The organism is Pseudolactococcus piscium (assembly GCF_002441695.1).
Classification (GTDB): Bacteria; Bacillota; Bacilli; order Lactobacillales; family Streptococcaceae; genus Pseudolactococcus; species Pseudolactococcus piscium.
In genome coordinates, this window is sequence record NZ_JXJW01000018.1 from 1 (window position 1) to 57,671 (window position 57,671).

The 57,671-nt window shown below is 40.0% G+C and carries 57 protein-coding genes and 1 pseudogene (1 of these 58 running past the window's edge); 48 read left to right on the forward strand and 10 right to left on the reverse strand.

Going from position 1 to position 57,671, the window contains the following annotated elements; translation table 11 throughout:
* The first annotated feature begins 112 nt into the window (after positions 1-112).
* Positions 113-421: a hypothetical protein gene (locus RU86_RS08990; protein WP_096815011.1), complete on the forward strand. Its 309-nt coding sequence runs from the start codon at positions 113-115 to the stop codon at positions 419-421.
* Positions 422-502: 81 nt separating this feature from the next.
* On the opposite strand, the gene RU86_RS08995 is transcribed toward RU86_RS08990, so the two are convergent.
* The gene (locus RU86_RS08995) at positions 503-1,285 is read right to left on the reverse strand and encodes an alpha/beta fold hydrolase (RefSeq protein ID WP_179296262.1); all 783 of its coding nucleotides are present in this window, start codon (positions 1,283-1,285) and stop codon (positions 503-505) included.
* 148 nt (positions 1,286-1,433) lie between these two features.
* Here RU86_RS08995 and lplA point away from each other — a divergent pair, with 148 nt between their 5' ends.
* Genes lplA through lpdA form a run of 5 tightly spaced genes read left to right on the forward strand, consistent with a single transcriptional unit; the run spans position 1,434 to position 7,282 of the window.
* On the forward strand, positions 1,434-2,417 hold the full coding sequence (gene lplA, locus RU86_RS09000) for a lipoate--protein ligase (RefSeq protein WP_096815012.1): 984 nt from the start codon (positions 1,434-1,436) through the stop codon (positions 2,415-2,417).
* 35 nt (positions 2,418-2,452) lie between these two features.
* Complete coding sequence (locus RU86_RS09005) at positions 2,453-3,562, forward strand: thiamine pyrophosphate-dependent enzyme (protein ID WP_096815013.1); 1,110 nt, start codon at positions 2,453-2,455, stop codon at positions 3,560-3,562.
* Positions 3,563-4,543 (forward strand): alpha-ketoacid dehydrogenase subunit beta, encoded by a 981-nt coding sequence (locus RU86_RS09010; RefSeq protein ID WP_047915212.1) that lies wholly within the window; start codon positions 3,563-3,565, stop codon positions 4,541-4,543. It begins immediately after the preceding gene.
* A gap of 11 nt (positions 4,544-4,554) precedes the next feature.
* Entirely contained in the window at positions 4,555-5,865 is a 1,311-nt protein-coding gene (locus RU86_RS09015; RefSeq protein ID WP_096815014.1) for a dihydrolipoamide acetyltransferase family protein, read from the forward strand.
* Positions 5,866-5,869: 4 nt separating this feature from the next.
* Complete coding sequence (gene lpdA / locus RU86_RS09020) at positions 5,870-7,282, forward strand: dihydrolipoyl dehydrogenase (protein ID WP_096815015.1); 1,413 nt, start codon at positions 5,870-5,872, stop codon at positions 7,280-7,282.
* A gap of 194 nt (positions 7,283-7,476) precedes the next feature.
* Here lpdA and RU86_RS09025 read toward each other — a convergent pair whose 3' ends face one another.
* Both RU86_RS09025 and RU86_RS09030 read right to left on the reverse strand, forming a co-directional pair.
* Positions 7,477-8,421 carry a dihydroorotate oxidase gene (locus RU86_RS09025; protein ID WP_096815016.1) on the reverse strand — a complete coding sequence of 315 codons (945 nt, stop codon included), beginning with the start codon at positions 8,419-8,421 and terminating at the stop codon, positions 7,477-7,479.
* Between the two features lie 114 nt (positions 8,422-8,535).
* Positions 8,536-9,633, reverse strand: coding sequence for an NAD(P)H-dependent flavin oxidoreductase (locus RU86_RS09030; RefSeq protein ID WP_096815017.1), 1,098 nt, complete (start codon positions 9,631-9,633; stop codon positions 8,536-8,538).
* 234 nt (positions 9,634-9,867) lie between these two features.
* Here RU86_RS09030 and fabT point away from each other — a divergent pair, with 234 nt between their 5' ends.
* From fabT to RU86_RS09105, 15 genes are all read left to right on the forward strand, one after another.
* A complete protein-coding gene (gene fabT / locus RU86_RS09035) occupies positions 9,868-10,308 on the forward strand; it encodes a fatty acid biosynthesis transcriptional regulator FabT (RefSeq protein ID WP_047915217.1) in 441 nt (146 codons plus the stop codon).
* Positions 10,305-11,285 (forward strand): beta-ketoacyl-ACP synthase III, encoded by a 981-nt coding sequence (locus RU86_RS09040; RefSeq protein ID WP_096815018.1) that lies wholly within the window; start codon positions 10,305-10,307, stop codon positions 11,283-11,285. Before fabT ends, RU86_RS09040 begins: the two co-directional genes overlap by 4 nt.
* An 85-nt stretch (positions 11,286-11,370) precedes the next feature.
* Complete coding sequence (locus RU86_RS09045; RefSeq protein WP_079505558.1) at positions 11,371-11,598, forward strand: acyl carrier protein; 228 nt, start codon at positions 11,371-11,373, stop codon at positions 11,596-11,598.
* A gap of 89 nt (positions 11,599-11,687) precedes the next feature.
* Positions 11,688-12,644 carry an enoyl-[acyl-carrier-protein] reductase FabK gene (gene fabK / locus RU86_RS09050; RefSeq protein WP_047915220.1) on the forward strand — a complete coding sequence of 319 codons (957 nt, stop codon included), beginning with the start codon at positions 11,688-11,690 and terminating at the stop codon, positions 12,642-12,644.
* 89 nt (positions 12,645-12,733) lie between these two features.
* Positions 12,734-13,654 (forward strand): ACP S-malonyltransferase, encoded by a 921-nt coding sequence (gene fabD, locus RU86_RS09055; protein ID WP_096815019.1) that lies wholly within the window; start codon positions 12,734-12,736, stop codon positions 13,652-13,654.
* Between the two features lie 4 nt (positions 13,655-13,658).
* Entirely contained in the window at positions 13,659-14,390 is a 732-nt protein-coding gene (fabG, locus tag RU86_RS09060) for a 3-oxoacyl-[acyl-carrier-protein] reductase (RefSeq protein WP_096815020.1), read from the forward strand.
* A gap of 137 nt (positions 14,391-14,527) precedes the next feature.
* A complete protein-coding gene (gene fabF / locus RU86_RS09065; protein WP_096815021.1) occupies positions 14,528-15,775 on the forward strand; it encodes a beta-ketoacyl-ACP synthase II in 1,248 nt (415 codons plus the stop codon).
* An 11-nt stretch (positions 15,776-15,786) separates the two neighbouring features.
* Entirely contained in the window at positions 15,787-16,257 is a 471-nt protein-coding gene (gene accB, locus RU86_RS09070) for an acetyl-CoA carboxylase biotin carboxyl carrier protein (RefSeq protein WP_096815054.1), read from the forward strand.
* Positions 16,254-16,676: a 3-hydroxyacyl-ACP dehydratase FabZ gene (fabZ, locus tag RU86_RS09075; RefSeq protein ID WP_047915224.1), complete on the forward strand. Its 423-nt coding sequence runs from the start codon at positions 16,254-16,256 to the stop codon at positions 16,674-16,676. The genes accB and fabZ overlap by 4 nt, the downstream gene beginning before the upstream one ends.
* 16 nt (positions 16,677-16,692) lie before the next feature.
* Positions 16,693-18,063: an acetyl-CoA carboxylase biotin carboxylase subunit gene (gene accC, locus RU86_RS09080; protein WP_096815022.1), complete on the forward strand. Its 1,371-nt coding sequence runs from the start codon at positions 16,693-16,695 to the stop codon at positions 18,061-18,063.
* A gap of 9 nt (positions 18,064-18,072) precedes the next feature.
* Positions 18,073-18,957, forward strand: a complete 885-nt coding sequence (gene accD, locus RU86_RS09085) for an acetyl-CoA carboxylase, carboxyltransferase subunit beta (protein ID WP_096815023.1) — start codon at positions 18,073-18,075, stop codon at positions 18,955-18,957.
* Positions 18,950-19,708, forward strand: coding sequence for an acetyl-CoA carboxylase carboxyl transferase subunit alpha (locus tag RU86_RS09090; RefSeq protein WP_096815024.1), 759 nt, complete (start codon positions 18,950-18,952; stop codon positions 19,706-19,708). The genes accD and RU86_RS09090 overlap by 8 nt, the downstream gene beginning before the upstream one ends.
* Before the next feature lie 261 nt (positions 19,709-19,969).
* The gene (locus RU86_RS09095; protein WP_096815025.1) at positions 19,970-21,571 is read left to right on the forward strand and encodes an NAD(P)/FAD-dependent oxidoreductase; all 1,602 of its coding nucleotides are present in this window, start codon (positions 19,970-19,972) and stop codon (positions 21,569-21,571) included.
* 140 nt (positions 21,572-21,711) lie between these two features.
* Positions 21,712-22,932 carry a DNA (cytosine-5-)-methyltransferase gene (gene dcm, locus RU86_RS09100; protein ID WP_096815055.1) on the forward strand — a complete coding sequence of 407 codons (1,221 nt, stop codon included), beginning with the start codon at positions 21,712-21,714 and terminating at the stop codon, positions 22,930-22,932.
* 18 nt (positions 22,933-22,950) lie between these two features.
* The gene (locus RU86_RS09105; RefSeq protein ID WP_245810512.1) at positions 22,951-24,573 is read left to right on the forward strand and encodes a hypothetical protein; all 1,623 of its coding nucleotides are present in this window, start codon (positions 22,951-22,953) and stop codon (positions 24,571-24,573) included.
* A gap of 317 nt (positions 24,574-24,890) precedes the next feature.
* On the opposite strand, the gene RU86_RS09110 is transcribed toward RU86_RS09105, so the two are convergent.
* Complete coding sequence (locus RU86_RS09110) at positions 24,891-25,874, reverse strand: choloylglycine hydrolase family protein (protein WP_096815026.1); 984 nt, start codon at positions 25,872-25,874, stop codon at positions 24,891-24,893.
* Positions 25,875-26,023: 149 nt separating this feature from the next.
* On the reverse strand, positions 26,024-26,965 hold the full coding sequence (locus RU86_RS09115; RefSeq protein ID WP_096815027.1) for a UbiA family prenyltransferase: 942 nt from the start codon (positions 26,963-26,965) through the stop codon (positions 26,024-26,026).
* A gap of 95 nt (positions 26,966-27,060) precedes the next feature.
* Here RU86_RS09115 and RU86_RS09120 point away from each other — a divergent pair, with 95 nt between their 5' ends.
* The 23 genes and pseudogenes from RU86_RS09120 to RU86_RS09230 all read left to right on the forward strand — a co-directional run bounded on the left by RU86_RS09120 (position 27,061) and on the right by RU86_RS09230 (position 48,160).
* Positions 27,061-27,327, forward strand: a complete 267-nt coding sequence (locus RU86_RS09120) for an ACT domain-containing protein (protein WP_096815028.1) — start codon at positions 27,061-27,063, stop codon at positions 27,325-27,327.
* 141 nt (positions 27,328-27,468) lie between these two features.
* On the forward strand, positions 27,469-28,806 hold the full coding sequence (locus RU86_RS09125; protein WP_047915232.1) for a PFL family protein: 1,338 nt from the start codon (positions 27,469-27,471) through the stop codon (positions 28,804-28,806).
* 171 nt (positions 28,807-28,977) lie between these two features.
* Positions 28,978-29,667, forward strand: coding sequence for a histidine phosphatase family protein (locus RU86_RS09130; RefSeq protein ID WP_096815029.1), 690 nt, complete (start codon positions 28,978-28,980; stop codon positions 29,665-29,667).
* The gene (locus RU86_RS09135) at positions 29,657-30,454 is read left to right on the forward strand and encodes a M15 family metallopeptidase (RefSeq protein ID WP_096815030.1); all 798 of its coding nucleotides are present in this window, start codon (positions 29,657-29,659) and stop codon (positions 30,452-30,454) included. Before RU86_RS09130 ends, RU86_RS09135 begins: the two co-directional genes overlap by 11 nt.
* Before the next feature lie 89 nt (positions 30,455-30,543).
* On the forward strand, positions 30,544-30,954 hold the full coding sequence (locus RU86_RS09140) for a hypothetical protein (protein WP_096815031.1): 411 nt from the start codon (positions 30,544-30,546) through the stop codon (positions 30,952-30,954).
* A 154-nt stretch (positions 30,955-31,108) separates the two neighbouring features.
* Entirely contained in the window at positions 31,109-32,158 is a 1,050-nt protein-coding gene (hrcA, locus tag RU86_RS09145) for a heat-inducible transcriptional repressor HrcA (RefSeq protein ID WP_079505591.1), read from the forward strand.
* A gap of 35 nt (positions 32,159-32,193) precedes the next feature.
* On the forward strand, positions 32,194-32,727 hold the full coding sequence (gene grpE / locus RU86_RS09150; protein WP_096815032.1) for a nucleotide exchange factor GrpE: 534 nt from the start codon (positions 32,194-32,196) through the stop codon (positions 32,725-32,727).
* A 101-nt stretch (positions 32,728-32,828) separates the two neighbouring features.
* Complete coding sequence (gene dnaK / locus RU86_RS09155) at positions 32,829-34,649, forward strand: molecular chaperone DnaK (protein WP_096815033.1); 1,821 nt, start codon at positions 32,829-32,831, stop codon at positions 34,647-34,649.
* A 179-nt stretch (positions 34,650-34,828) separates the two neighbouring features.
* Positions 34,829-35,044, forward strand: coding sequence for a helix-turn-helix transcriptional regulator (locus RU86_RS09160; protein WP_096815034.1), 216 nt, complete (start codon positions 34,829-34,831; stop codon positions 35,042-35,044).
* A complete protein-coding gene (locus RU86_RS09165) occupies positions 35,044-35,478 on the forward strand; it encodes a hypothetical protein (protein WP_096815035.1) in 435 nt (144 codons plus the stop codon). The genes RU86_RS09160 and RU86_RS09165 overlap by 1 nt, the downstream gene beginning before the upstream one ends.
* 85 nt (positions 35,479-35,563) lie before the next feature.
* Positions 35,564-36,468 (forward strand): annotated as a pseudogene (locus RU86_RS09170) (ABC transporter ATP-binding protein).
* Complete coding sequence (locus RU86_RS09175) at positions 36,461-37,681, forward strand: ABC transporter permease (RefSeq protein ID WP_096815036.1); 1,221 nt, start codon at positions 36,461-36,463, stop codon at positions 37,679-37,681. The pseudogene RU86_RS09170 and the gene RU86_RS09175 overlap by 8 nt, the downstream one beginning before the upstream one ends.
* Before the next feature lie 59 nt (positions 37,682-37,740).
* Positions 37,741-38,433: a helix-hairpin-helix domain-containing protein gene (locus tag RU86_RS09180; RefSeq protein ID WP_096815037.1), complete on the forward strand. Its 693-nt coding sequence runs from the start codon at positions 37,741-37,743 to the stop codon at positions 38,431-38,433.
* A 163-nt stretch (positions 38,434-38,596) separates the two neighbouring features.
* Positions 38,597-40,651: a DNA internalization-related competence protein ComEC/Rec2 gene (locus RU86_RS09185; protein ID WP_245810513.1), complete on the forward strand. Its 2,055-nt coding sequence runs from the start codon at positions 38,597-38,599 to the stop codon at positions 40,649-40,651.
* Positions 40,652-40,713: 62 nt separating this feature from the next.
* A complete protein-coding gene (locus RU86_RS09190) occupies positions 40,714-41,508 on the forward strand; it encodes an alpha/beta hydrolase (protein ID WP_096815039.1) in 795 nt (264 codons plus the stop codon).
* Between the two features lie 153 nt (positions 41,509-41,661).
* Positions 41,662-41,862, forward strand: a complete 201-nt coding sequence (gene atpE / locus RU86_RS09195; protein WP_047915245.1) for an ATP synthase F0 subunit C — start codon at positions 41,662-41,664, stop codon at positions 41,860-41,862.
* Between the two features lie 36 nt (positions 41,863-41,898).
* Positions 41,899-42,609 carry a F0F1 ATP synthase subunit A gene (gene atpB / locus RU86_RS09200; protein ID WP_047915246.1) on the forward strand — a complete coding sequence of 237 codons (711 nt, stop codon included), beginning with the start codon at positions 41,899-41,901 and terminating at the stop codon, positions 42,607-42,609.
* A gap of 12 nt (positions 42,610-42,621) precedes the next feature.
* Positions 42,622-43,131: a F0F1 ATP synthase subunit B gene (atpF, locus tag RU86_RS09205; RefSeq protein WP_096815040.1), complete on the forward strand. Its 510-nt coding sequence runs from the start codon at positions 42,622-42,624 to the stop codon at positions 43,129-43,131.
* Between the two features lie 2 nt (positions 43,132-43,133).
* Entirely contained in the window at positions 43,134-43,661 is a 528-nt protein-coding gene (locus tag RU86_RS09210; protein ID WP_096815041.1) for a F0F1 ATP synthase subunit delta, read from the forward strand.
* 136 nt (positions 43,662-43,797) lie between these two features.
* Positions 43,798-45,303, forward strand: a complete 1,506-nt coding sequence (gene atpA / locus RU86_RS09215; protein WP_047915249.1) for a F0F1 ATP synthase subunit alpha — start codon at positions 43,798-43,800, stop codon at positions 45,301-45,303.
* 15 nt (positions 45,304-45,318) lie between these two features.
* A complete protein-coding gene (locus RU86_RS09220) occupies positions 45,319-46,194 on the forward strand; it encodes a F0F1 ATP synthase subunit gamma (RefSeq protein ID WP_079505611.1) in 876 nt (291 codons plus the stop codon).
* Between the two features lie 122 nt (positions 46,195-46,316).
* Positions 46,317-47,729: a F0F1 ATP synthase subunit beta gene (gene atpD / locus RU86_RS09225; RefSeq protein WP_096815042.1), complete on the forward strand. Its 1,413-nt coding sequence runs from the start codon at positions 46,317-46,319 to the stop codon at positions 47,727-47,729.
* 11 nt (positions 47,730-47,740) lie between these two features.
* Complete coding sequence (locus RU86_RS09230; RefSeq protein ID WP_047915252.1) at positions 47,741-48,160, forward strand: F0F1 ATP synthase subunit epsilon; 420 nt, start codon at positions 47,741-47,743, stop codon at positions 48,158-48,160.
* Positions 48,161-48,216: 56 nt separating this feature from the next.
* Here RU86_RS09230 and sdaAA read toward each other — a convergent pair whose 3' ends face one another.
* From sdaAA to RU86_RS09255, 5 genes are all read right to left on the reverse strand, one after another.
* Positions 48,217-49,086, reverse strand: coding sequence for an L-serine ammonia-lyase, iron-sulfur-dependent, subunit alpha (gene sdaAA / locus RU86_RS09235; RefSeq protein ID WP_096815043.1), 870 nt, complete (start codon positions 49,084-49,086; stop codon positions 48,217-48,219).
* 98 nt (positions 49,087-49,184) lie between these two features.
* Positions 49,185-49,856, reverse strand: coding sequence for an L-serine ammonia-lyase, iron-sulfur-dependent subunit beta (sdaAB, locus tag RU86_RS09240; RefSeq protein WP_096815044.1), 672 nt, complete (start codon positions 49,854-49,856; stop codon positions 49,185-49,187).
* Positions 49,853-50,494, reverse strand: a complete 642-nt coding sequence (locus tag RU86_RS09245) for an HAD hydrolase-like protein (protein WP_096815045.1) — start codon at positions 50,492-50,494, stop codon at positions 49,853-49,855. Before RU86_RS09245 ends, sdaAB begins: the two co-directional genes overlap by 4 nt.
* Before the next feature lie 95 nt (positions 50,495-50,589).
* A complete protein-coding gene (locus RU86_RS09250; protein ID WP_096815046.1) occupies positions 50,590-51,537 on the reverse strand; it encodes a biotin--[acetyl-CoA-carboxylase] ligase in 948 nt (315 codons plus the stop codon).
* A 50-nt stretch (positions 51,538-51,587) separates the two neighbouring features.
* On the reverse strand, positions 51,588-53,525 hold the full coding sequence (locus tag RU86_RS09255) for a BglG family transcription antiterminator (RefSeq protein WP_096815047.1): 1,938 nt from the start codon (positions 53,523-53,525) through the stop codon (positions 51,588-51,590).
* 238 nt (positions 53,526-53,763) lie between these two features.
* On the opposite strand from RU86_RS09255, the gene RU86_RS09260 reads away from it, so the two are divergent.
* The 4 genes in view from RU86_RS09260 to mngB are tightly spaced (at most 59 nt apart) and all read left to right on the forward strand, a layout consistent with a single transcriptional unit that may run on beyond the window.
* The gene (locus RU86_RS09260) at positions 53,764-54,219 is read left to right on the forward strand and encodes a PTS sugar transporter subunit IIA (protein ID WP_096815048.1); all 456 of its coding nucleotides are present in this window, start codon (positions 53,764-53,766) and stop codon (positions 54,217-54,219) included.
* 1 nt (position 54,220) lies between these two features.
* The gene (locus RU86_RS09265) at positions 54,221-54,538 is read left to right on the forward strand and encodes a PTS fructose transporter subunit IIB (protein ID WP_047915259.1); all 318 of its coding nucleotides are present in this window, start codon (positions 54,221-54,223) and stop codon (positions 54,536-54,538) included.
* 47 nt (positions 54,539-54,585) lie between these two features.
* Positions 54,586-55,680, forward strand: coding sequence for a PTS fructose transporter subunit IIC (locus RU86_RS09270; RefSeq protein ID WP_096815049.1), 1,095 nt, complete (start codon positions 54,586-54,588; stop codon positions 55,678-55,680).
* A gap of 59 nt (positions 55,681-55,739) precedes the next feature.
* A protein-coding gene (gene mngB / locus RU86_RS09275; protein WP_096815050.1) for a mannosylglycerate hydrolase crosses the window boundary here: on the forward strand, positions 55,740-57,671 show its 5' portion. It continues 738 nt past the right edge of the window; 1,932 of the gene's 2,670 nt are visible here — the first part of the coding sequence; it begins with the start codon at positions 55,740-55,742; the stop codon falls past the right edge of the window.

Consider the following 57,671-nt stretch of genomic DNA (forward strand, 5'->3'; position numbering starts at 1 on the left):
CCTGGAGACTTGACAGGTGCTTTGACGGGAAAAGCTTCAGAGGCTGGTCAGGCGTTTTTGAAAAATATGAAGCAGTTCGTATTTAGGTCTCCAGTAAAAGGGTGTTAAAATCATGACAGATAAACCAAGACAACGTGCACGACTCGAAGAAAACTACTATGATGATAAACGAAAATACCAGCGTCAAAAAGAGGCGATCGTTGAAAAAGAAAATGCGTTTAAACGCGAACGTTCTCGCTTAATGGAAAATGTGTACTCACTTATGCCGCAAAGTAGCCACGAATTACAGGTGCTAGACGCTAGCTTGTATCAGCTACATGAAACATTTTTATCAGAAACTAAACGGGCAACTCGACTACTTGAAGATGAAGTACGCGCATTAAATTCAAGTTTCAATACAGCTTTAAATGACTTGAAATAAGCAGATGATAAAGCCAGAAAAAAAACAGCGTTCGCAACGCTGCTTTTTTGTGCTTGTAATTGCCTGTTTAGCTTTTTTTGTTTATTGATTGTCTAAGATAAACTGAGAAATCAGCTGATTTACTTCTGTCGGACTTTCAGCATAAGGCAAGTGACCAGCATCCTTGATTAGGTAACTGGTTGCCTGTTTGGCAGTCTGGCTATAATAGCTTGCGACTGCATTGGGAAATAGCGGTGATTGCTCGCCACCAATATAGAGAATCGGCAGTGATACCTGCTTGAGCACATCACGATAATCCTTGGTCAAAAAGTCTTCAACCAAAGGCGCAGTCTTTAAGAAATTAAAGCGATAATGCCCTTGGTGCATGCTTCTTAATAAATCAGTCTCGATTTTCTTTTTGGTTAGCGTAACATGAGAAAAGTTGTCAACTGTCTCTGATACAGTTTGCCAGGTTAAGTCATACATACCTAAAGACCAGTCACTGGTATTGATTGCTTTAGGCGGACTATCTATGATTGTAAGTGACTTGACCTGATCCTCACCAAACAAACTTAAATATTCAAAGGCAATACCAGCACCTAAAGAATGACTGACGAGATGGAATTGATCAAGACCAAGCTGATAAACCAGTTCCTGTATATCTTTTGCTAGTCGACTGATTCGCAAACCAGATATAATGTCTGTATTTTCACCATGTCCTCTTTTGTCCAAATGAATACAGTGAAAACCAGCTGTACTAAAAAATACATTTTGAGCTGCCCAGCTATAAGTTGTCCCTGAGTAGCCAGCCAAAAAAACGACAGGAATGCCGTCACCACTGCTTGTAGCAGTTAAAGTTACCGCATCACTTGTAAGAAATTTCAAACTAATTCCACCTTTATTATTGATATCTTTTATTATACACAAAAATTTAGGGTAATTTCCAGCCAAAATAGTTGAAAAAAAATGAAAAACAGTTGATAATAGTATATGGAAAGCGATTTCAATTATACGAATCTTGGAGGATAAGTAAATGCGATATGTCGTCAACAAAAATTTGGATGCACCGTTTAATATTGCGATGGATGAGTGGTTATTAACGCATTTAAAACCGGAAGCACCAGTTTTTGCTTTATGGCAAAACAGAAATGCAGTGATTGTAGGTAAGCATCAAAATACCTATGAGGAAGTGAATGAAGCAGTTGTCAAAGAAAAAGACATTCAAGTTGTTCGCCGTGTCACCGGTGGTGGCGCGGTTTATCATGACCAAGGCAACCTGAACTTTACTTTCATCATTCCAGTGGCGCATCCTCAGGATGTCGATTGGAAAAAATTTGTACAACCAATCGTTGCCGCCCTTCATAAATTAGGTATTCCAGTTGAAATCACAGGTCGAAATGATCTGGTATTAGACGGAAAAAAAATTAGTGGGAATGCCCAGCGCTATCAGGATGGTTATCTGATGCATCACGGCACACTGATGTTTGATGTTGATGTTGAAACGATGGTGCGTGTGCTAAATGTCAGTGATGAAAAATTCATCTCAAAGGCAGTAAAAAGTGTCAGAAGCCGTGTTGGTAGTATCAAGCAGTATGCCCCACACTTAACAATTGCGCAATTTCAACAGGCTTTGACGGATGAATTGAGTGAAAATGGTCAAGACCAACCCATTCAATTAACGCAAAGCCAACTAGCTGAAATTAAAACGCTTGAAAAAGAAAAATTTTCAACATGGGAATGGAATTATGGTGAGAGTCCAGAGTTCAACTATCATGCCCATGAAAAATTTGCTGGTGGTATCTTAGATATCAAAGCAGAGATTGAAAAAGGCTTGATCAAACAGATCTACTTTGGCGGGGATTTCCTCGGCGTGGAAGATATTGAAAGATTAATGCCGCAATTAATAGGTGTCCCATTTGAAGAAACGACGATTCGTGCTATCTTGAGCGAAAATCAAGATAAACACTACTTTGGTACCATATCAAATGAGGAAGTCCTATCACTCATTCATGAGTGAAAATGATGCGATACAATTAAAAGGAGACGGTGAATATGAGTCAAGCATTAGAAATTTTAAATTTTGAACAACAATTAGCTGTACAAGCTGATAGTTTTCCAGAATTAGCTGTATTAGACAAAGATGGTAAAATCATCGACCAAGCTGGTTTTGACGCAGCAGACTTGTCTGATGAGAAACTGGTTGAGTTGATGAAACGTATGATCAAACAACTTGTTTTAAACGAAAGAAGTGTTAAGCTAGCAAAACAAGGTCGTCTAGGCTTTGTTGCCCCAACACGTGGACAAGAAGCAAGCCAAACTGCAACAAGTTTCGCCTTCAATGATGACGATTACTTGATGCCAGGTTACCGTGATATTCCACAAATGATTCACAAAGGCTTCCCAATTTATAAAGCATTCTTGTGGAGTCGTGGTCATTACGAAGGTAACTTGATGGAAGGTGTTAACACATGGTTCCCACAAATTATCATCGGTGCCCAATTCGTTGAGGCAGCTGGTATTGGTCTTGGTATGAAAAAACGCAAAAAAGATGCGTGTGCTTATACCTATACTGGTGATGGTGGATCATCACAAGGAGATACTTACGAAGGCATGAACTTCGCAGGTGCTTTCAAAGCAAATGCAGTCTTCATCATCCAAAATAATGGCTATGCGATTTCAACACCACGTAAAGTCCAAACAGCAGCAACACACCTCGCTTCTAAAGGTTGGGGTGCTGGTATTCCAAGTATCGTCGTTGATGGTATGGATGCAATCGCTTGTTATCTTGCGGCTAAAAAGGCGCGTGAATGGACTGTAGCAGGAAATGGTCCTGTCTTAATCGAAACGATCACAGACCGTTTAGAACCACATTCAATGAGTGGGGATGATCCACTTCGCTACCGGACAAAAGAATCTATCGAAGAATGGGAAAAAGTTGAACCATTGATCCGGATGCGTATTTTCTTAGAAGACAAAAAACTTTGGAATGAAACAATCGAAGCAGACTATAAAGACGAAATAAACGCAGAAATTGATGCGGCAGTCAAACAAGCTGATAGTGTTCAAAAACAAAAGATTTCAGAATTTATCGAAACAACTTTTGAACAACCTGGTTTTGTACAAAAAGAACAAATCGAAAAATTCAGAGAGGCAGGCAAGTAAATGGCAGTAAAAACATATATCGCAGCAATTACAGAGGCAATGGATTTAGCACTTGAAAAAGATGACAACGTCCTTATTTTTGGAGAAGATGTTGGTAAAAATGGCGGTGTATTCCGTGCAACTGATGGCTTGAACCAAAAATACGGTGATGAACGCGTCTTCGATGCACCCTTAGCAGAGAGTGCTATCGGTGGTGTTGCAATTGGTTTGACAACGCAAGGTTACCGCCCAATCATGGAAATCCAATTCTTTGGTTTTATCTTTGAAGTAATGGACTCTATCTCTGGTCAAATGGCTCGTAACCGTTTCCGTTTCCACGGTACGCGTGAATTCCCAATTGTTGTTCGTGCACCTTATGGTGGCGGTACACATACGCCTGAAATGCATGCTGATAACTTAGAAGGCTTGATGGCATCTACACCAGGACTTCGTGTCGTTATGCCAAGTAATCCAGCAGATGCAAAAGGCTTGCTATTGTCTGCAATCGAATCAAATGACCCAGTTATCTTTTTAGAAAACTTGAAACTTTACCGCTCGATTAAAGGTGAAGTACCTGAAGGCTACTACACAACACCACTAGATAAAGCGGCTGTTGCTAAAGCAGGTGATGATGTGACAATCATTACTTACGGTGGCTTGGTACCCGTCTGTCTAAAAGCTGCAGATGTGCTTGAAAAAGCTGGCATCAATGCAGAAGTTATCGATTTACGTACGGTTAGCCCGATTGATGTTGAAACAATTGGTCAATCTGTTGAAAAAACGGGTCGTGTTGTTGTTGCACAAGAAGCACAACGTCAAGCTGGTATCGCAAGTACAGTAATGGCTGAAATTTCTGAGCGCTTTATTCTTAGCTTGAAAGCACCAATTGGCCGTGTTTCTGCACCAGATAGTATCTATCCATTTGGCGCAGCAGAAAACGACTGGTTACCACAAGTTGATGATGTTGTTACTGCTGTTAAAAACGTAGTTGAATTTGAATAAGGAGTGAAATCATGACAGAAATCTTTAAAATGCCCGATGTCGGCGAGGGAATGGCAGAAGGCGAAATCGCTTCTTGGTTAGTTAAGGTTGGCGATGCGATTAAAGAAGACGATCCAATTGCAGAAATTCAAAATGATAAATTATTGCAAGAGATCTTATCACCATATACTGGTGTCGTAACTAAGTTATATGTTGAAGCTGGTACAGTAGTTGAAGTTGGCGCACCTTTAGTTGAATTTGATGGTGACGGTTCTGGCGCAGCAGCACCAGCACCAGTTGCACCTGCAGCAGCAGCGCCTACGGCGGCACCAACACCTGTTGCAGCACCAGTTGTAGCAGAGGCGGCACCAGCAGCACCAGCATCTGGTAAAGTTGGCGCTCCAGTTATCGGTGGACAACTTCGTGCCATGCCTAGTGTGCGTCGTTTTGCACGTCAAAATGGTATTGATTTAACAACTGTTCCAGCAAATGGCCGTCATGGTAATATCACGCTTGAGGATGTTAGAAACGTCTTGTCTGGTGCTACTGTAGCACCAGAAGCTCCAGTATCTGCTGAAGTATCTGAAGCACCAGCTGCAGTCGCTACACCTGCGGCAGCACCTAAAGCTGTTGTTTCTGAAAAAGCGGGTCGTGTACCGATGACGCCAATTCGTAAAGCAATCGCTAAAAATATGACTAGCCAAAAACAAAATGTGCCACATGTGACATTATTTGAACAGGTTGAAGTCTCTAAATTGATGGCGCACAGAGCAGCATTTAAAGATATCGCCCTAAAACAAGATGTTAAATTGACTTATATGGCTTATGTTGCTAAAGCATTGGCTGCGATGGCAAAACATTTCCCTGACTTAAATGCGCATGTTGATATGGCTAAAACAGAAATTGTTTACCCTGAAGGCATACACATTGGTATCGCGGTTGATACGCCTAATGGCTTGTTTGTACCTGTTGTTAAAAATGCAGATCAAAAATCAATCCTGGCTATTGCTAAAGAAATTGCTGAATTGGCAGAGCGTGCACGTGATGGTAAATTAACGCCAGACGTTGCAAGTGGCTCAACAATCACAATTTCAAACATCGGTAGTGCACGTGGTAACTGGTTCACACCTGTTATCAACGTTAACGAAGCCGCTATTCTTGGCCTGGGTACAATCGCTAAAGAACCTATCGTCAATGAAGAAGGTGAAATCGTTGTTGGTAATATGATGAAACTTTCCTTGTCATTTGACCACCGTCTTGTAGATGGTATGCTTGCGCAAAGTGCAATCAATGACTTGAAGAAAATGTTGAATGATCCAGCATATATGCTGATGGAGGTATAAGTTAATGGTTGTAGGTAGTCAAGCTAAAAGCGTTGAAACTGTTGTGATTGGTAGTGGACCTGGTGGATATGTTGCCGCAATTCGTGCAGCAGAACTTGGTCAAAAAGTGACGATCATTGAACGTGATTTTATCGGCGGTGTGTGTTTAAACGTTGGGTGTATCCCTTCTAAAGCCTTGATCAATGCTGGTCATAACTATTATTCACAAATCCATTCAACTAACAGTATCATGGGTGTGCATTCTAATGGCGCAACATTGAACTGGGAAGAAACGCAAAAATGGAAAAATGAAAAAGTTGTCAATACCTTAACTGGCGGTATTGCTATGTTGCTGAAAAAACATAAGGTTGAGATTTTACGTGGTGAAGCGCGTTTCAATGACAACCAAGTGATCAACGTGATTTCAGAAGACGAGAGCCATCTCTTAGAATTTGAAAAATGTATCATCGCAACAGGTAGCCGTCCAATCGAAATTCCAGGATTTGCTTTCAAAAATCGTGTTGTTAACTCAACTGGTGCGCTTAGCTTGCCAGAAGTACCAAAACATCTAGTTGTTATCGGTGGCGGTGTTATCGGTAGTGAATTAGCTGGTGCTTATGCTAACTTAGGTAGTAAAGTAACAATCATCGAAGGTTTGCCACATATTTTAAATGGCTTTGATAAAGAAATGTACAGCTTCGTTGTGGATGATTTCAAAGAAAAAGGCGTTGAAATCGTGACCAATGCTAAAGCTAAAGAAGCTATTCAAGATGACGGTTCTGTTAAAGTAATCTATGAAGTAGATGGCGCAGAACAAGAAATTGAAGCGGATTACTGCTTAGTATCTGTTGGTCGTAGACCCAATACAGATGAACTTGGCTTAAACACAACGGATGTTAAAATGACTGACCGTGGTCAAATCGTTGTAGATGATCACCAACAAACAAGTGTTAGTCATATCTATGCGATTGGTGATGTTGTTGAAGGCCCAATGCTTGCCCACAAAGCTAGCTATGAAGCTAAAATTGCAGCAGGTAATGTTGCTGGTCAAGACATCAAAAACTGTGCCATCTCTATTCCAGCTGTTGCCTACTGTGATCCAGAATTGGCAACAATGGGTGAAACAGTCGAATCAGCCAACGAAAAGAATTTGGACTTTATGATCAGTAAATTCCCATTTGCAGCAAATGGTCGTGCCATTACGATGAATGCGACTAAAGGCTTTATCCGCATGTTAAGCGATAAGAAAACTGGTGTTGTCATCGGTGCTCAAATTGCTGGCCCAGGTGCAAGTGACTTGATCAGTGAATTTGCTTTAGCGATTGAAAATGGTTTAACGACTGAAGATATCTCTATGACAGTCCATCCTCACCCAACATTAGGTGAAGCAATCATGGATACAAGTGAACTTGCTGACGGGATGCCAATCCATATTTAATGACGATTTAAATCGATTAAATCAGGTTAGCTAACGCAATTAGTTCAAAATGAAAAAAGGTAAGACTTGCTAATTAACCATTAGTAAGTCTTACCTTTTTTATTGATTTCATATGTATTTAGAAAAAATGACAAAATAAAAAACGATTGGATGATGTCAAAAATCAGTCAATCATTTTTTATATGCGTATATTTTTAGTCTAGCGTCGCAAGTTTACCCTTAAACTCAGCAATCGTGTTATAGCCTTTAGCGACTAAAATGTCGAGTAACTCAGAATTGAGTCGATCAAAGACACCAAGTCCTTCTTTATATAATTGGGTACCCACTTGGAGCATAGAAGCACCGCAAAGTAGATGTTCATAAGCATCACGACCAGTCAAAATACCACCAGTCCCGATAATATCGATCGTCGGATTAAGGCGTTGTCTGAGGGCACGGACATTGGCAAGTGCTGTTGGTTTAACATATTCGCCACCAATGCCGCCAAAACCGCCTTTAGGTTTGATGACAACCGTATCTGTTTCATCATCAATATAAAGCCCATTACCAACAGAATTGATACAGTTGACAAACTTAAGGTCAAATTGATTTAAAACGGCAGCAATCTTATCAAAATGCATGAAATCAAAATAGGGTGGGAGTTTGACACCGAAAGGCTTCGTGTAAAACCTAAAAATCTCAGTTAAGAGTTTTTCAGTATCCTCAAAATCATAGGCCATTTGCGGTTTACCTGGTACGTTTGGACAAGACAGATTAAGTTCAACAAGGCCTGTATAGGCACTATCTTGAATGGCTTTCATATTGGCAACATATTCATCAAATCCTTTATATGAGGCAACACTTAAGAAAAAAGGTTGGTCAGGATGAGCAGTTTGTCGTTGTATAGCATCCTCAAGATAATAAGCAAGACCGAGGTTTGGCAAGCCCATCGAGTTAATGCTGCCAAGCTCAAGGTTGACATAGCGAGGTTCTGGATTGCCATCGCGGCCTTCTGCAGTCGCTGATTTTGTGACAAATGACCCAGCGGCAGAAGTGGCTAGTCCATCAAGTTCTGCTGTATCCATACAATGTACACCAGAGGCATTCATAAATGGATTTTCATAGGTGTGTCCGTAAAAAGTTGCTTGTAAACTCGCCATTAATTTCTCCAATTTCAGTTTGATACCTCTATTTTATCAAAATAATCTGAATTCTCCAAAAGAAGATAAAAAAACAAGCGATCAGGCTTAACTTGATCACTTGTTTAGGATGGATTAAGCAGTCAATTCTGCGAAAATCGCTTTGACTGTTGTAATTTCATTAATTTTATAGCCATTCGTACCTGAGAAGATTAGGCCCATATCTGTATTATGTTCTACAGAGTTAAGCAAGGCTTCACTGATACAGTAAGGGATTGTTTTGCGGTCACATAATTTAACCTGTAAACAGTTTAAACATTTAGCGATTGGAATAATCGGTGTTTTAGGTGCAGCTTGTGCTTTATAATCTGTTACACCTGCTGAAATTGTTTCCGTAAATTTGTTATCGATTGCACGACCTGGCAAGCCAACTGGTGATGTCGTCAAATGGATATCATCTTCAGTCGCTTTTAAGAAGCGATCTTTGAAGTCATCTGGTGCATCACATTCTTCAGTACCGATAAAACGTGTCGCCATTTGAACGCCAGAACAGCCGAGATTTAGGTAATGCTCAATATCAGCACGATCCCATACGCCGCCAGCAAAGACAACAGGAATTTTTGTATCGAATTTTTCTTCGTATTCCTTAATGTGGGCGATGATTTTAACAACTTCATCATCCATAGTTTGCATGGCATGTTCAATTTCACTTGCTTTAAAACCGAGGTGACCACCGGCTTTAGGACCTTCGATGACAACAAAGTCAGCTGTCCGATTATATTTTTTTGCCCAGTTACGTAAGATAATCTTAGCAGCTTTAACTGAAGAGACGATTGGGGCAATTTTAGTTTTGGCATTGCCGACAAGTTCAGGTAAATTCATCGGTAAACCAGCACCAGAGATGATGACATCAGCTCCAGCTTCAACGGTTGCCTTAACAACTTCGTCATAGCGGAAACTTGCGACCATGACGTTAAAGCCTAGGATACCACCTTTTGCAAAACTACGTGCTTTATCAAGCTGTTTCTTGATTGTTTGCAAGTTAGTTCTGACTGAAGCACGTTGAAATTTTTCTTCTTGAAAACCAATTTGAGCAGTTGATAGAATGCCGATACCGCCTTGAGCAGCGACACTTCCTGCCAGTCTATTTAGGGAGATACCAATACCCATACCACCTTGGATGACAGGGATTTTGGCTGTTAAGTCGCCTATTTTTAATTCTGGTAGATTCATTTTTTCTTCCTTAAGTTTTAAGTATTTAGATCCGTATATAGTTTTAGAAACTAGATGTACTAAACTATATAACTTATTTTATCAAACTTTTAGCGTTTGTCAAACGATATGTTTATAAATAAGCTGTGCAAGTCAAAGTTAGTTATTCAAAAATCTTGACAGTCGAAAAAAAACTTGATATAATTTGAAAGTCAAACAACTTGATAATCAAAACTATTATATAAGGAGCATGTGTTGGCAGTAGATTACACAAAAATAAATCAATATCTAACGCACATCTTTAATAATGTCCTGATTATTGAAGAGGCAGCCTTACGGTCATCTCGATTTTCAGATGTATCGATTAAGGAGATGCATACACTTGATAGTATAGGTGAAGCAAAAGTGACAACCCCGAGTGATATTGCAAAAGATCTGATGTTGACGGTTGGTACGGTTACCGTGTCGCTTAATCGGTTAGAGAAAAAGGGCTATATAGAACGCTATCGTAGTGAGAGTGATCGTCGTGTCGTCCATGTTTCTTTATCACAACGTGGTCGCTTGCTCTATCGCCTGCATCGAAAATTTCATCAAAAGATGGTGAAACGGTTTGTAGCAGATCTGCCAGAAGATTCAGTAGAGATTCTACAGACAGGATTGGAAAATCTTCACACTTTTTTGGAGGAAATTAGATGAGTTTTGGCAAGATCACGGCAGTTGCACACTATGCACCTGAGCAAGTCGTGACAAATGAAGATTTAACTAAGGTTATGGACACCTCGGATGAATGGATCAAGTCACGAACAGGTATTGAACAGAGACATATTTCATCAAATGAGAATACGTCTGATCTGGCGACTAAGGTTGGTCAACAGTTATTAGCACAAAGTAAGCTGACAGCTGAAGCAATCGATTTTATCATCGTAGCAACGATTTCACCAGATGCTAGTATGCCCAGTACGGCAAGTCTGGTACAGGCCAAACTAGGTGCTGTAAACGCCTTTGCCTTTGATTTGACTGCGGCTTGCAGTGGCTTTATCTATGCCTTGTCTGTTGCAGACAAACTAATGACAAGTGGTGTTTATAAAAATGGGATTGTGATCGGGGCCGAAGTGTTATCTAAGGTTGTCGATTGGTCTGATAGAGCAACGAGTGTCCTATTCGGAGATGGGGCTGGTGGTGTCTTACTTCAGTCCTCAATGCAAGGGCCTATGCTCTTGTCTGAATCTCTTAAATCAGACGGTAGTCGCTCTCAGAGTTTAACGAGCAACTTAACGCAACCCAACTCACCATTTTCAAAAGCTACTCAAGCCAATGACTTGTTTCTGAAGATGGATGGTCGTGCTATATTTGATTTTGCAGTACGTGATGTGCCAAAAAATATTTTGGAGACGCTTGAAAAAGCAGAACTTAATCTAGAAACAGTAGATTATTTTCTTTTGCACCAAGCCAATTCAAGAATTTTAGATAAAATGGCGCGCAAAATCAAGGCAGATCGCTCAAAATTCCTGCAAAATATGCAGGAATATGGTAACACGAGTGCAGCAAGCATACCGATTCTCTTGTCAGAAGCGGTGGCCTCAGGCACGATCAAATTAGATGGGACACAAAAAATAGTCCTAACTGGTTTTGGTGGTGGCTTGACATGGGGCACAGTTGTTGTTAAAATTTAAGTAATACTGATTAAAGGTGTTTTCAAAGTTCGTAAACTTCGGAATACCTTCATTATATAAAAATAGAAAAATTGGAGATTTAATCATGTCTGTATTTGAAAAAGTTCAAGAAATTATTGTTGAAGAACTCGGTAAAGAAGCAAGTGAAATTTCACTTGAAACATCATTTGAGTCACTTGATGCTGACTCACTTGACATCTTCCAAATTATTAACGAAATTGAAGATGAATACGATATCGCAATCGAAACTGAAGATGGCTTAAACACCGTAGGTGACTTAGTCAAATTCGTAGATGCGAAAATTGCTGAATAATAAAAATTCTGAGAGCGTGTGAGCGTTCTCAAAATTTTTACTCCCTAGTAGTTTGATTGTCAAACTATTTGAAAATAAAAAGACATAACATGAAAACTAAAATAACTGAACTACTCAACATTGAATATCCCATCTTCCAAGGCGGTATGGCCTGGATCGCTGATGGCGATCTTGCAGGAGCTGTCTCTAAAGCAGGCGGTTTTGGTATTATCGGCGGCGGTAATGCGCCAAAAGAAATCGTTAAAGGTCATATTAAACGGATTAGAGAAATTACAGACAAACCGTTTGCCGTGAATGTCATGCTGCATTCTCCTTTCGTTGATGATATCGTAGATCTTGTGATTGAAGAAGGTGTCAAGGTCGTGACGACAGGAGCTGGCTCTCCTAAAAAATACATGGATCGCTTTAAGGCTGCTGGTATGATCGTCATTCCAGTTGTTGCAAGTGTTGCGCAAGCTAAATCTATGTCGCGTATTGGCGTTGATGCCATTGTCGCAGAAGGCATGGAAGGTGGCGGTCATATCGGTCAACTGACAACGATGACCTTAGTTCGCCAAGTCTCAGATGCTGTCGACTTGCCTGTCATTGCTGCAGGTGGTATTGCTGATGGTAAAGGGATGGCTGCTGGCTTCATGTTAGGCGCTGATGCGGTTCAAGTCGGTACACGTTTTATCGTAGCGACAGAATCAAATGCCCACCAAAATTATAAAGACAAAGTGTTGAAAGCCAAAGATATTTCAACAGTTGTTTCAGCGAGCCATTTTGGTCATGCGGTTCGTGCCATTAAAAATCAATTAACAAAAGATTTTGAACAAGCTGAATTAGCGGCCTTTAAACAAGAAGACCCTGATTTATCTGTGTTTGAGGAAATGGGTGCAGGCAAATTACCTGCTTCAGTTATTCATGGTGATGTTGATAATGGGTCAGTTATGGCAGGCCAAATTTCTGGTTTAGTCCGTAAAGAAGAAAGTGTTGAAGACATCATTTTAGACTTATACAACGGATTCCAAGCGGAAATTAAAGCGTCTGTTAAGTGGTTAGATTAAGATAATATATAAGGAAACTTTTGTACGAAACGATACTCGCATACGCTAGTCTCGGTACTTAAGTTTCTATTAAAATAGTGGAGTAAATAATGACTAAAACTGGTCTTTTATTTGCGGGTCAGGGTGCTCAGAAATTGGGTATGGCTCGTGATTTATATGATAATTTTGATAGTGTCAAAAAAACCTATGATGAAGCGTCTGAAATTTTGGGCTATGATTTGCGTCAGTTGATTGATCAGGATGCTGAAAAACTAGCTGAAACCAAATATACACAGCCTGCGATTTTGACAACCTCAGTTGCCATTTTGCGGTTACTTGACTCGCAAGGTGTTACCTATGATGTCGTGGCCGGCCTATCTTTAGGAGAATATTCAGCCTTAGTGGCAAGTGGTAGTCTTGCATTTGCTGATGCCTTAAAACTCGTTGCAAAACGTGGTCAGTATATGGCAGAAGCCGCACCTACAGGCTCAGGTAAGATGGTGGCAGTGATGAACACAAGTTCTGATGTCATTGAAGTAGCATGTCAAACAGCCTCTGTAAAAGGCATTGTCAGCCCTGCAAATTACAATACACCAGCACAGATTGTTATTGGTGGTGAAGTTGCAGCAGTTGATGAAGCGATGGCCTTACTCACAGAAGCTGGTGTCAAAAGAATGATTCTTTTAAACGTATCAGGACCATTTCACACAGCCTTGCTTAAACCAGCATCTGATAAGTTAGCGGTCGAACTTGAAAAAGTTGACTTTCATGACTTCAAGAAACCTTTGATATCTAACACAACTGCTCAGGTAATGTCATTTGAAGAAATCAAATCACTTCTGACACGTCAAGTCATGGAACCAGTCAAATTTTATGAATCAATTGATACGATGTTAGCACTCGGTGTCACAGACTTTATTGAAATTGGGCCAGGTAAAGTCTTATCTGGGTTTATCAAGAAAATCGATAAGACTGTAGGCATGAAACAGGTTGATGACTTGGCTTCGCTAAACGCACTTTTGGAGAAATAATATAATGGAAATTACAAATAAGAACGTCTTTATTTCTGGATCAACACGTGGTATTGGTCTAGCGATTGCCCATCATTTTGCGGCTAATGGTGCCAACATTATCCTTAATGGTCGCTCAGAAATAGCTGCAGATTTGCTTGCTAGTTTTGATCAATATGGGGTAAAAGTGAGTGGTGTTTCAGGTGATGTTAGTGATTTTGATGACGCTAAACGCATGATTGATGAAGCAACAACTGCACTTGGTAGTGTTGATATTCTGATTAATAATGCAGGGATTACTGCTGATAAATTAATGCTTAAAATGACAGCAGATGATTTTGAAAAAGTGCTAAAAATCAACCTAACGGGTGCTTTTAACATGACACAGGCTGTTTTGAAACCGATGACTAAAGCGCGCCAAGGTGCGATTATCAATATGACCTCTGTTGTCGGTTTGATGGGAAATATCGGTCAAGCAAACTATGCTGCTTCAAAAGCTGGTTTGATTGGTCTGACAAAATCAGTGGCTCGTGAAGTTGCTGGCCGTAATATTCGTGTTAATGCCATTGCACCAGGCTTTATCGAAAGTGATATGACAGATGTCTTATCTGATAAAGTGAAGGATGCGATGAAAGCGCAAATTCCAATGAAACGTTTTGGTAATACTGAGGAAATTGCAACAACTGCATTATTCCTTGCTAGCCAAGAATATATTACTGGGCAAACAATCGCCATCGATGGCGGGATGAGCATGTAGTAAGCACCTATAACTAAAATAAGAAAATAGTTTGATACCTTGACATGAGAAGCTGATAGCTAGTTTTACTGGTTAACAGCTTCTGTGCGTCTAACATAAAGGGATCAAAGCGAAAGATGAAGTGAGGAGTAAAATATATGACAAATCGTGTAGTTATCACAGGATACGGGATTACATCACCGATTGGCAATACCCCTGAAACATTTTGGACAAATCTGCAAGCTGGTAACAGCGGGATTGATGCTATCACAAAATTTGATGCGACTGAGACAGGTATCACAGTAGCTGGAGAAGTCAAAGATTTTCCTTTTGATAAGTATTTTGTCCATAAAGATAAAAAACGGATGGATACCTTTAGTATCTATGCTGTTTATGCTGCCTTAGAAGCGCTAAGCATGGCTGGTATCGACACTGAAGATGGGTCGATTGATAATGACCGTTTTGGTGCGATTATCGGCTCTGGTATTGGTGGCTTACCTGTCATTCAAGAACAAGGTGCACGTCTGGCTACACGTGGTCCTAAACGGATTGCGCCACTTTTTGTACCGCTTTCTATCGCTAATATGGCGACAGGAAATGTTGCCTTGCGTGTTAAAGCAAGCGGTGTTAGCCGTGCTGAAGTAACAGCATGTGCAGCAGGAACAAATGCTATCGGGTCAGCTTTTCGTGAAATTAAACACGGCTATGCAGATATCATGTTAGCTGGTGGTACAGAAGCTGCGATCTGTGATTTGGGTGTCGGTGGGTTTGCTAATTTAACAGCCCTAACGAAAGAGACAGATCCAAAACGTGCCTCTATTCCTTTTGATAAAAATCGGTCTGGTTTCGTATTGGGAGAAGGTTCAGGTATCTTAGTACTTGAAAGCCTAGAACATGCTCAAAAACGTGGTGCAACGATTTTGGCTGAGATTGTGGGCTATGGCTCAACAAATGATGCCCATCACATGACAACACCATTGCCAGAAGGCTCTGGTGCTGCTAAAGCCATGCAACTAGCCCTTGATGAAGCAGGAATTCAAGCAAGCGAAGTGGGCTATATTAACGCACACGGTACATCAACACAAGCCAATGAAAAAGGCGAAGCACTTGCCATTCATACTGTTTTTGGGGATGATGAAAATGTCTTAGTTTCTTCTACAAAAGCCTTAACTGGCCATGCACTTGGTGCTGCTGGTGGGATTGAAGCAATCGCGACACTACAAGCAATTCAACATCAATATGCGCCTGTCAATGCTGGTACAACAGAACTTGATGAGAACACATCAATTATTAATGTGGTACTGGGCCAAGGTAAAAAACATGATATCAACTATGCTATTTCCAATTCACTTGGTTTTGGTGGGCATAATGCTGTCATCGCACTTAAAAAATGGGAAGGTGAATAAGCAAAATGTCTATCCAAATCAATGAAGTAAAAGACTTGATGTCACAGTTTGATGGGTCAAGCTTACGTGAATTTTCTTATGCAACATCAGAATTTAACTTGTCTTTCTCTAAAAATAACGGTGTGCCAGTCGCACCCCTAGCACCTAGTGCGCCTGCAGTGGGTGCTGAGGTGTCTCACACAGTTTCTGATACTAAGCCAACTGTTGCTGCAACAGCAGCACCAAGCGAAGCTGTTAGCCTTGCTGAAGGTGAGGTCGTTACAAGTCCACTCGTAGGTGTTGCTTATCTTAAACCAGCACCTGATAAATCGGATTTTGTTAGCGTCGGTGATTCAGTGAAAAAAGGGCAAACCTTACTGATTATTGAGGCCATGAAAGTGATGAACGAGATTCCAGCACCGCATGATGGCATCGTTACAGAAGTACTCGTATCGGCTGAGGCTATGGTTGAGTATGGAGAGGAATTGGTCCGCATCAAATGATTGATATTAACCAAATAAAAGACGCCTTGCCACATCGCTATCCGATGTTACTTGTCGATCGCGTGTTGGAACATTCAGAAGACGAGATTACAGCCTTGAAGAATGTGACGATTAATGAACCTTTTTTCAATGGTCATTTTCCAGAGCATCCTGTGATGCCGGGTGTTTTGATCATGGAAGCTTTGGCTCAGGCAGCAGGCGTTTTAGAGCTATCAAGACCTGAAAATAAAGGTAAATTAGTCTTTTATGCGGGTATGGACGGTGTGAAATTTAAGAAGCAAGTTGTACCGGGTGATCAACTCATCCTACATGCTAAATTTATCAAACGTCGCGGACCAATTGCTGTTGTGGAAGCAAAAGCAACAGTTGACGGTAAGTTGGCAGCAAAAGGAACATTGACTTTTGCTATTGGCGAGTAAGTTAAAGGGTACTTAAATGTTTAAAAAAATATTAATCGCCAATCGTGGTGAAATAGCTGTACGGATTATCCGTGCGGCACGTGAATTAGGCATACAAACAGTCGCTGTTTATTCAGAAGCAGATCGCAATGCACTACACACATTGATCGCAGATGAAGCTGTTTGTATCGGACCTGCTAAAGCTAGTGAATCATATCTAAATATGCATCAGATTATCTCTGCTGCAGTTACGCTAGGGGCTGAAGCCATTCATCCGGGATTTGGTTTTTTGAGTGAGAATTCAAAATTTGCTAACCTATGTGAAGAAGTCGGTGTTAAATTTATCGGACCATCAGCGCTTGTTATGGACACGATGGGAGACAAAATTAATGCCCGTGCGCAAATGCTTGCGGCTAATGTCCCTGTTATTCCAGGGTCAGATGGAGAAGTCTATGATGCGACACAAGCACTTGAAGTGGCGCAAAAAATAGGCTATCCTGTCATGCTCAAAGCATCAGCTGGTGGTGGCGGAAAAGGCATTCGTAAGGTTAATTCTCAAGATGAATTACTGCCGAATTTCTCATCTGCCCAAGCCGAAGCCCAAGCAGCATTTGGTAATGGCGCCATGTATATGGAACGTGTCATTTATCCTGCACGTCATATCGAAGTACAGATTTTGGCTGATGAATTTGGTCATGTTGTGCATCTTGGTGAACGGGATTGCTCACTACAACGCAATAACCAAAAAGTGCTTGAAGAAGCGCCATCTATTGCCATTGGTAAAACCTTACGTGCTGAGATTGGTGCAGCTGCAGTAGCAGCGGCTAAACATGTTGGCTATGAAAATGCGGGTACGATAGAATTTCTACTTGATGAAGCATCAGGCAAGTTTTATTTCATGGAAATGAACACGCGTATCCAGGTTGAGCACCCTGTAACCGAATTTGTGACTGGTGTAGACATTGTCAAAAACCAAATCAAGATTGCAGCAGGTGAAGCATTAGGGTTTACCCAAGATGATATTAAAATCAAAGGCCATGCCATTGAGTGTCGGATTAATGCTGAGAATCCTAAGTTTAACTTTGCACCGAGTCCGGGTAAGATTACAGATTTATATCTACCATCAGGTGGTGTAGGGCTTCGTGTTGACTCTGCCATGTATCAAGGCTATACGATTCCACCCTATTATGATAGTATGATTGCCAAAGTCATCGTTCATGGTGAAAATCGTTTTGAAGCCTTGATGAAGATGCAACGGGCACTTTTCGAGCTTGAAGTTGAAGGTGTACATACCAATGCAGAATTCCAGTTAGACTTAATTTCTGATCGGCATGTGATTGCAGGAGATTATGATACTGCCTTTCTAGGAGAAGTATTTTTACCGACATATTTGAAAAAAGAGGATTGATAATAGATTATGGCTTTATTTAATAAAAAAAGTAAATATATTCGCATCAATCCAAATCGATCGAGAAGTGGTGATAAAAGTACGCTACCAGAAGTACCAGATGAGCTTTTTGCCAAATGTCCAGGTTGTAAACATACGATTTATAGCAAGGATTTGGGTGTAGAAAAAGTTTGTCCCTTCTGTGCCTATAATTTCAGAATTTCAGCTATGGATCGGCTTAGCCTTGTTGCAGATGCTGATACGTTTACAGAATTTTTCACTGGGATTGACTCAGAAGATCCATTAAACTTTCCTGGTTATGTTGAGAAGTTAGCTGCTACCAAGGCTAAAACAGGCCTTGATGAGGCTGTGCTAACAGGTCTTGCGACGATTAAAGGTCAAAAAACAGCACTTGCCATCATGGATTCTACTTTTATTATGGCATCTATGGGAACAGTTGTTGGTGAAAAAATCACGAGATTGTTTGAGTATGCGACTGATGAAAAACTCCCAGTAGTCATCTTCACAGCATCAGGTGGTGCCAGGATGCAAGAAGGCATTATGAGTTTGATGCAGATGGCTAAGATATCAGCTGCTGTAAAACGCCATAGCAATGCTGGCTTGTTGTACCTGACCATCTTGACTGACCCAACGACTGGTGGAGTTACAGCATCATTTGCCATGCTAGGAGATATTATACTAGCGGAACCACAAACCATGATTGGGTTTGCTGGCCGCCGGGTGATTGAGCAAACAGTACGGGAAGATTTACCTGAAGACTTCCAAAAAGCAGAATTTTTGAAGGCGCATGGGTTTGTCGATAAAATCGTCAAGCGTATGGAGTTGCCAGGTGTTATTGGTCAGATTTTGAAACTCCATAGTCAAGATAACAAAGGAGGACATGAACATGCCTGATAGTGCAAATAGAATTGTGCAACTTGCAAGAAGTCAAGACCGGTTGACAACACGTGACTATGCTAAAAAAGTCTTTGAAGACTTCATCGAATTTCATGGGGATCGTAATTTCAGAGATGATGGTGCCATCCTTGGTGGGATTGCTAGTCTTGCTGGTCGTCCTGTGACGATTGTCGGGATTCAAAAAGGTAAGAGCCTGCAAGATAATCTGAATCGTAATTTTGGTCAACCCCATCCTGAAGGTTACCGTAAGGCACTACGCTTAATGAAGCAAGCCGAAAAATTTGGTAGACCCGTTATCACCTTTATCAATACAGCTGGTGCCTTTCCAGGTTCTGGTGCTGAGGAGCGTGGTCAGGGTGAAGCGATCGCAAGAAATTTACTTGAGATGAGTGACCTAAAAGTACCAGTTATCGCCATTATAAACGGTGAGGGTGGGTCTGGTGGTGCACTTGCCTTGGCAGTTGCTGACCGTGTTTGGATGCTAGAAAATACCATGTACAGCATCTTATCACCAGAAGGCTTCGCGACGATTCTTTGGAAGGATTCCTCACGAGCACCTGAAGCAGCTGAGCTATTGAAGATCACCTCAAAAGACTTACTTGCAAATGGTGTCATCGATAAAATTATTCCAGAGGAAGATACGATTGCCTTGCTAAAAGCTGCCTTGATTAGTGAACTTGACGCGTTAACAAGTATGACGACAGAAGATCTAGTCGAAGCACGTTACCAAAGGTTTAGAAAATATTAAAAAACGCGATGACGCGTTTTTTTGTGGCCTTCTTTCAATTAAGCAGACTAGGGTAAGGCTTTGGAACATCTCGCCTAATGCTGATATTTTTAGTATAATAAATGGTAGCGCACCTCATGGTGCTAAAAATTAGTCAAGTGGCCCTAACCCCAAAATTGACGTAAACAAAGCGCATACAGATAATGCCTCATGTATGTTAATCCAGTCACCACAATCCAGTCGTGATGATATGTCCATTACAAAGTCAACGAAAAGAGACCCATGCTTAGAATTACACAAATCAAATTATCTATCCAGGATGACCTAGCAGCTGTTAAAGCGCAAGTTGCTAAAAAACTCAAAATTAAGCCTGTTGATATCCTTTCTTTCAGGATTTACAAAGAATCTATTGATGCCAGAAAACGTGGTGAAATTAACTTTATCTACACGGTAGATATTCGTGTGGCAGATGAAAGTCGTTTTTTAACAGGTAAATTTAAAAATGTTGCCATGACACCAGATCTAACCTATAAAAATCCTCAGATGGGCACGACGAAACTCGCACATAGACCTGTTGTGATTGGCTTTGGACCAGCAGGCATGTACGCCGCACTCTTGCTCGCTCAGATGGGCTACAAACCCCTTGTCCTAGAACGTGGTGAAGCTGTCGATGAACGTGTGAAGTCAATCGATGACTTCTGGGAAGCAGGCAAATTAAATCCTCACTCAAACGTCCAATTTGGAGAAGGCGGCGCAGGGACCTTTTCAGATGGTAAATTGACCAGTCGTGTTAAGGATTTACGGGGGAGAAAAGTCCTGTCAGAATTTGTCAATGCAGGTGCACCTGAGGAAATCCTTTATAAAGCACACCCCCACGTTGGGACAGACTTACTGCGTGATATCGTTAAAAATATCCGAAAAGAAATCATCTCACTGGGTGGTGAGGTTAGATTTAATACCCAAGTCAACCATGTTGAAATCAATGATAACAAACTGGAAGGGCTGACCTTGACCTCTGGTGAGTTTATTCAGGCACAACAGGCCATTTTAGCGATTGGTCATAGTGCCAGAGATACCTTTGGTGAGCTCTATCGGGATGGGGTCAAGATGACAGCAAAACCCTTCGCCGTAGGTGTCCGTGTGGAACATCCCCAGACAGTCATCGACAAGGCGCAGTATAAGGAATTTGCAGGCCATCCAAGATTGGGTGCAGCAGAGTATCGCTTGACCCATAAAGCTAAAAACGGTCGAGGTGTGTATACATTTTGTATGTGCCCAGGAGGACTTGTCGTTGCCTCTGCTTCCGAAGTAGGTCATCTCGTCACAAATGGCATGAGTGAACATGCCAGAGACCAACATAATGCTAACAGTGGTCTTTTGGTACAAGTCTTTCCTGAAGACTTTGGGAGTGAACATCCACTGGCAGGTATCGACTTCCAAAGAGCACTTGAAAAGAAAGCCTATGAACTTGGTGGGCGTACTTATCAGGCCCCAGCACAGTTAGTCGGCGATTTTCTAAAGGGACAACCGTCAACGGCAATGGGCAGTGTTACCCCTAGTTATTCTTTAGGCGTCATGCCAACTGATCTGACAGCCCTATTTCCAGACTATATCTCAGATGCGCTTAAAGACGCACTGATAGGCCTGGATAAAAAAATGCATGGCTTTGCCATGTCAGATGCGGTCATGACTGGCGTGGAGTCACGCTCATCTTCGCCCCTTAGAATTAATCGGGATGAAGCAAACTTCCAATCAGAGTCCACAACAGGCATCTACCCAAGTGGAGAAGGTGCAGGATTCGCAGGCGGTATCGTCTCAGCAGCCATTGATGGCCTCAAATGTGCGGAAGCCTTAATCAGTCAGTTTGCTCCTGCCGAGGTGTGAGGGGTGGAATTTGAACTAAATATTTTGTAGTTTTTTCTTGTTTAGTTGGGTAAATATGACAAAAAATCTAATGTTGACTTTTTTAGCCGATTTTTTAGTATAATAGAAAAATAAAATAAAATAAGGAGATTGATTTCGTGATTGAAAACGATGTAACTGTAAGTGCTCCATATACCTTGGCAAGTTTTTTTGGAGGTGTGGGTGGCATTGATTTGGGTTTTGAACAGACCAAAAAGTTCAGTTCGGTGTTCATCAATGAATTCGACAAAAATGCTCAGGAAACAATTTCTTTAAATTTCCCTGATGTTAAGCTTGACCGTCGAGATATTCATGCTGTTGATACAGATACTGATGATGTACCAGATACTGATGTAATTGTTGGAGGCTTTCCTTGTCAGGCTTTCTCTATTGCGGGGTATCGAAAAGGTTTTAGTGATGATAGAGGGGACTTGTTTTTTGAACTATATCGTATTATTAAAAAGCATCAACCAAAGGCTATTTTTATTGAAAATGTTAAAAACTTAGTAACACATGATCACAGTAATACTTTTCGTGTTATTCGTGAGTATCTAACTTTAGCTGGATATTATGTGAAGTGGAAAGTTTTAAATGGAAAAGATTATGGAAATATACCGCAGAACCGAGAGCGTATTTATATTGTAGGTTTTTCTGATAAAAATTCATTTGACAATTTTAATTTTCCGGAAGAGATTGCATTGACAGCTAAACTCTCTGATGTAATTGATTTTCATAGTAAGCAAGATGATAAATACTATTATGTGTCAGGTCGTCAGCCTTTTTATGAACAACTTGTTAATGAAATCACTTCTCAAGAATCCATTTATCAATGGCGTCGTCAATATGTTCGTGAAAACAAAAGTGGTGTAGTGCCGACTCTTACTGCAAACATGGGGACGGGAGGTCACAATGTTCCCTTGATTAAGTCCGATACTGGTATTCGTAAGCTTACACCAAGAGAAACTTTTAATGTTCAAGGATTCCCAAAGGACTTTCAATTACCAGAGAAGCTAGCTAATGGTTCATTGTATAAACAAGCTGGAAATTCTGTTGTTGTTCCAGTAATTAAGCGTATTGCAGCCAATATATCGAAGTCTTTAGATGTAGGTCAAGCAGATGCTAAACCTTATAGTCCATCAAGTAAATACAGTCTTTTCCATGTCATTATGAATGGAAGACTTGAAGGTGAGAGTGGATTTGTAAAAGAGTTTAATTCTATGAAAGAATTGAATAAATACTGTGCGGACCATGCTATTAAGGTGCTTGAAGAGGAACAATATTTAAAGACTATTCATAGAAATAGTGTAGAAGAGTTTTATATTGTACTAAATTCTTCACAATAATATTTGGAGGGGTCTATCATGGCAATGTGGGAGAATCTTCCTGAAAAGCAAAGAAAATATTATAGGAAGTTAATACTCAGCTTTGCTAGTCTTAGCGAAGCTTTTTCGCAGAAGTCTGAATCTTTGGAGGGTGATATACACGTAGCTCCTATAGTTAATTCAAAGTTTCAGGAAACTGTTTTTCAACGTAGTTTTAATGCCCATGGTGAGGATTATGGTAATACTTCTTATGATGCCTCAGTTGTAGTTGATAATGAACATAAATACATTATCGGACTTAAATCATTTGGTATTGCTTCTGGGGATCAAAAAATAGCGCAGTTCAAACGTCCACAAGCAGAACTTGGATGGAGAAGTATTTTTACCGAGATAACCGAAAATGCAAAGGGAGAAAAAACAAAGGCTGAGATAGATGAAATTAATGAACCACTTTATCGGAAATTAGCGGTAGATATTTCTAAACTTAGAAATGAAAGAATTGCCTCTTCTAAGGAAAACCTAAGAGGATTGGAACCCAATGATATTACTAATGTTGAAGCTGTCTATCATTACTTGATGCCCTCTAAAAAAGAAAATTCTCCTCAAATATCTGTTGGTGAAGTTCCGTATTATGATATAGATATTAAAAATATTGTAATTGAAGGTTGTACTAGTGTTAAAAAACCAATGAATTTTAAGTTTAATGATGGAAGACATCATTATAAATATACTGAGGCAGATAGTCAACTTTTAATGTTCTTTGATAAAACATCATTAGAGAATTGGGATGTAAAATATGTGGAAGATCCTTTTAACATCTTTGCCCGACTAGGTTCTATATCTAACGAAGTTGAACAGACTCAAATTGAAGATCATTTTGCAATTAGTCATTCATTTTCTTGGAAAATTAATATTAGGCCAGTATCTGGATTTAATCAATTCATGGGATTACCTAAAAACTCAACGAAATCTATTCAATCTTTGATAAATGCAGTAAATAAAAATTTTTCAGAAACCAATGAGATAAAAGAGTTTATAACTCTTTTAGAAAAATATAAACAAGATTATGAAATCTTACCAATTCTACCAAATCAAGCAAGATATTTAAGACGTGATGAAATTATAGAACAAAGCAAAAAAATTTCGGTTTCAACTATCCCTACCAATAGTTTAGAAGAGAATTTTTTCGTTCCGGAGTATCCAATTACAAAATTAGTTATGAAATATTTGTTTCGATCAGCAAATGAAATTTATATCCCTATTCCTAGTTCAAAAAGATTTCACAATGCTTATCCCGATTTTTTTGGAAAAGATTATGGTATTTTAGAGGGTAAAAAATTTAAGTTGCCTATTAAAGATAGACAGTTTAAATTGGAATTTTTACCATCTCATACAGTAATTAATGCACAGATTGTGCAAGATGATGGGAAGGGGATTCAATCATCAGGAAGTCAAGATGTTCTGGGAAAATGGATTCTTCAAAAAATTTTTCAATTACCTGAATTTACACCATTAACATCTGAGCGTATGGTTGAAATGGAGATAAATGGCATTCGTTTGATTAAGTATTCTGATGCTGATAACCATATAGGAATAGAATTTATCTGGATTGATGATGAAAAACTTCCTGTGGATTATTTGGATAATAGCTTATTCGGTTAAGAAGATTCGATTAAAGAACTTCACAAACCAACAAATGACGGTAGAACAAAATCTGTAGTTGAGATGCATTTGAGATTCTTAGAAGCTATCGATTATAAGTTATATAAGTACTTAATAAATACAATTTAAGATGATCGGTTTACAAATATATCAAAAAAGAACGATATTCTAGCAAGTGTTGTACCTTCATAAGTCATTATTAATAAATACCAGACATAAGCACAGTCTATCAGCTCTTATATACCCAAAACCCCCACGACATCATTATCGTGGGGGTTTGTCATGAAATGAACTAGTCAACACATGAAACAGTCTCGTTAATCAAGGTCAACAATCTGTGGGTCAAACGGCAAATCAAACCATTTGACTTCGTGTCTGTTGTGGATCATATCATCGGTCATGGCCATACGATAGACAGTCGGATTATCATAAGTGGTCATATAGTAGGCTTTTTCGGTTGTACTCATGATGCCAGTGTACTGGGTATAATCTGAGACACCAGTAGATGGGATATTTAAGCCTTTGGGTACTGATACCATACCTAGGATATGTAAGATATTTGTAACTGCTTGATCAATCGTAGTAGCCGCAGGTAAGTATTGACGGCCAAATGCTGCACGGACAAAGCGATCAGGTGGTGTGTAAGATCCGGGTAGCCCTTGAGTGCCAGTGCCTTGACTGAATTGTGATGCTGTCACATGATTGAACTGTTTATTTGGGAATGCTTGTGGTTGTATGTGTAAATAATTATTTAAGTTTTTGATATGCCAGTCTAAGTTTGGTGTATTTGTCATCACACCAACGGGGTTATCGAGGAGGGTTAAGTCACCACCTCGTGCTTCGATGACTGCTGCTTGCCCAGTTTGATCTGTTAAGATATAGTGTAAGGGTAGTGTTGGTGCGCCATTATCAGGGATGACCAAGGCGATGTCAGCTATCTTTTCTGCTATTTCAGATAGGGTTGCAAAATTACCCAGCAGATAGGTAATCAATTCATGTGGCGCCAGATTAAGCTTATCTGCGAGTGGTTTTTTTTCTAAGACAATCTCATTTGCAAAATATAATTCAGCCATGGCCAAACCATGTTCGTTAAAGCCATCAGCAATCACGATCTCATCTTCATAACTTGCACCTGCTCCCATGATGGCATATTGGGTTGTTTGCTTGCCACTAAAATTTGTTTGGAAATTAAATTGTCGTGGTAAAAATACAGGACGCCCATCTAAAACCTGAGAAAAATCCATGGTCCTAGCGAGAAAAAGGTCATTTGCTTCTGTTTGATAGGTCAATGATGTGCACATAAATAAGCCTGCTTTCAATATATAAATTAGTTAATCAAGTTGCCATACAAAATTAACTTAAGTTGATTTCACCCTCATTCTACCACTTTGTGCAAGATATGTGTCACGATGGCCTGTCAAATAGTATTAAAAAAACTGCCTAAAGACAGTTATCTTAAGATCAAGCCAATTACCATGGTAATCGCTAAAGCGCCATTATAGAGCATTAGATTATTAACAGATAAGATAAAGGTTTCTCTTTTATCTTGTTTGCGTAAAAATGTCCTGATATTTTTGAGGATAAGTGGGGCAATGACTAACATCAATAAAACCGTTTTTGGTAGAATGCCTACAAGAATCGCAAGCAAAATCGTGAGACTAGCTAAACTATACATGGCAACATATAATTTCAAAGCTTTAGGAATGCCCATATAGTGTGGTAAGGTCAAGCGACCATTTTTTTCATCTTGGGTTAAATCACAGATATTATCAGCTAACATGACATTAAAGTTCATACAAAAGCACATGATGCCAACGAGGACAATCGGGACGAAGATGGCGAAATCGATCGTAAAAGTGAGGCGCCACTTATCAAAGAAGGCTAAGAAAAATCCTTTATCGAATGCATTGATATAAATACCAAAGAAGAAACCGCAAATCCCTTCAGCAAATCCAGCTAGGACTTCACCGAGTGGAAAACGAGAAAAGGCAAAGGGGCCAAAGGTATAAAAAATCGCGATTAAAAAGCAAAGGGCACCTATCGGGAGAATGGCAATATTTGTCGTTAAGACAACCCCCACACCCACAATCACATCAATAGCAAGGAGAGATAGACAAATTTTTAGTGCGAGGATAGGCGGGATTTGGCGGGTTGATAAGATATTTTCATGCGTCTTATACTCTGGATCAAGTGCTTTTTGATAATCCATCAGATTATTCCAAGCACTGACAAAGAGGTTGATGGCGATAAGGCCGATGAAAAAAAGAAGTGTTGGCGCTAGGTGGAAGCTTTTAAAATAGTAGAGTGAGAAAATCAGACCTGCTATAGGAGATAATAAGGCGGCAGGTAGGGTCTGAATGCGCGTGAAATTAAGAAATGTGTTAAGAGTCATAGGGTTCCTTTGCTAAATGACGAAATTTTCTAAAAATTATGCCAGTTTTGTGATATAATACATATTAACTATTATAACAAAAATGAGGAGATCAGATGCGCGCAATTGTAACGGTTATTGGACAAGATAGAACAGGTATTGTAGCTGGCGTTTCAACACGTCTAGCAGAACTTGGTGTGAATATTATTGATATCTCACAAACGATTATGGATGGGTTTTTTACCATGAATATGGTTGTTGAAATTGAAGAAACTGGCTCATTTTCGGATATTAAAGCAAATCTAGAAGCGTTTGGTGCGACCTTAAAAGTTGATATCAAGATCATGAATGAAGCTATTTTTGAGGCCATGCATCAGCTTTAAGCTGGTATTGATTATTGATGGGGCACGTTTATCGTGTTTGACGGCTCATGATAATTGCCAGATAGTTGGTCTGGTATTATTTTTTTTGCTGACACGCTGTAAATCTGTTTTAATGACTAGATAGTTCAGAAAGGTAACCACATGAAACAAACTCAAATTCTTGAAACAATTCGCATGATTGAAGAGGAAAACTTAGACATTCGGACGATTACGATGGGGATTTCTCTACTTGATTGTATCGATAGTGATATCGATCGTGCCTGTGAGAAAATCTACCAAAAAATCACGACGAAAGCCAAAGACTTAGTAAAAGTCGGCAATACGATTGGTGATGAACTTGGTATTCCGATTATTAACAAGCGTGTCAGTGTAACACCTATCGCGATTATTGGTGCGGCAACAGATGCAACTGACTATACGCCTTTTGCCTTGGCACTCGATCGTGCAGCCAAAGCAATTGGGATTGATTTTATCGGTGGCTTCACAGCACTCGCGCAAAAAGGCTATCAAAAGGGTGATAAGATTCTGATCAATTCTTTGCCAAAAGCGTTAGCCGCGACTGATTTTGTTTGTAGCTCTGTTAATGTTGGCTCAACTAAAACAGGGATTAACATGGATGCAGTCCGTGATATGGGTGAGATTATCGTCGCTGCCGCTAAGCTTGATGATATGAGCTGTGCCAAACTTGTCGTCTTTGCAAATGCTGTAGAGGATAATCCTTTTATGGCCGGTGCATTTCATGGGGTCGGTGAAGCAGATGTTGTGATTAATGTTGGGGTATCTGGACCAGGTGTTGTCAAACGTGCGCTTGAAAAAGTACGTGGTGAGTCATTTGATGTAGTTGCTGAAGTTGTTAAAAAGACTGCTTTTAAAGTCACTCGCATGGGCCAACTCGTTGGTAAAATGGCCTCTGAACGCTTAGGCGTCGAGTTTGGGATTGTGGACCTATCGCTTGCGCCAACCCCTGCAGTTGGCGATTCTGTCGCGCGCATTTTAGAAGAAATGGGTCTGGAGATGGTCGGCACGCATGGTACAACAGCAGCACTGGCCCTTTTAAATGACCAAGTCAAAAAAGGTGGTGTCATGGCTTGTAATCAAGTCGGCGGTCTATCTGGTGCCTTTATCCCTGTGTCAGAAGATGAAGGGATGATTGCTGCCGTTAATGCTGGCGTTCTTAACTTAGAGAAGCTTGAAGCGATGACAGCGATCTGTAGCGTTGGTCTTGATATGATTGCAGTTCCTGGCGATACACCAGCGACGACGATTGCAGCCATGATTGCTGATGAAGCGGCAATTGGTGTGATTAATATGAAGACAACTGCTGTTCGTGTCATTCCTAAAGGAAAAGTTGGTGATCAAATCGAATTTGGTGGTTTACTTGGGACAGCACCTGTCATGGCAGTTCATAAAGAATCCTCAGCAGCCTTTATCGCACGAGGTGGCCATATTCCTGCACCAATCCATTCTTTTAAAAATTAAAGAGTTAGATAAAGTAGAAAGTGGAGAAATCTGCTTTTTTTTGATAGAATAAAGATAAAATAGATTGCCTACTGCTAGCGATAGAATGACCCATCTAGTCTAGAGTTTTTCTAGCTAGTGATAGTAGCGGATATTAGCAGTAAGCATCATGATAAAGGTGAGGTAGAAATAATGGTAAATGTTTATCTAGTCAGACATGGCAAGACCATGTTTAATACGATTGGTCGCGCACAAGGATGGTCAGATACCCCTTTGACACGTGATGGTGAACGCGGTGTGACTGAGTTAGGTCTGGGCTTTGCAGCCAAAGATATTAAATTTGATCTGGCTTTTTCTTCAGACAGTGGTCGAACGATTCAGACGATCGGTTTTATTTTGAAATACTCTGAAAATGAGGGTATTCCTTATGAGATGGACAAACGTATCCGTGAGTGGTGTTTTGGCAGTCTTGACGGGGGCTTTGATGGGGAACTATTTGATGGTGTCTTACCTCGTACAGATGCTTACAAAGATAAAAGTGAAGCATCTTTAACTTATGAAGATATGGCTAATGGCATCCTTGAAGTGGATACAGCGGGCTGGGCAGAACCTTGGCATGTACTCAGTAAACGTATTTTGGATGGCTTTTTTGAGGCGGCTCAAAAAGCGGAGGTACAAGGCGCCCAAAATATCGTCATTGTAAGTCATGGGTTAACCATTGCGACTTTTATTAAGTTGATTGATAGTCGTCAGCCGAGATTTCAAGGCCTAGATAACGGTTCAGTTACACACTTAACTTATAGCGATGGTAATTTTACAATCGGAAAAATTGGTGATATGAGTTATAGAACATTAGGACAGGAGATTTTAGATGCCCAGTAATCAGTACCCTAGAAGACGCCCACGTAAGCAACCTAGATATGATCGCATGATTCTACCAGGTTTGCTTGTGATTTGCCTGATTGTCATCATTGCTTTTGTCGGATACAAGATGGTCAAAAAAGATAATGTGAAGACAGCAAATTCCTCAAAAGTTGTGCAGTCCCAAAAATCAGGTAGTGCCAAAAAAGCAACGTCTGCAAAAGATAAGCAGCAATCTAGCAATTTACCCAAGAGTAAGGCAAGTGACTGGAATCTGGTGCTAGTGAATCGAGAAAATCCTAAAGATGAGTTGAACCCGGAGTTAACCCAACTCGGCAATATCGTAGTTGATTCTAGGATTGCTCAGTCGGCAGAAGCATTTTTGACAGCAGCTCAAGCAATCAACCCAGCAGAACACTTCATTTCAGGCTATCGTAGTGTTGCCTATCAAGAGACACTTTATAATCAGTATGTTGCACAAGAGATGGCAGAAGATCCATCGCTAGACCATAAGGCAGCAGAAAAAGTCGTGCAAACTTATTCTCAACCAGCGGGCATGTCTGAACATCAAACAGGACTTGCTATCGACCTGTCGGACGTTGATCGCCTTAATGAATCAACGACTGCAAAAGAAATCGCTGCAATCGCACCAACTTATGGCTTTGTCCTACGATTTACAGACGCAGGGAAGCCATACACTGGTGTCGGACATGAAGATTGGCATTTTCGTTATGTCGGCGTTGAGAATGCCAAGTACATGACAGAACACAATTTGACGTTAGAACAATATTTGAAGCAATTGAGCTAATTATGATAGTAGACTTTATATAAACCTGTTAATTATGGTAAAATAAGCATATCTAAATTTAGGTTAAAAGGGCTAGGGGTACAAGACTCATGTTTTCAGGAAAATCGCCATCACTTATCTTTTTTACAAGCATTGGCTTACTCATTTATTCAGCTTGGCAGATGATTAATCAAATTTTACCAAGTCTCAAAATATTTAATGTGATTTACGATACCTTTTTTAAGGCTGTTAATGCCTTTAAAGAGCAGTATAGTACAGCCATGTCAAATGTTCAATTCCTATTATATGTTGTTGTTCTGGTCGGGTTTATCATTTTGATCGCTAAATTTTGGAAGTTTACGATCTATGCCTTATTCGTTATTATCTTTATTTTAGTTTGTAATTTTGTCTATTATGCTTGGTCAACAGGGGCTACGCCCTCAGAATGGTTTGTCTTTGTCGTCATGGCTGTTAGTTTCTTTAATGTTTTCAGCTTATCCAAGTCTGGTGGCCTTATTTAGGCAATAGGTCAAGACATTTATGCATAAATTAGCACTCTGTTTATCAGAGTGCTAATTTTTTTGTTTTATTCTTGACATTATCGTGATAGCATTATATAATTAAAGATGTAGTTAGCACTTGGTAACTACGAGTGCTAAAAGTGAGGTGTTCAATTTGATAACAAAACGCCAGCAACAAATTCTTAATTTAATTATTTCGCTCTACACGCAGTCACATAAAGCTGTAGGGTCTAAAGCTTTGATGGCGTCTATCAAGGCTTCTAGTGCAACGATCAGAAATGATATGAAGTACTTGGAAGACTTGGGATTCATCAAAAAAGAGCATACGTCATCTGGTCGGGTACCGAGTGTGACAGGCTATAAATACTTTGTTGAAAACTTTTTAAAACCAGGTAAACTCGATAATAACGATGTATACCAGGTCATGAAAAATTTTGATGGTGAGTATTATAAACTAGATACGCTCTATCAACAAGCAGCTAAAATCCTATCTGAATTAACAGGGTTTTCAGGATTTGTCTTAAATGTTTCTCAAAAAAATCAAGTCTTATCTAAATTTGACATTGTACAGTTGGATAGTCATTCTGCTATGGCAGTCATGACACTTGATACAGGACTCGTTAAGACGATGCAGTTTGTCCTACCACGGTCGATGACTATGGAGGACCTAACTACCTTTAAGTTTATTGCTGATGAACGGTTAGTTGGTAAGAAAATCTTGGATATCCATTATTCATTGCTGACTGAAATTCCACAAGTCGCCCAAAAGTATTTTATCGTGACGACGGATGCCTTACAGCTCTTCGAACATGTATTTACAGAGTTGTTTAAAGAAAATTTGATTTCTGCAGGTCGGCAAAATTTATTAGAGTATTCTGAGGATGTTGTCTCGCTTTATAAGATTTTGATGGACGATGAGGCAATTATCCATGAAATTCGTGATTTGGTGTCTGAGGATGAGATAAGAAGCGTCAAATTTGATGCAACACTTACTGAGAATCATCAGATTTCAAAAAATATCACCTTGATGACGCAGCAGTTTGTTGTGCCTTATCGCGGTCTCGGCACACTCGCCTTGATGGGGCCTGTCGATCTTAACTATCAAAAAGTAGTATCGACTATGGATTTGATCGCAAAAATTTTAACCATGAAACTGAGTGATTATTATCGCTACTTAGATGGTAATCACTATGAGATGATGTAACGCATAAAAAATATAAAAAATTATTTGGAGAAGTTATGACTAAGAAACATAAAAAAGAAGATATCGAAAAAGAATTAGCAGAAGAAATAGAAAATGAAGCAGTTCTTGAAGAGATTGTGGATGCTGAAATCGACGAGCTTGCAGTTTTACAAGAGAAGCTTGATGAGATGGAAAACAAATATCTGAAAGCACACGCTGAAATGCAAAATAATCAACGTCGTGCAAATGAAGAACGTCAAACACTCTTAAAATATCGCTCACAAGATATGGCGCGTAAAATATTACCAGGTTTGGATAATCTAGAGCGTGCACTTGCTGTTGAAGGCTTGAGCGAAGATGTTAAAAAAGGCTTAGAGATGACATTAGATAGCCTTCAAAATGCGCTTAAAGAAGAAGGTGTGACAGAAGTTGCTGTAGATGGTGAATTTGATCCTAATTTCCATATGTCAGTTCAAACTGTCCCAGCTGATGATACGCATCCTGCGGATACAATCGCACAAGTCTTACAAAAAGGCTACCAATTGCATGAGCGTAATCTTCGCCCAGCCATGGTTGCCATTTATCAATAGGCCGATTTAATAAGCAATTCAAATGTAATACAAAATAGCTTGACCGAAATGTCATAAAACTATGATAACTAAAATAAAATAAAAAAAAGAAGGTAATTATAATGACTAAAATTATTGGTATTGACTTAGGTACAACAAACTCAGCTGTTTCAGTTCTTGAAGCTGGCGAAGCAAAAATTATCGCAAATCCAGAAGGTAACCGCACAACACCATCAGTTGTTGCATTCAAAAATGGTGAAATCCAAGTCGGTGAAGTTGCCAAACGTCAAGCAGTGACTAACCCTGACACAATCATCTCTATCAAACGTCACATGGGGACTGATTATAAAGTTGAAGCTGGTGGAAAATCTTACACACCACAAGAAATCTCTGCAATGATTCTCCAATACCTTAAAGGTTTTGCTGAAGATTACTTAGGTGAAAAAGTTGAGAAAGCGGTTATTACAGTTCCTGCTTACTTTAATGATGCACAACGTCAAGCAACTAAAGATGCTGGTAAAATCGCAGGTCTTGAAGTAGAACGTATCGTCAATGAGCCAACAGCAGCTGCACTTGCTTACGGTCTTGACAAAGTCGACAAAGATGAAAAAATTCTTGTATTTGACCTAGGTGGTGGTACATTTGACGTATCAGTGCTTGAACTTGGTGATGGTGTCTTTGAAGTATTATCTACTTCAGGTGATAACAACCTCGGTGGTGATGACTTTGACCAAAAAGTGATCGATTACTTGGTTGCCCAATTCAAAACAGCTAACGGTATTGATTTAGCACAAGACAAGATGGCTTTACAACGTTTGAAAGATGCTGCTGAAAAAGCTAAAAAAGACTTATCAGGCGTATCATCTACACAAATCTCATTACCATTTATCACAGCTGGTGATGCTGGACCGCTTCACTTGGAAGAAACATTAACACGTGCTAAATTTGACGATTTGACAGCTGACTTAGTAGAACGTACTAAAACACCAGTTCGTAAAGCCTTGTCAGATGCTGGTTTGTCAGCTTCAGAAATCGATGAAGTGATCTTGGTAGGTGGCTCAACACGTATTCCAGCAGTTGTTGAAGCTGTTAAAAAAGAAACAAACAAAGAACCAAATAAATCAGTTAACCCGGATGAAGTAGTTGCCATGGGTGCTGCCATCCAAGGTGGTGTGATCACTGGTGATGTTAAAGATGTTGTTTTACTTGATGTGACACCTTTGTCACTTGGTATTGAAACAATGGGTAATGTCTTCACTAAACTGATCGACCGTAACACAACAATCCCAACATCTAAGTCACAAGTCTTCTCAACTGCCGCTGATAACCAACCAGCAGTTGATATTCATGTGTTACAAGGTGAACGTCCAATGGCACCAGACAACAAAACATTAGGCCGTTTCCAATTAACAGATATTCCAGCTGCACCGCGTGGTATCCCACAAATCGAAGTAACATTCGATATTGATAAAAATGGTATCGTGTCTGTTAAAGCAAAAGATATGGGAACAAACAAAGAACAAACCATCGTTATCCAATCTAACTCAGGTTTATCTGATGAAGAAATCGATAAAATGATGAAAGATGCTGAAGTAAATGCTGAAGCGGATGCCAAACGTAAAGAAGAAGTTGATCTTAAAAATGAAGTAGATGCAACAATCTTTGCTACTGAAAAAACAATCAAGGAAACTGAAGGCAAAGGATTTGACGCTGAACGTGATGCAGCACAAGTGGCTCTTGATGAGTTGAAAGCAGCACAAGAAGCTGACAACTTAGAAGACTTGAAAGCTAAACTTGATGCTTTAAATGAAAAAGCGCAAGCTTTAGCAGTCAAACTCTATGAGCAAGCAGCAGCTGAACAACAAGCAGCTGGTGAAGCGACTAGTGCTGATGCACCTAAAGATGACAATGTTGTCGATGGTGACTTCGAAGAAGTCAAATAAAGAAGCTACCAGCTTAGGCTGATAGACGATAAAAGGTTAGATGATGACGCTTGCGTCTTGTCTAACCTTTTTTTATGTTTTGATCAGATAGGCTGACACTATGAGTTGACAAGTTAAAAAATGTATAGTAAGCTATACGTATAGTTAAGTTTACGTATAGCTTACTATACTGGAGGTATATGACTAACAAAATTAAAGCCTATAGAACTGAACATGGGATATCCCAGGAAGCTCTGGCTGAAGCAATGGAAGTAACTAGACAAACGATTATTTCGCTAGAAAAAGAAAAATATACGGCATCCTTGAATCTGGCTTATAAATTAGCTCAGTATTTTAACACAACGATAGAAGATATATTCTTTGATAGCAAATCTGATAAGGAGGAGAAGGTGTAATGTTTCATTATGTATTTAAGCATCAGATCAAAACAGATGAAGACTATAAGAAGTATCAATTATTTTGGTTCCCGATAACTGTGCTACTCATCCTGAGCTTTATCTTGATTGGTTTTAAGATCCTTGGTCCATCAGACGAAATATGGGGCGCTGCTATTGGTGGTCTACTTCCGATGGTGATTTATGGTATTTGGCTAATGGTTGTTTTCAATAATCCTAAAAAGTTGCGAGCTGCAAGACTAAGACTAACTGATGAACGTAGAAAAATTGTCGAGCAAGAGGTTTGGTCGCATGTAGGTCGATTGATGATGGGTTTACTCACTGCTGCGTTACTTTATACCGTCATTAGCGGGGCAATCATATTAGACACCAAGCAGCTAACCATTCTACTCTATTTAATCTTGATTTATTATTTTTTCAGGTTAAGGAAATAGTTTTTTCAAAAAAATTAAAAATAACACAGATATTTCAGACTGGAATTTGCTATAATAACGATATAGATAAGCTAAGGAGACGAATATGTTAAGAATAGAGCGTATCACCAAACAGTTTGGTGACAAAATTGCTGTGGACAACCTAGACATGACTGTTGAGGATGGCTCAATCATGGGATTGATTGGGCAAAATGGCGCAGGAAAAACAACGACTTTTCGGATGATCTTAGATTTTATTAAATCTGATAGTGGCTTGATTAACTGGAATGGTAAGCCGATTACCCAAGAAGTTAAACAAGGCATTGGGTTTTTACCAGAAGAACGTGGCCTCTATCAAAAAATGACTGTAGAAGAACAAATTCTTTACTTTGCTGAACTGCACGGCATGAAACGTGATGAGGCGAGAAAAGAACTTGTGACTTGGATGGACAAATTAGAGGTAGTTGGTAAGATAACTGATAAAGTCCAAACACTTTCTAAAGGGAACGCGCAGAAAGTACAATTTATCGCGACCTTAATCCATCGCCCTAATTTTTTGATTATTTTTTGATTTTAGATGAACCATTTACGGGATTAGATCCTGTTAATACAAGTCTTTTGATGGATGAAATTAAGACACTTAAGGAAAATGGCGCTGCCATTATTTTCTCAAGTCATAACATGAGTGGTGTTGAATTATTAAGTGACAATCTGACCATGCTTAAAAAAGGTAAAGTTGTCTTACAAGGCGATATTTACGGAATTCGAAATAGTTTTGGCAGGACGCAAGTCTATGTGGAGAGTGAGCTGGCAGATACAACACTTTCAGCTATTGCAGGTGTTAAAACGATTGAAAAGCAAGGCGCAGGTCGATTGATTCATATTACAGAAGAATCTGTTGGTCATGATATTTTCAAAAAAGTGAGTGAAACTGGCTATGTACAGGCCTTTGTACAAGCCCCACCAACACTAGATGAGATCTTTCGTAAGGAGGTAGCTGAGCATGTTTAAACAAGTTAAATTAGTCGCAGGACAAGTCTATCGCACAAAAATTAAAACACCAGGGTTTTGGTTGATTGTCCTCTCTCCTTTATTACTACCGATTATCGGTTTCTTGATTGGGTTTATGATGTCTAAAGGTGAAAGCAATAAGCCAACACGTCTGGCTATTGTAGATAATTCAGCCTTAGTAAAAACCATTAAATCTGGCAAGCTATTAGATGTTAGTTTATCAGAAGTGACCACTATCGACAGTGCCAAGAAAAAACTGAAGGATGACAAAATAGACGGTTATTTAGTCGCATCAGATGGCCAATATGAGTTGATTAGTTCATCAGATGGGGCAGCAAAATTTGATGAAAACAAGGTCAGAAATGCCCTAACTCAGATTGAGATGACAGAAAAAGCAAGCAAACTGAATTTGAAGGCAGAAGACCTGATCGCCCTGCAAACCCCTGCTAAGTTAACGATGAAAACGCAGAGTAACAAGGGAGAAGCGAGTGGTGGTGATAATAAAAATATGGCCAATTACTTTATCTCCCTAGGGACTGGTGTGGCAATCTTTGTTTTGTTATCAATCTATACCAGTATGATGGCACAAGAAGTTGCCAACGAAAAATCAAATCGTATCATGGAGATATTACTTGCTGCAACGAGTGCTAAGATACAGTATTATGGTAAAATTATCGGCGTTAGTCTCTTAGTTGTGACGCATCTCTTAATCTACGTGGTGTTAGCAGGTGTTGCCTCCATTGTATTAAAGGGCAACAAGGTAGTTGAAAATGGCTTGAAGTTATTTAGTGGTGTAGATATAGGCTTCTTAATCATTACAGTCTTGATGGTCATGCTGGGTGTTATCTCATATCTTGTCCTCACTGCAATCATTGCCAGTATTGTCAATGATCAAAGTCAAGTCCAACAAGTTGTGCAACCCATTGTTTACTTATCGATGATTGGCTATGTGGCAAGTTTCATGTCAGCAAGCATGCCAAGTAACATCGTTTTAAAGGTGCTTGCTATGGTACCGTTTATCTCACCAAGTTTGATGCCAAGTCGGTTGGCGATAGAGTATGCGAGCACTACTGAGGCAATCATTGCTTTGGTCCTTCAATTAGTCGCCTTAGTCTTAGTTGCTAAGTTTGGCGAAAAAATCTATGCCCGAAATGTCTTAAGCTATTCAGATGAAAAAGTCTTTAAGCAATTTATTCATAATCTAAAAAAATAAGTGAGAATCCTTACGGCATGTAAGGATTTTTTTCGTATATAAAAATAAGAGGTGAATTGATGCAGATAGAAACGATGATTGAAAAAATAAAACACCATCGCTGGTTGCTTATTGGCCTGCTGATACCTATTATGGTTATCGGTCTCTTAGTCGTCATATTTGCTAAGCAGGATACAGCATCATCTTCTGTGGGTCTAGTATCATCCACACAGCTTAATGCAGGAGGGAAATCTGAAAAAGGTGTTAAAAAAATGTCAGGTAATGACAAAAAAACGACTGCTAAAGAAACTGAGCGTAAGGATAGGATTACAGTTGATTTAAAAGGTGCTGTAAAAAAGCCAGCAGTTTATACCTTAAAACAGGATAGCCGGGTTAACGACCTCTTATTATTGGCTGGAGGCGTAACGGATCAGGCAGATACCAAGTCGATTAATCTAGCACAGAAACTGACGGATGAAATGGTCGTCTACGTGGCAAGTATTGGCGAAGATAAATCAGCTGAAATAGTCGGGACTAAAGCACATGATGATGTGGATAGTGCAGCAGCGCAAGCGATAGACAAAATCAATATTAATACGGCAGATTTAGCACAGCTTCAAAAGTTAAGTGGTGTTGGGTTGAAAAAGGCACAAGATATCATCGACTACCGGGAACAAAATGGCAAGTTTAATCAGCTAGAAGATTTAGGAAATGTATCTGGATTTGGGGAGAAGTCGCTTGAAAAGCTTAAAGAGAGTGTGGCAGTGGATTGATATACCAGCGGTTTTCCTTACTTATTTTTGCGTGATCTGCTATCTAATTGTTTTTCGATTTTCCTATCTTTTACTCATCTATTTGCTGATATCTAGTTTATGTTTTACCTGGCATAACGGTGGACCAGCATGTTTTAGATTGTGTTTGATTTTACTGGCATTTGTGAGTATTTGTCTTACAATTCGGCTTAAAGAGGTAGCTGACTTTGCGCGTGATTTACCGGTGACTGAGATAACACCTCGTCTGGATACGATACAAGTCAAGGGTGACCAGATTTCCTTTCGGGGTAGGTCTCATGGTCAAACCTATCAAGTCTACTACCAAGCGAAAACAGAGCAAGAACAGCAGTATTTCACTAAATTAGATAAGTCGATTCGGCTGACGATTTCTGCCAGTGTTGAGAAAGCCGAAACAAATCGAAATTTTAATGGCTTTAACTATCAAAATTATCTTAAAACCCAAAACATCTATCGTGTTGTCACGATTGATAACATTAGTCAAATAAGGAAAACCAGTAAGTGGGATATTGGGAGGGTACGACGTAAGGCAATGCTTTTTTGCCAGACGATGTTTCCAGACCCTATGGCATCTTATATGACCGGCCTTCTGTTTGGTCATCTAGGTGCGTCATTTGATGAGATGAGGGCTAGCTACTCAAATTTGGGTATCCTGCACCTGTTTTCTTTATCCGGTATGCAAGTGTCTTTTTTTATACATCTGTTTAGAAAAAATTTATTGCGTCTTGGCATCAGACGAGATTGGGTGACACGCATGCAACTCCCCCTCTCCTATATTTATGCGGGGCTAAGCGGTTTCTCAGTTTCAGTTGTCAGAGCATTGTTACAAAAAATGTTAACGCATCTTGGTGTAAAATCAAGCGATAATTTCAGTTTGACTTCATTAATCTTATTTGTGATGATGCCTAAATTCTTACTAACAACAGGCGGGGCATTATCTGTTTTCTTTGCATTTGTCATCTCCATGCTTGGTGGTAGTTTTGCGTCACTGCCTTCATGTCAGCGTAAGATAAGCACTACGCTAACCTTAACAGGTGCGATACTACCAGTATTACTACTCTCCTTTTATAGTTTTCAGCCGTTTTCTATTCTATTAACAGGTGTCTTAGGTGGTCTCTTTGCTACGGTATTAGTACCTGGACTGTTCCTGCTATTTTTACTTTCGCTTATCACAGGCATCGTCATAAAAGAGGTCAATTACTTATTTGTCTATATGGAAGTGCTGTTGCGTTGGCTAGAGAATTTGATAACACGTCCGCTCATATTAGGTCGGCCATCACCGGTTATCTTTCTGGGCATGTTGATCATGACGGGTATCTTAATAGATAGCTGGCGACATAGAAAAATACGCTATCTACTGATCGTCAGTCTGTTTTTGATGTCTATTTCTACTAAATTCCCATTAACTGAATCAATTACGATAGTTGATATTGGTCAGGGCGATAGTATCTTACTTCAAGACCGCTTGAATCAGCAGACGGTACTCATCGATACGGGTGGGAAAGTAGATTTTATCAAACGACAAAAATGGCAGGAGAAGCAGACAAGGCCGAATGCAGCGTCTACTTTAATCCCTTATTTAAAGAGCAGGGGAATTAGTCAGCTTGATACAGTAGTCATCACCCATACGGATGCCGATCATGTAGGTGATTTGATGGTCCTACTTTCTGAAATTAAGATCAAAAAAATCATGGTCAGTGAAGGCAGTATGACGAATCCAAATTTTGTCGCCAGACTATCGCAAACGAAATCTGACATACAAGTTGCGCAGGTTGGTGATCGACTTAAGCTATTTGACAGTTATTTGGAGGTGATTTACCCATTGACGCAAGGAGATGGCAAAAACAATGATTCTATTGTGCTATATGGTACATTTTTTCAAACTTCCTTTTTATTTACTGGGGATTTAGAGGCAGCGGGTGAAGCAGCCTTACTAGCTAACTATCCGACACTCAAGGTTGATGTCTTAAAAGTTGGTCATCATGGATCTAAGACTTCCTCGTCAGATGCCTTTATAAAAAAAATCCGACCAAAGATTGGCCTGATATCCTGTGGCAAGAACAACCGCTATCAGCATCCTAATCAGGAAACACTAGACGTATTTAAAAAATATCAAGTGCAGGTTTATCGAACAGATTTGCAAGGGGCGGTAAAGTTTGAGAAAAAAGGTAAATCTTGGCATATTAGGACAGTAAAGTGATAGAATTGAGGGGAAGCAATATAGAAAGGACTGGATACAGGATTTGTATCCACAGTGTTAACATGGCAATTTTAAAAATCAACTATTTCTCAGAGATTCTCGGAATCGTGCGAGATGTGAATGTCATCTATCCGGAGGCAGTTAAGAACCCTGATCAAGATGTGCCTTTGACTGATATTCCAGTACTTTATCTGTTACATGGCATGTCTGGTAATCAGGATACTTGGCTGAACCGCTCAGGAATCGATCGCTTGATTCGAAATACGAATCTGGCGATTGTTATGCCATCAACAGATTTGGCTTGGTACAGCAACACGACCTATGGTGCAAGATATTTTGACGCCATTGTTGAGGAGCTACCAAACGTCATTCATAATTTCTTACCAAATTTATCTATGAAACGTGAGAAAAATTTTATAGCGGGCCTTTCTATGGGAGGATATGGCGCCTTTAAGATTGCCTTAGCGTCAAATAAGTTCTCTTATGCAGCAAGTTTGTCAGGTGCCTTATCATTTGACAACATGGCACCAGAAAGTTTGGGAGACTTGGCATATTGGCAGGGGGTATTCGGTGACATAACAAACTTTGATAACTCAGAAAACTCAATCCAAAAACTAGCATCAGATTTTGATGGAAAATTTGGTGAATCCAAACCGCAACTTTATGCCTGGTGTGGACACCAAGATTTTCTTTATGAGGCTAATAACATAGCTGTAGCTGATTTAAAGGATAAAGGATTTGATATCACTTATGAAACATCAGATGGTAAGCATGAGTGGTATTACTGGGTTAAAATGATGGATCAAGTGCTTGATTTTCTACCCATAAAATACAATAAAGAAGAGCGTCTTTCATAATTTTGAAATGTTTTTGCAACTTTTTTCAGAAAATCAGTCTTAAGTCCTATTTTTTGTTTGACTTTTGGAGAAAATAGGACTAGAATTCTAATGTTAAGTAAATTCGTAAGCAAGCTTACGTATAAAACTATTTTATCTTAAGGAGGGCATATAATGCCATTAGGAATCATTGCGTTGGGTCTCGCAGCACTGGGAGCTACAATCGGTAACGGGATCATCGTCGGAAATATCTTAAACGCGGTTGCACGTCAACCAGAACTTGAAAACAAATTACGTACGTATATGTTTTTGGGTATTGCATTTATTGAAGGACTATTCTTTATTGTTCTTGCCATGACTTTCGTCCTTAAATAAGACGTCTTACGTTTTATAGAAGGGAAGTGAGTATTCGTGGAAAAATCTTGGTCTTTTAATATTGGACCGGTTTACTTTGATGGCGCTGTCCTTGTTATGACTGTCCTGACTTGTGCGATTGTCTTTGGTCTTGTCATTTGGGCAAGCCGGAAGATGACTTTACGTCCGAAGGGTAAGCAAAACGTCTTGGAATGGATGATTGAGTTTGTCAACGGTGTCTCTAAAGATAATATGGGTGGGACTGAATCACGTCGTTATTCACTATTTGTCTTTGTCTTGTTTGCATTCATATTTGTCTCAAATAATATTGGTCTCATGACTAAAATTGAAACGGCAAATAGTCTAAATTACTGGAAATCGCCGACAGCAGACGTAGGTGTGACATTAACTTTGTCACTGATGGTTGCACTTGTTGCCAATCTATCAGGTGTCAAACGCTTTGGCTTTAAAGGGTACCTAAAACATGCCTTCTTCTCGCCAGCAGCCATGTTACCTATGAAATTAATGGAAGAGTTTGTTAACTTTTTGAGTTTGGCACTACGGTTATTCGGTAACATTTTTGCCGGAGAAATTGTACTTAGCCTTGTTGCACAGCTTGGTAATTCACATATTTATTACTTACCTGTTGCAATTGCGCTTGAAGTTCTCTGGATTGCATTTTCACTATTTATCGGTGCACTCCAATCATACGTTTTCATTTTGCTTTCAACGATGTACATTAATGAAAAAATTGCGGAAGAAGATTAGAAAGGAGGCGTCATGAGTCAATTTATCCTATTAGAAGCTGCTCCTAGTTCAATGTTTGGTAATATCATCGTCGTTTCAGGCGCTTTCTTGATTTTGGTAATCTTAATCAAGAAATTTGCTTGGGGCATGATTACCTCAATGTTTGAAGAGCGTGCTAAAAAAATCAATGATGACATTGATAGTGCAGAAGCTGCGCGTAAACAAGCAGAAGCATTTGCTGAAAAACGTGAAACAGAATTAGCTGGATCACGCGAAGAAGCCAGTAAAATCATTCTGACAGCTACTGATGCAGCACATGCTAACAAAGCGAAAATTGTTGCTGAAGCATCAGAAGAAGCCAGACGTGTCAAACAACGTGCTAACGAAGAAATCGAACAATCTAAAAAAGAAGCGATTTCTGGTATTAAAGGAAGTGTCGCAGACATTTCAGTCAAAATTGCAGAAAAATTAATCGGTCAAAGTTTAGATGCGACATCGCAAACTGAGTTGATCGATAGTTATCTGGAAAAAATGGGGGATTAATCATGTCTCTCATAATTGCTCAAAAATATAGTAAAGCCTTACTTGAAGTTGCGCAAGAGCATCAACAGTTAGATGAGATTTTAGCCGAAGTGGCAAACTTTGATCAAGTGATCAAAGCAACAAATCTCACCGATTTCTTGGCTGATGTGACTTATGCGGATGAAAAAAAGATTGCTGTTATCAAAAGTTTACAAGACGTTTCATCAACACTGTTTAAAAATTTCTTGGCAACATTGATTACGAATAAACGCTTAGCGCTTTTACCTTTAATCATTAAGGAAATTCGAAATCAAGCTGATAGTTTATTCAAAGTATCTGATGTTGACGTGACAACTGCGGTTGACCTGACATCAGCACAACTCAGTAAACTGGAAGCGATGGTCAAACAAAAATTTGATCTTAATGATGTAACGATTAAAAACACGATCGATAAAAACATATTGGGTGGCGTTGTGATCAATGCCCGCGGTAAGATTATCGATGCGAGTATCAAATCGCAGTTAAATAAAATTGCGAAATCTATCATTTAAATATGATACGGATAGCGATACGACCCTGTCGTAGGCTTTGAATAGCGTGAGACTAGATCTGGTGAATTTATAGCAGGTCAAAAAGCTAGCCCTATTCAAATGTTTGCTTGAAGTTAACATAAGGAGGCGACAATCTTTGGCTTTTAACGCTAATGAAATCAGTTCACTGATTAAACAACAAATTGAAAATTTCACACCTGATTTTTCGGTCGCTGAGACCGGAATTGTAACATACGTTGGTGACGGGATAGCCCGTGCCCATGGTCTTGAAAATGCCATGAGTGGTGAACTACTTGAGTTTTCAAATGGGTCATATGGTATGGCACAAAACTTGGAGTCAACTGATATCGGGATTATCGTTCTCGGTGAGTTTGGCGACATCCGTGAAGGCGATACAGTAAAACGTACAGGTAAAATCATGGAAGTACCAGTTGGGGAAGCGCTTATCGGGCGTGTTGTTAACCCACTAGGTATTCCAGTTGATGGTCTTGGTGAAATCAAAACAGATAAAACACGTCCTGTTGAGTCTGTAGCACCGGGTGTTATGCAACGTAAAAGTGTTGCAGAACCTCTTCAAACAGGTTTGAAGGCGATTGATGCATTAGTCCCAATCGGCCGTGGTCAACGTGAGTTAATCATTGGTGACCGTCAAACTGGTAAAACAACAATTGCAATCGATGCGATCTTGAACCAAAAAGGTCAAGATATGATCTGTATCTATGTGGCGATCGGACAAAAAGAATCAACAGTCCGTACACAAGTTGAAACGCTCCGTAAATATGGTGCACTAGACTATACGATCGTTGTCACTGCATCTGCATCACAACCATCACCATTACTCTTTATCGCACCATATGCTGGCGCTGCTATGGGTGAAGAGTTCATGTACAATGGGAAACATGTTTTAGTCGTCTATGATGACTTATCAAAACAAGCCGTTGCTTACCGTGAACTGTCTCTCTTGCTTCGTCGTCCTCCAGGTCGTGAAGCTTACCCAGGTGATGTCTTCTACTTGCATTCACGTTTATTAGAACGTGCTGCGAAACTTTCTGATGATCTTGGTGGTGGGTCTATGACTGCATTACCGTTTATCGAAACACAAGCAGGAGATATTTCTGCCTATATCGCAACAAACGTTATCTCGATTACAGATGGTCAAATTTTCTTAGAAAATGACCTCTTCTACTCAGGTATTCGTCCAGCGATTGATGCAGGATCTTCAGTATCCCGTGTTGGTGGTAGTGCGCAAATTAAAGCCATGAAAAAAGTAGCTGGGACACTTCGTCTTGACTTAGCATCATTCCGTGAACTAGAAGCCTTTACGCAATTTGGTTCAGATTTAGATGCTGCAACACAAGCTAAGTTGAACCGTGGTCGTAGAACAGTTGAAGTTCTTAAACAACCGTTACATGCGCCACTTGCAGTTCAGTATCAAGTCTTGATTCTTTATGCGTTAACGCATGGTTTCCTTGATACAGTACCAGTTGATGATATTCTTGCCTTTGAATCTCAGTTATTTGACTTCTTTGATGCCAATCATAAAGACTTACTTGATACAATTGTGACAACTAAAGATCTTCCTGAGGAAGAAAAGTTGGACGCAGCCATTCAAAGTTTCAAAGCATCATCAACATTCAAATAATAGGGGAGGTTTGGAATGCCAGCTTCGCTAAATGAAATAAAAGTAAGAATTGCTTCAACTAGAAAAACTAGTCAAATCACTGGTGCCATGCAAATGGTTTCTGCAGCTAAATTGACAAGATCTGAGCAAAACGCTAAGAGCTTTCAAGTTTATGCGCAGAAAGTCAGATCTATTACGACTGATTTAATCGGTTCTGAATTATCTGATGGCTCAACTAATCCGATGTTGATCAAACGTCCAGTTAAAAAAACAGGATACATCGTGATCACATCAGATAAAGGGCTTGTTGGTGGTTATAATTCATCTATTTTAAAATCTGTGATGCAGATGTTAAAAGATGATCACGAAAATCCAGATGAGTTTGTCATTATTGCTTTAGGCGGTATGGGTGCAGATTTCTTTAAAGCACGGGATATTAACGTATCTTACGAACTCCGTGGTCTTTCTGATCAACCTTCATTTGATGAGGTGCGCAAGATTGTCAACAAATCTGTCACACTTTATCAAAATGAACTTTTTGATGAATTATATGTGTGTTACAATCACCATGTCAATTCTTTGACAAGTCAAGTTCGTGTGGAAAAAATGTTACCGATTTCTGATATAGATGAGAATGAAGCAACACCACATCACCAGTCGTTTGAATTGGAACCTGATCGTGAAACCATTTTAGATCAATTACTTCCCCAATATGCGGAAAGTATGATTTATGGTAGTATCATTGATGCAAAAACCGCTGAACATGCCGCAGGTATGGCAGCCATGCAAGCAGCAACTGATAATGCGAAAAATGTGATTAATGATCTGACCATTCAGTACAACCGTGCCCGCCAAGCAGCAATTACGCAAGAAATTACGGAAATTGTCGCGGGTGCCAGTGCTTTGGACTAGACAAAAAATTGAGATACCCACGCGAGTAGGTAATCGGCGTGTGCGCATGACTGATGTTATGTGCAACAAATGCCTTGCCTACCCAAGGTATCTCTTCACAACCTAAAAATACAGGAGGTAATATGAGCTCTGGTAAAATTTCACAGGTAATCGGACCAGTTGTATACGTACAGTTTGCAGGTGGAGAAAATCTTCCTGAAATTAATAATGCCTTGATTGTCTATAAAGACAATGGAGATGATACTAAAACAAAAATCGTACTTGAAGTAGCACTTGAGCTTGGTGACGGCGTTGTCCGCACCATTGCCATGGAGTCTACTGATGGCTTGAAACGTGGACTTGAAGTGCTCGATACAGGTCGTCCTATCAGTGTACCAGTCGGTAAAGAAACTTTAGGCCGTGTATTCAACGTTATTGGTGATACCATTGACCTTGAAGCACCGTTCCCAGAAGATGCTAAGCGTAGCCCAATTCACCAAAAAGCACCAGTGTTTGATGAATTATCTACATCTAATGAAATCTTAGTGACTGGGATTAAAGTTATCGACTTACTCGCACCTTATTTAAAAGGTGGTAAAGTTGGTCTTTTCGGTGGTGCCGGTGTTGGTAAAACCGTTTTGATTCAAGAATTGATTCACAACATTGCCCAAGAACATGGTGGTATTTCTGTGTTTACAGGTGTTGGTGAACGAACTCGTGAAGGGAATGACCTTTATGAGGAAATGAAAGAATCTGGCGTTATTGAGAAAACAGCCATGGTCTTTGGTCAAATGAATGAGCCACCAGGCGCACGTATGCGTGTTGCCTTGGCTGGTTTGACAATTGCCGAACATTTCCGTGATGTTGAAGGACAAGATGTTTTGCTCTTTATCGATAACATTTTCCGTTTCACACAAGCCGGTTCTGAGGTTTCAGCCTTACTTGGTCGTATGCCATCAGCCGTTGGTTACCAACCAACACTTGCGACTGAAATGGGTCAATTACAGGAACGTATTACGTCAACTAAAAAAGGCTCTGTTACCTCTATCCAAGCGATCTACGTACCAGCCGATGACTATACTGACCCTGCGCCAGCAACAGCCTTTGCCCATTTGGACTCAACGACTAACCTTGAGCGTAAATTAACGCAACAAGGGATTTATCCAGCCGTTGACCCACTTGCATCAAGCTCACGTGCCTTGTCACCTGAGATTGTTGGTAAAGAACACTATGAAGTGGCAACAGAAGTACAACGTGTCTTACAACGCTACCGTGAATTGCAAGATATCATTGCCATTCTAGGTATGGATGAGTTATCTGATACTGAGAAGACATTAGTTGGCCGCGCACGTCGTATCCAATTCTTCTTGTCACAAAACTTTAACGTTGCTGAACAATTTACTGGTCAACCAGGTTCTTATGTACCAGTTGAAGAAACAGTTAAAGGCTTCAAAGACATCTTAGCTGGTGCATATGATGAACTTCCTGAGGATGCTTTCCGTTCAGTTGGCCCAATCGAAGATGTTATTGCTAAAGCTAAGAAAATGGGTTACTAAGGAGGTCTGATATGGATTATATGACAGTCCAAGTCATCACACCAAATGGTATCTGTTATGATCACCATGCCTATTTTACGCTCCTATCGACAGTTGATGGTGAACTTGGGGTCCTACCAAATATGATCCCAACCATCGCCTCACTGAAGATTGATGAATTGAAAGTACGTCGTATTGACGACGAGAAACACGTTGACTGGATCTCTATCAATGGCGGGATTGCAGAAGTACTTGATAATCGTGTAACGATTATTGCTGACTCTGCTGAACGTGATCGTGATATTGATGTGACACGTGCTGAACGTGCCAAACGTCGTGCTGAAAATGAGTTACAAGAAGCTGAAAGTAAACGTGATATAGATGCAGCGAGACGAGCTGAAGTTGCGCTTCACCGTGCACTCAACCGAATTAATGTATCTGGTCATAAATAACAAAAAAAACTTGTCCCAAGCGGCAAGTTTTTTTTATTTAGATATAAAGTATCAGATCAGCCAAATATTTCAGCCTTCAACCGTTTACCTGTTGGTGTGGTCGCAAGACCACCTTCAGCTGTTTCACGAAAAGCAGATGGCATGGCTTGACCAACTTGGTACATGGCTTGGATAACTTCATCAGTGGGTATTTTTGATTCGATATCCGCAAGCGCCATATCGGCACAAAGAAAGGCTAAACTTGCCCCCATTGCATTACGCTTAACGCAAGGCACTTCAACTAGCCCAGCTACTGGGTCACAGATCAAGCCTAGCAAATTCTTGATCACCATGGCACAGGCGTGACTTGCTTGGCTTGCAGTGCCACCTGCTGCAAGTACTAGGGCAGCAGATGCCATAGAGGCGGCAGAACCAACCTCGGCTTGACAGCCCCCTTCAGCGCCTGATATAGAGGCATTATTTGCAATCACTAGGCCAAAAGCACCGGCCGTGAATAAGAAGTCGAGTTGGGCTTCTTGTGTTAGGCCGAGTTTTTCGATTGCTGTAGATAAGACTGCTGGGACGCAACCAGCACTACCTGCAGTAGGTGTGGCACAGACTAGTCCCATCTGGGCATTGCTTTCATTTACGGCAATGGCATTTTTAGCAGCCGTTAAAATCGTGTAGTCAGATAAGGTCTTACCTGATTTGATGTAGCGGTCGAGTTTTGACGCATCACCACCAGTTAAGCCTGTACGTGAAGTTTTATCAGTCATGCCGTGGTCGATAGAGGCGAGCATAACGGTCAAATTTTCAGTCATCAATAAACGGATTTCTTCACGAGACCGGCCTGATGTCTCTATTTCTGTGGCAATCATCAATTCTGAGATTGAGCCATTAAAACGTGTATCAGCCTGTGTGACAAGCTCATTTATCGTATAAAACATAGTACTCCTTATTGCTTTACTAGCAGGTTATAATAGCCTAGTTATACTACTCTTATAACCTGCTGTTTAGTTTTGTAAATAGCGAGTCTGTTAGCAGCTTAGTCAAAGAAGTTCACATTGTATAACTGTGGGATATCTCTAATTTCAGCTAGTGCTTGTGTGGCATCATGAGAATCAACTTCGATGATCATGATCGCCTGATCACCAGCATTTTCACGGGTCACATTCATTTGGGCGATGTTGATTTGATGGGAGGACAAGCATTCTGTCACGCGCGCAATCATCCCAGGGACGTCTTGATGAACGATGATAAAGGTAGGGGTGTTCATATTTAGGGCAATATCAAAGCCATTAAGTTCTGTAACTTGTATATTACCACCACCGATAGAAATACCTTTGATCGTCATTTGCTTGGTGTCAGATTTGATACTGATGAGTGCAGTATTGGGATGGTCAGCTTTTTCATCTTTATGAATATGCCAAAATATTTTAATTCCCGCCTTGTCAGCCAACTCAAGTGATTGGGGGATGCGGTCATCGTTTGTATCCATACCTAAAATCCCCGCAACAAGGGCTAAATCAGTCCCATGGCCCTGATAGGTCTTAGCAAAGGACTGGTAAAGATGAAAGTCGACTTCTGTGGGCTGTTCACCAAAGATAGAGTGAACGATTTTACCAATCCTGACGGCACCCGCAGTATGAGAGCTGGAAGGGCCAATCATGACAGGACCCATGATGTCAAAAACCGATTTAAATTTTAGGTTTCTCATTTAAAAATCTCCAATAATGCTTTAGGATGTGCGACGATATGGTCACATCCTACTTTCTCCAGTTCAGCTCTATCGCCAAATCCCCATAGGACACCGACTGTTTGCGCAACGTGATTATCTAGACCACCGATGATATCATACTCACGATCGCCAATCATAACAGACTCATCCGGTTTTGATTGTGTTGTCATGAGTGCATGCTTCAGGACTAATGTCTTAGTCATCGTTTGTGGTGTACTCCCAAAGATGCCATCAAAGTGATCTGATAGCTTGAGTGCCTTTAACATGTCGATTGCAACCGACTCTTTCTTAGACGTTGCGATGTAGAGGGTGTAGCCACGAGTGCTAAGTGCGCTCAAAGTCTCAACGATGTCGGCGTAAGGGGCAGACTCCAGCATACCAGTGCTTGCATAATAGGTCCTGTAGTGGTTGATGGCTGTTTCAGCCAAGTGCTCATCCCCATTTGATAGGGTAAGAAAAGTGGTTTCGAGTGGTGGGCCAATAAATGTATTTAAGGTACTATCTGAGAGCTGCGGGAGGTGAAGCTGATCAAAAGCATATCGAAAGCCATTGATAATTCCTGTGCCGCTGTCAACGATTGTACCATCTAAATCAAAGAATAAGTTTTTTAAAGTCATAGCTCTATTTTATCATGATTTAGCGGGATATGATGGGTTTTTACATCAGAAACTGCACCTTAAAAAAGACAGATTATCCGGAATAATCTGTCTTTTTATCGTGTTTCTCCAGCAGCTAATTTAGTAAGCCCCGTTTGTGTTTCAACTAAAAGGTAGCCCGCATCATCTATCCCCTTAGAAAGCCCTGTGATGTCCTGATCAGCATACTTGATATGGACTTGTTTGCCCAAATCAAGTAAGTGTGCCCGATAGTCAGCTAAAACCTGCTTGTCGTCGTCGTGCGCATAGAGGTCAAAAAAATGGTCTATGAGAGAGGCTGCGATTTGATTACGTGAGATATCAAGTTCTTTTGTGATAAAGCTAAGATCAGAAGCTTGATTGGTTAGATTTAAGCCAATCCCGATGACGATAGCTGAGTAAGTTTGACTCTCGATATTAACAACGGCTTCAGTTAGGATACCACCAACTTTTTTCCCTTGATAATAGAGGTCATTTAACCATCTAAAGTCAAGCTCAATAGCAAGTAGGCTTTTGATTGTTCTGGCAACAGCTACCGCACTTGAAATGGCAAGCAAGTGTGGTGTTACTGGTTTATCTGCCCCTATAGGCAGGGCAAAACTGATATATAAGCCTGTTTGAGCAGGTGAGGAAAAACTGCGACCAAAATGTCCAGCACCTTTAGTTTGTACATTTGCGATGATGACACTAGGCTGGGTGATAGCGTCACTGATGAGGCCAATCTTGGCATAGGTATTGGTCGATGATAGGGTATCAAAAACTTGCAGGTTGATCGCTCGTGTCTGCTCAGATAAGTAGTGGGAAATACCCGTAGCACTCATTTTTTCGCTGGCGACATAGCGGTAGCCCTTACCAGGTCCACGCTGGCTTTCGATGGTAAATCCATCCGCGATAAGTTTGCCTATGGCCTTCCAAATTGCGGCACGAGAGATGTTGAGTTCAAGGGCCAGTTCTTGCCCAGAAATCCATTCATTTTCTCGATCGACAAGAAGTGTTAAGATCGTTTCTGCTGTTGAAGTTGTCATACCTTATTTTAACATATTTGGCGCATTTAGCGGCCGATAGCTCTTGCTTGTTACGTGATGTCGTCAGTTGTCGTTAAAAGGGATACTAGGGTATCAAAAGTGGGGGTTTTAAGTAACAAGTCTTGCTTCTTTTCAGAAGAAATGAAGTCCAATAAAGCATCATAGACATATTGCACCTTACTGACATCATCAGGTCGAATCGCCATAAAAAAGATAAACTTGACACGTTTTGATTCCCCCCATTCGATGCCTTTTGGCGCGATAACAGGGAAAATAGTACTGATTTTAACACTGTCACCTATAGGATGAGGGAGAGCAATCACGTCATTGATTAAGGTGTCGGAAATCGCTTCTCTTGCGATAATTTGTTGGATAAAGTGATCCGTTACAAAGGCATTATCGGTTAAGGCGTCATGCATTTTTGTAAACAGCGCTGCTTTAGTTAATTGGTCATTGATCACATAGAAATGTTTATCTTGATACAGACTAGTTGGTGGGACTACAGTGCTAAGTGTGTTAATCGCTCGCTCAATCTGTTTAAAAGCAGTATCAAAGTAATTGATATCTAAAAAGATGATATGAGGTGCCTTGTTTGGAATTGGTATCGTTGTAATAATCAGGTCAAACTGTGCTTGACTTTGTCTCGCTTCAAATTCTAGATAAGATATTTTTTCGATGTCAGAGAAGGTATCAGGAAATTTTCGTCTTATCTTACTTTCAATAATGGAGCTGAGTGTTATCCCAGTGCCACAAACAATTGCTAGGGAAAAACTGTTGCGTTTATCTTTAAAACTCTCGATAGCGCTAGCAAAATATAAAGCGATGAAGGAGAGTTCATCTTCAGAAAAAGAGATACCATAGGTGTCCTCAACTTCTTGGATGACAATGACAGCCAATTCAAAAGGATAGGGGAAATTATTTTTGACGGACTCTAATATCGGGTTATGCCTGTTGCCATTTATGGTATGTATTTGTAAGAGCCTACGGATATGCTCCTTCAAGTTTTGCTTAAGACTTGCATCAGTTACCCATTTTGCACCTGTATTCTTTTTCAAGTTGCTTAATATTGAGTTGACGATATCTTCTGCTAGTTTTTGAGTCACATGATTGGCATCTGAAGCCATCAGATGTGGAAAATTCTCAGATAAAATATAGTCGACATATTTTTTTTCACTTGCATTAAAGCTAATCTGAAAGGCATTCTCGAGATTAGCTACAAACTGGACGATTTTCTCATGAGAGGCTGCTGTTAAGGAAACATCCTGTTCAAAGAAATCAAGTGTATGGCCGTCAGAAATTCGACTAACAGTTAATAGCAGATTTGCGAAGGCATTGCGATGAAAGTAATCAGAATCAACCTTGATGAGTGGGTTGAGGTCATGCCAGAATAAGGTGTTAAATTGCCGATAATCGATATTCATGCAAATGTCTTTTTCTACTGTATTTGTGGCAGTAATAAATTCCGATAGGTCTTCTTGGAAAATAGCATGATTAATGGCATAGCGAATATCTTGTTCTTCACCAACTAGTGTATAGCCAAGGTTACTCTTATTGATGAGTTTTAACTTATAGTTAGCGAGTATATCTCTTAGAGATCGAAAATCATTGTATAAGGTATTTTGACTGACATATAAGATGTTTAATAACTCATCTTGTGTGATATAGGTATCAGAGGTTAGAAATATGCGCAATAGATAGCGTAATCTAGCATCTGCAGTGGTAAATAAAAATGTACCAGAATTATCTTTAGACCAAAAAGCATGAAATGCAGCCTTATCTTGGTAGGTCACAACATAGCCTTTTTTTCTAAGCAAAATAATCTCGGCCCCGTGAGAGATGATATGGTCATTGATTGCTTTAATATCTGAACGTAGGGTCCTGCTAGACACTTTAGTCACCTGGCTTAAGTTATCTAAGGTGACCGGATCAGTTTGTATCAGAAGATAATTTAAAATATTATCTAGTCTTTGAAAAAATAATTGTGACATATTGACCTCCAGTTTTACTATTAACTTCATTATAGCATGGTGGTATAGACAGATCATTTTATTTTATTTCCTAAATATAGTGGTTAAATGAGTAATTTTTTTTTTATCAAACTGCTTAAACTTTTGGCAGTTTAAGTTAGTGACATAGCTATCATGACATGGTATATTTGGTCTATAGCATTTAGGGCATCTCTTCATAGTCAAATATATGAGCTGTCCTTAAGAAAGGAAAAATGAGATGGAATTTAGGAATGAAAACATTTTATTAGATGTCGCAGTAAAAGATAAATTAGCCTTGTTTGAATACATAGCTGACTATGCTGTGACACATAAGATTGTTGCTGATGGCGACGCTTTAGTTGAGGCGTTTTTAAAAAGAGAGCGTGAGGTGTCTACAGGATTGCAAGATTCATTTGCCATTCCACATGCCAAAGCTGCGTTTATTAATGAACCCATTGTTTTATTTTTGAAGCTGAGTCAACCAATCGAGTGGGAGACATTTGACGACAAACCTGTGGCCAACGTCTTTGCATTATTAGTGCCATCAGAGTTTGAAGGCATGGTTCATCTACAAATGATTAGTCAGATTGCGACTTCATTGATGGAAGAATCATTTACAGATATCATCAAGCATACAGATGACGTGACCTTATTAACAACAACAATTTCAAGCGCAATGAATGGAGAGTATTGATATGAAAATTGTAGGGATTACCTCTTGTCCAGCAGGACTAGCACACACACCAATGGCAGCCAAAGCACTAGAAAAAGCCGGACCCAAATTAGGCTATGAGGTGCGTATTGAACAACAAGGATCGATGGGGCAGGTGAATAAGCTCACTGCTGCAGAAATCGAGGCAGCTGACTTTGTCTTACTTGCGACGGATCAAAAAATTACTGGACAAGAACGCTTTCAAGGTAAAAAGCAGATTCGAATTAATATCACAACCTGCATTAAAGCGCCAGAAGCTGTGCTAAAAAAATGCGTGCAGGCAGTTGCAGGTGATGATTAGGTCAGCGATTGACTGATTAATTTCTAGACGTTATAAAGGAGAAGGATATGAAAAAATTTCTAAATACCGCTAAAGGTCATCTGATGACGGGGATTAGTTTTGCCCTACCGATGATTATTGGGGCATCTCTCGTTGTTGCTATCCCTAAAATGATAGCGCTTGCAATGGGCATTACTAGCCTAGATCCATTTGCCAAAACAGCCGGATTCGAGCATTATTTATACTTAGTTGAGCAAGTTGGTTGGACTGGTATCGGCTTAATCAATACAGTGCTTGCAGGTTTTATTGCTTATTCGATTTCAGATAAATCAGCACTAGGTGCGGGGCTCATCGGTGGTGCGATTGCCTCTAAAACAAACGCCGGTTTCCTCGGTGCTATGATTGCCGGGTTTGTCGCAGGTTACGCTGTTGTTTGGTGTAAGAACCACATCAAAGTACCTGAAAAATATAACAGTATCTTACCATTAATCGTTTTTCCCTTAGCAGCGACGCTATCGGTCGCCTTAATCATGGGGGTTATATTATCAGGGCCATTGGGCTTGATTAATACAGGCCTCGTGTCTTGGATTAAAGCCATGATTGAAAACGATGTCAATAAAGTTTTACTAGCTGTCATTATGGGTGCCATGATTGGTTCTGACCTAGGAGGCCCGATTAATAAAGCCTCTTGGATGGCGGGGAATGTGTTACTAACTGAAGGTATTTTCTTACCAGCAATTATCGTAAATGTCGCGATTTGTGCAGTACCGATGGGCTATGCATTGGCATCACTCTTCCATAAAAATAAAATGAGCAACGAGTTATTAGACGCAAGCCGAAATAATTATGTGATGGGCTTTATCGGGATCACAGAAGGTGCAATTCCCTTTACCATGATCAATCCACTCAAGTTAGTCCCTGTTAATATGATTGGCGGTGCTTTGGCATCAGGTATTGGGGTTAGCTTAGGCATGTATGCTAAAATGCCTCCAGTAGGTGGTGTCTATGGCTTCTTTACAGTTGGTAACGGTTGGGCTTATCTAGTAGGCTTATTTGCAGGAGCTGCCTTTATCGGATTTGTCGCACCTTTGCTTGTTAACTTTAAATCAGAAGCAATGGGTGAAACAATGAGCGTTGATGATATTGAAATTAGCTTTGAATAAAGCAGGTAACTGAAAAAGCATATATCCTGGATATATGTTTTTCAATAGAAAGGGTTAAGATGATTAAGAAAGTTCATGTCGTACCACATTCTCATTGGGATCGTGAGTGGTATTTTACAACCAGCAGATCTAAACTATATTTGATGCATAATTTGCAAAAAGTACTCGCACTTTTATCAGCAGATAAGGGCTATGCTCATTTTGTACTTGATGGTCAAGCCTCTTTATTGGATGACTATCTTGCATGGCGACCAGAAGATCAAGCAACCATCGAAAAACTTGTTAAAGCAGGTAAGTTGATTGTTGGACCTTGGTATTCACAAACGGACCAACTGGTCATTTCTGGAGAAAGTATTGTCAGAAATATGCAATATGGCATGGCCATCAGTGATGCTGTAGGTGGCTATATGCCTGTTGGCTATGTCCCGGATTCATTTGGTCAGTCTGCAGCTATGCCACAAATTTATAGAGAATTCGAGATTGAAGATACCCTGTTTTGGCGTGGTGTTAGTGATGATGATGTCAAACATACTGAATATACATGGCGTGGTGAAGATGGCAGTGTTGTCAATGTCTATCAAATACCGTCAGGCTATTATATTGGTGGAGATATTCCAGAAAATGACGGACTATCTCAGTTTTTAAGAGAAGATCCTTTTAAAACAGTTTGGGATCGCAGTACAACAGATCAAGTCCTTTTCCCTAATGGCTTTGACCAAGCACCAGCTAGAGAAAATCTCAGTGAACTCGTCGCAAAAATGAACGCGGCATACGACGAGTTTGATTTGGAAATCTCCACATTCGAAGCTTACATTAATAGTATAAAGGCACAACACCCCCAACTAGAACAAGTTTCAGGTGAGTTGTTAAATGGTAAGATGATGCGGATTCACAAGTCCATCTTTTCATCACGGCCAGACTTAAAAAAACTGAACACAGAAGTACAAAACTACTTGATCAATAAACTGGAGCCGATCTTATCGATGTCGACTAGTTTGGGATTTGACTATCCTAGTGAAGTCGTTAAAGAAATATGGAAACTGATGTTTGAGAATGCAGCGCATGACTCTATCGGCTCTTGCGTATCTGATACGACCAACGAAGATATTTATTTGCGGTATAAAAAAGCAAAAGATCTGTCAGAAAATTTGGTAGAGCTGAAGCTGCGGGAACTTGTCATGCATATGACCAATAAAGAAGACATTACACTCACAGCCTTCAATACGGCATCACAAGCCATGTCAGGTGTTTTTGAAACGACTTTATATGTACCACAACTAGACTTTGCTATTGAAGATGGTTCAGGAAATGCTTATCCGTATACGATTTTATCAGCAATAGATCAGACGGACTATGTACTGGGACAAGGGAATGTGTTAGATGCAAGCAAAGCACAATTTAGACCAGATCGTGTTTATAAAGTCGAGATTGCGATCGCCCTAGCTGATGTCAACGCCTTTGGCTATCAACAATTTCATCTTAATCTTGGAAAAGTCACCCACCAACCATTGGAAAAAAGTCTGGATACTTGTATCGAAAATGCCTTTTATAAGATTCAAGTTAATGCACGCAATTCAGTAGATATCCTAGATAAAAAATTAAATATCTGGTACAAAGATCAGGCCATACTAGAAGAAAATGGGGATGATGGGGATTCGTTTAACTACTCGCCACCACGACAAGATAGGGTGATTCGATCTACTGAGTTCTCACCCGAGATCACAGTAGACAAATCGGACATTATCAGCACACTCGTCTTAAGCTATAGGATGCAAGTTCCTGAAAACTTATCAGCGCGTGCATCAGGCGAAAATGATGTGACACTGCCAGTTTCCTTAACGATTAAACTCAAGAAAAATACGGCTTTCATAGATTTCTCTTGCTCAGTTGACAATCGAAATGCCGATAGTCATAGACTCTGTGTCCTATTTGATACTAATATCGCCTCAAAATTCTCCTATGCAGACCAACAGTTTGGCGTCTTGAAGCGT

Excerpts from the sequence above, each read along its gene's own strand:
- RU86_RS09190 (WP_096815039.1), top strand. The coding sequence starts at position 40,714 with ATGGCAATTTTAAAAATCAACTATTTCTCAGAGATTCTCGGAATCGTG.
- fabD (WP_096815019.1), top strand. The coding sequence starts at position 12,734 with ATGACTAAAACTGGTCTTTTATTTGCGGGTCAGGGTGCTCAGAAATTG.
- accD (WP_096815023.1), top strand. The coding sequence starts at position 18,073 with ATGGCTTTATTTAATAAAAAAAGTAAATATATTCGCATCAATCCAAAT.
- grpE (WP_096815032.1), top strand. The coding sequence starts at position 32,194 with ATGACTAAGAAACATAAAAAAGAAGATATCGAAAAAGAATTAGCAGAA.
- RU86_RS09025 (WP_096815016.1), bottom strand. The coding sequence starts at position 8,421 with ATGGCGAGTTTACAAGCAACTTTTTACGGACACACCTATGAAAATCCA.
- RU86_RS09090 (WP_096815024.1), top strand. The coding sequence starts at position 18,950 with ATGCCTGATAGTGCAAATAGAATTGTGCAACTTGCAAGAAGTCAAGAC.
- accC (WP_096815022.1), top strand. The coding sequence starts at position 16,693 with ATGTTTAAAAAAATATTAATCGCCAATCGTGGTGAAATAGCTGTACGG.
- fabG (WP_096815020.1), top strand. The coding sequence starts at position 13,659 with ATGGAAATTACAAATAAGAACGTCTTTATTTCTGGATCAACACGTGGT.
- RU86_RS09005 (WP_096815013.1), top strand. The coding sequence starts at position 2,453 with ATGAGTCAAGCATTAGAAATTTTAAATTTTGAACAACAATTAGCTGTA.
- RU86_RS09135 (WP_096815030.1), top strand. The coding sequence starts at position 29,657 with ATGCCCAGTAATCAGTACCCTAGAAGACGCCCACGTAAGCAACCTAGA.
- RU86_RS09125 (WP_047915232.1), top strand. The coding sequence starts at position 27,469 with ATGAAACAAACTCAAATTCTTGAAACAATTCGCATGATTGAAGAGGAA.
- RU86_RS09230 (WP_047915252.1), top strand. The coding sequence starts at position 47,741 with ATGGATTATATGACAGTCCAAGTCATCACACCAAATGGTATCTGTTAT.
- RU86_RS09045 (WP_079505558.1), top strand. The coding sequence starts at position 11,371 with ATGTCTGTATTTGAAAAAGTTCAAGAAATTATTGTTGAAGAACTCGGT.
- RU86_RS09110 (WP_096815026.1), bottom strand. The coding sequence starts at position 25,874 with ATGTGCACATCATTGACCTATCAAACAGAAGCAAATGACCTTTTTCTC.
- RU86_RS09140 (WP_096815031.1), top strand. The coding sequence starts at position 30,544 with ATGTTTTCAGGAAAATCGCCATCACTTATCTTTTTTACAAGCATTGGC.
- lpdA (WP_096815015.1), top strand. The coding sequence starts at position 5,870 with ATGGTTGTAGGTAGTCAAGCTAAAAGCGTTGAAACTGTTGTGATTGGT.
- RU86_RS09270 (WP_096815049.1), top strand. The coding sequence starts at position 54,586 with ATGAAAAAATTTCTAAATACCGCTAAAGGTCATCTGATGACGGGGATT.
- RU86_RS09040 (WP_096815018.1), top strand. The coding sequence starts at position 10,305 with ATGAGTTTTGGCAAGATCACGGCAGTTGCACACTATGCACCTGAGCAA.
- RU86_RS09175 (WP_096815036.1), top strand. The coding sequence starts at position 36,461 with ATGTTTAAACAAGTTAAATTAGTCGCAGGACAAGTCTATCGCACAAAA.
- fabF (WP_096815021.1), top strand. The coding sequence starts at position 14,528 with ATGACAAATCGTGTAGTTATCACAGGATACGGGATTACATCACCGATT.
- fabK (WP_047915220.1), top strand. The coding sequence starts at position 11,688 with ATGAAAACTAAAATAACTGAACTACTCAACATTGAATATCCCATCTTC.
- dnaK (WP_096815033.1), top strand. The coding sequence starts at position 32,829 with ATGACTAAAATTATTGGTATTGACTTAGGTACAACAAACTCAGCTGTT.
- lplA (WP_096815012.1), top strand. The coding sequence starts at position 1,434 with ATGCGATATGTCGTCAACAAAAATTTGGATGCACCGTTTAATATTGCG.
- atpF (WP_096815040.1), top strand. The coding sequence starts at position 42,622 with ATGAGTCAATTTATCCTATTAGAAGCTGCTCCTAGTTCAATGTTTGGT.
- RU86_RS09180 (WP_096815037.1), top strand. The coding sequence starts at position 37,741 with ATGCAGATAGAAACGATGATTGAAAAAATAAAACACCATCGCTGGTTG.
- RU86_RS09120 (WP_096815028.1), top strand. The coding sequence starts at position 27,061 with ATGCGCGCAATTGTAACGGTTATTGGACAAGATAGAACAGGTATTGTA.
- RU86_RS09245 (WP_096815045.1), bottom strand. The coding sequence starts at position 50,494 with ATGACTTTAAAAAACTTATTCTTTGATTTAGATGGTACAATCGTTGAC.
- RU86_RS09105 (WP_245810512.1), top strand. The coding sequence starts at position 22,951 with ATGGCAATGTGGGAGAATCTTCCTGAAAAGCAAAGAAAATATTATAGG.
- RU86_RS08990 (WP_096815011.1), top strand. The coding sequence starts at position 113 with ATGACAGATAAACCAAGACAACGTGCACGACTCGAAGAAAACTACTAT.
- RU86_RS09220 (WP_079505611.1), top strand. The coding sequence starts at position 45,319 with ATGCCAGCTTCGCTAAATGAAATAAAAGTAAGAATTGCTTCAACTAGA.
- RU86_RS09160 (WP_096815034.1), top strand. The coding sequence starts at position 34,829 with ATGACTAACAAAATTAAAGCCTATAGAACTGAACATGGGATATCCCAG.
- atpD (WP_096815042.1), top strand. The coding sequence starts at position 46,317 with ATGAGCTCTGGTAAAATTTCACAGGTAATCGGACCAGTTGTATACGTA.
- RU86_RS09210 (WP_096815041.1), top strand. The coding sequence starts at position 43,134 with ATGTCTCTCATAATTGCTCAAAAATATAGTAAAGCCTTACTTGAAGTT.
- RU86_RS09030 (WP_096815017.1), bottom strand. The coding sequence starts at position 9,633 with ATGAATCTACCAGAATTAAAAATAGGCGACTTAACAGCCAAAATCCCT.
- atpE (WP_047915245.1), top strand. The coding sequence starts at position 41,662 with ATGCCATTAGGAATCATTGCGTTGGGTCTCGCAGCACTGGGAGCTACA.
- sdaAB (WP_096815044.1), bottom strand. The coding sequence starts at position 49,856 with ATGAGAAACCTAAAATTTAAATCGGTTTTTGACATCATGGGTCCTGTC.
- sdaAA (WP_096815043.1), bottom strand. The coding sequence starts at position 49,086 with ATGTTTTATACGATAAATGAGCTTGTCACACAGGCTGATACACGTTTT.
- RU86_RS09115 (WP_096815027.1), bottom strand. The coding sequence starts at position 26,965 with ATGACTCTTAACACATTTCTTAATTTCACGCGCATTCAGACCCTACCT.
- RU86_RS09010 (WP_047915212.1), top strand. The coding sequence starts at position 3,563 with ATGGCAGTAAAAACATATATCGCAGCAATTACAGAGGCAATGGATTTA.
- RU86_RS09250 (WP_096815046.1), bottom strand. The coding sequence starts at position 51,537 with ATGACAACTTCAACAGCAGAAACGATCTTAACACTTCTTGTCGATCGA.
- RU86_RS09265 (WP_047915259.1), top strand. The coding sequence starts at position 54,221 with ATGAAAATTGTAGGGATTACCTCTTGTCCAGCAGGACTAGCACACACA.
- RU86_RS09015 (WP_096815014.1), top strand. The coding sequence starts at position 4,555 with ATGACAGAAATCTTTAAAATGCCCGATGTCGGCGAGGGAATGGCAGAA.
- RU86_RS09255 (WP_096815047.1), bottom strand. The coding sequence starts at position 53,525 with ATGTCACAATTATTTTTTCAAAGACTAGATAATATTTTAAATTATCTT.
- RU86_RS09130 (WP_096815029.1), top strand. The coding sequence starts at position 28,978 with ATGGTAAATGTTTATCTAGTCAGACATGGCAAGACCATGTTTAATACG.
- RU86_RS09260 (WP_096815048.1), top strand. The coding sequence starts at position 53,764 with ATGGAATTTAGGAATGAAAACATTTTATTAGATGTCGCAGTAAAAGAT.
- RU86_RS09165 (WP_096815035.1), top strand. The coding sequence starts at position 35,044 with ATGTTTCATTATGTATTTAAGCATCAGATCAAAACAGATGAAGACTAT.
- RU86_RS09095 (WP_096815025.1), top strand. The coding sequence starts at position 19,970 with ATGCTTAGAATTACACAAATCAAATTATCTATCCAGGATGACCTAGCA.
- fabZ (WP_047915224.1), top strand. The coding sequence starts at position 16,254 with ATGATTGATATTAACCAAATAAAAGACGCCTTGCCACATCGCTATCCG.